51 protein-coding genes (1 of these 51 running past the window's edge) are annotated in these 57,671 nt (G+C 66.1%); 23 read left to right on the plus strand and 28 right to left on the minus strand.

Annotation, left to right across the window (positions count from 1 at the left end; all coding sequences use genetic code 11):
- Positions 1-597: the 3' end of a phosphoenolpyruvate carboxylase gene (locus tag NTCA1_RS08355; protein WP_374705170.1), read on the plus strand. The gene continues 2,190 nt to the left of window position 1, outside the view; only the last 597 of its 2,787 coding nucleotides appear in the window; its start codon lies off the left edge, out of view; it ends in the stop codon at positions 595-597.
- A gap of 940 nt (positions 598-1,537) precedes the next feature.
- Here the strand turns inward: NTCA1_RS08355 and NTCA1_RS08360 are convergent.
- Complete coding sequence (locus tag NTCA1_RS08360; protein ID WP_086490144.1) at positions 1,538-2,845, minus strand: glycoside hydrolase family 130 protein; 1,308 nt, start codon at positions 2,843-2,845, stop codon at positions 1,538-1,540.
- Positions 2,817-5,198, minus strand: coding sequence for a glycosyltransferase family 4 protein (locus NTCA1_RS08365; protein ID WP_236549182.1), 2,382 nt, complete (start codon positions 5,196-5,198; stop codon positions 2,817-2,819). Before NTCA1_RS08365 ends, NTCA1_RS08360 begins: the two co-directional genes overlap by 29 nt.
- 429 nt (positions 5,199-5,627) lie before the next feature.
- Here NTCA1_RS08365 and NTCA1_RS08370 point away from each other — a divergent pair, with 429 nt between their 5' ends.
- The 6 genes from NTCA1_RS08370 (at position 5,628) to NTCA1_RS08395 (ending at position 11,541) form a co-directional block, all read left to right on the plus strand.
- Positions 5,628-6,677, plus strand: a complete 1,050-nt coding sequence (locus tag NTCA1_RS08370) for a 2-oxoadipate dioxygenase/decarboxylase family protein (RefSeq protein WP_159829979.1) — start codon at positions 5,628-5,630, stop codon at positions 6,675-6,677.
- The gene (gene astD / locus NTCA1_RS08375; RefSeq protein WP_159829981.1) at positions 6,674-8,092 is read left to right on the plus strand and encodes a succinylglutamate-semialdehyde dehydrogenase; all 1,419 of its coding nucleotides are present in this window, start codon (positions 6,674-6,676) and stop codon (positions 8,090-8,092) included. Before NTCA1_RS08370 ends, astD begins: the two co-directional genes overlap by 4 nt.
- Positions 8,089-9,309 (plus strand): hydrolase, encoded by a 1,221-nt coding sequence (locus tag NTCA1_RS08380; RefSeq protein ID WP_159829983.1) that lies wholly within the window; start codon positions 8,089-8,091, stop codon positions 9,307-9,309. Before astD ends, NTCA1_RS08380 begins: the two co-directional genes overlap by 4 nt.
- The gene (locus NTCA1_RS08385) at positions 9,306-10,325 is read left to right on the plus strand and encodes an arginine N-succinyltransferase (protein WP_086490148.1); all 1,020 of its coding nucleotides are present in this window, start codon (positions 9,306-9,308) and stop codon (positions 10,323-10,325) included. Before NTCA1_RS08380 ends, NTCA1_RS08385 begins: the two co-directional genes overlap by 4 nt.
- A gap of 229 nt (positions 10,326-10,554) precedes the next feature.
- Positions 10,555-11,256: an HAD family phosphatase gene (locus NTCA1_RS08390; RefSeq protein ID WP_086490268.1), complete on the plus strand. Its 702-nt coding sequence runs from the start codon at positions 10,555-10,557 to the stop codon at positions 11,254-11,256.
- 84 nt (positions 11,257-11,340) lie between these two features.
- The gene (locus tag NTCA1_RS08395) at positions 11,341-11,541 is read left to right on the plus strand and encodes a hypothetical protein (RefSeq protein ID WP_054439302.1); all 201 of its coding nucleotides are present in this window, start codon (positions 11,341-11,343) and stop codon (positions 11,539-11,541) included.
- 3 nt (positions 11,542-11,544) lie between these two features.
- Here the strand turns inward: NTCA1_RS08395 and maiA are convergent, their stop codons facing one another.
- The 4 genes from maiA to phhA form a co-directional block, all read right to left on the minus strand.
- On the minus strand, positions 11,545-12,183 hold the full coding sequence (gene maiA / locus NTCA1_RS08400) for a maleylacetoacetate isomerase (protein WP_159830155.1): 639 nt from the start codon (positions 12,181-12,183) through the stop codon (positions 11,545-11,547).
- Positions 12,180-12,764: a VOC family protein gene (locus NTCA1_RS08405; RefSeq protein WP_159829985.1), complete on the minus strand. Its 585-nt coding sequence runs from the start codon at positions 12,762-12,764 to the stop codon at positions 12,180-12,182. The genes maiA and NTCA1_RS08405 overlap by 4 nt, the downstream gene beginning before the upstream one ends.
- Before the next feature lie 158 nt (positions 12,765-12,922).
- A complete protein-coding gene (gene hppD / locus NTCA1_RS08410; protein WP_159829987.1) occupies positions 12,923-14,059 on the minus strand; it encodes a 4-hydroxyphenylpyruvate dioxygenase in 1,137 nt (378 codons plus the stop codon).
- A complete protein-coding gene (gene phhA / locus NTCA1_RS08415) occupies positions 14,056-14,925 on the minus strand; it encodes a phenylalanine 4-monooxygenase (RefSeq protein WP_159829989.1) in 870 nt (289 codons plus the stop codon). The genes hppD and phhA overlap by 4 nt, the downstream gene beginning before the upstream one ends.
- Before the next feature lie 107 nt (positions 14,926-15,032).
- Here phhA and NTCA1_RS08420 point away from each other — a divergent pair, with 107 nt between their 5' ends.
- Positions 15,033-15,494 carry an Lrp/AsnC family transcriptional regulator gene (locus tag NTCA1_RS08420; RefSeq protein WP_086490153.1) on the plus strand — a complete coding sequence of 154 codons (462 nt, stop codon included), beginning with the start codon at positions 15,033-15,035 and terminating at the stop codon, positions 15,492-15,494.
- 231 nt (positions 15,495-15,725) lie between these two features.
- Here the strand turns inward: NTCA1_RS08420 and NTCA1_RS08425 are convergent, their stop codons facing one another.
- Positions 15,726-20,465, minus strand: a complete 4,740-nt coding sequence (locus tag NTCA1_RS08425; protein WP_159829991.1) for an NAD-glutamate dehydrogenase domain-containing protein — start codon at positions 20,463-20,465, stop codon at positions 15,726-15,728.
- 274 nt (positions 20,466-20,739) lie between these two features.
- Positions 20,740-21,864, minus strand: a complete 1,125-nt coding sequence (locus NTCA1_RS08430) for a glycoside hydrolase family 68 protein (RefSeq protein ID WP_159829993.1) — start codon at positions 21,862-21,864, stop codon at positions 20,740-20,742.
- Positions 21,865-22,103: 239 nt separating this feature from the next.
- Between NTCA1_RS08430 and NTCA1_RS08435 the strand changes: the two genes are divergently transcribed.
- The 4 genes from NTCA1_RS08435 (at position 22,104) to NTCA1_RS08450 (ending at position 28,235) form a co-directional block, all read left to right on the plus strand.
- The gene (locus NTCA1_RS08435; protein ID WP_159829995.1) at positions 22,104-23,501 is read left to right on the plus strand and encodes an MFS transporter; all 1,398 of its coding nucleotides are present in this window, start codon (positions 22,104-22,106) and stop codon (positions 23,499-23,501) included.
- 24 nt (positions 23,502-23,525) lie between these two features.
- Entirely contained in the window at positions 23,526-24,617 is a 1,092-nt protein-coding gene (locus tag NTCA1_RS08440) for a LacI family DNA-binding transcriptional regulator (protein ID WP_236549183.1), read from the plus strand.
- Between the two features lie 169 nt (positions 24,618-24,786).
- Entirely contained in the window at positions 24,787-26,493 is a 1,707-nt protein-coding gene (locus tag NTCA1_RS08445) for an Hsp70 family protein (RefSeq protein ID WP_159829997.1), read from the plus strand.
- Positions 26,490-28,235, plus strand: coding sequence for a hypothetical protein (locus tag NTCA1_RS08450; RefSeq protein WP_159829999.1), 1,746 nt, complete (start codon positions 26,490-26,492; stop codon positions 28,233-28,235). Before NTCA1_RS08445 ends, NTCA1_RS08450 begins: the two co-directional genes overlap by 4 nt.
- A 167-nt stretch (positions 28,236-28,402) precedes the next feature.
- Here the strand turns inward: NTCA1_RS08450 and NTCA1_RS08455 are convergent, their stop codons facing one another.
- The 8 genes from NTCA1_RS08455 to NTCA1_RS08490 all read right to left on the minus strand — a co-directional run bounded on the left by NTCA1_RS08455 (position 28,403) and on the right by NTCA1_RS08490 (position 37,485).
- Positions 28,403-29,578, minus strand: a complete 1,176-nt coding sequence (locus NTCA1_RS08455; RefSeq protein WP_159830001.1) for an NAD(P)/FAD-dependent oxidoreductase — start codon at positions 29,576-29,578, stop codon at positions 28,403-28,405.
- Positions 29,575-31,221: an NAD(P)/FAD-dependent oxidoreductase gene (locus tag NTCA1_RS08460; protein WP_159830003.1), complete on the minus strand. Its 1,647-nt coding sequence runs from the start codon at positions 31,219-31,221 to the stop codon at positions 29,575-29,577. Before NTCA1_RS08460 ends, NTCA1_RS08455 begins: the two co-directional genes overlap by 4 nt.
- A 98-nt stretch (positions 31,222-31,319) precedes the next feature.
- On the minus strand, positions 31,320-32,432 hold the full coding sequence (locus NTCA1_RS08465; protein ID WP_236549184.1) for an alpha/beta hydrolase: 1,113 nt from the start codon (positions 32,430-32,432) through the stop codon (positions 31,320-31,322).
- A gap of 36 nt (positions 32,433-32,468) precedes the next feature.
- Entirely contained in the window at positions 32,469-33,938 is a 1,470-nt protein-coding gene (locus NTCA1_RS08470) for a PLP-dependent aminotransferase family protein (RefSeq protein ID WP_159830005.1), read from the minus strand.
- Positions 33,939-34,044: 106 nt separating this feature from the next.
- Positions 34,045-35,016 (minus strand): tRNA lysidine(34) synthetase TilS, encoded by a 972-nt coding sequence (gene tilS / locus NTCA1_RS08475; protein WP_236549185.1) that lies wholly within the window; start codon positions 35,014-35,016, stop codon positions 34,045-34,047.
- A gap of 7 nt (positions 35,017-35,023) precedes the next feature.
- Positions 35,024-35,980, minus strand: a complete 957-nt coding sequence (locus NTCA1_RS08480) for a tol-pal system YbgF family protein (RefSeq protein ID WP_086490163.1) — start codon at positions 35,978-35,980, stop codon at positions 35,024-35,026.
- 143 nt (positions 35,981-36,123) lie between these two features.
- A complete protein-coding gene (locus NTCA1_RS08485; protein ID WP_159830009.1) occupies positions 36,124-37,041 on the minus strand; it encodes a helix-turn-helix domain-containing protein in 918 nt (305 codons plus the stop codon).
- A gap of 246 nt (positions 37,042-37,287) precedes the next feature.
- Positions 37,288-37,485: a YdcH family protein gene (locus NTCA1_RS08490; protein ID WP_086490164.1), complete on the minus strand. Its 198-nt coding sequence runs from the start codon at positions 37,483-37,485 to the stop codon at positions 37,288-37,290.
- A 224-nt stretch (positions 37,486-37,709) separates the two neighbouring features.
- On the opposite strand from NTCA1_RS08490, the gene NTCA1_RS08495 reads away from it, so the two are divergent.
- From NTCA1_RS08495 to NTCA1_RS08525, 7 genes are all read left to right on the plus strand, one after another.
- Positions 37,710-37,865, plus strand: coding sequence for a YdcH family protein (locus NTCA1_RS08495; RefSeq protein ID WP_086490165.1), 156 nt, complete (start codon positions 37,710-37,712; stop codon positions 37,863-37,865).
- Positions 37,866-38,126: 261 nt separating this feature from the next.
- Positions 38,127-40,403 carry a phosphoenolpyruvate--protein phosphotransferase gene (gene ptsP, locus NTCA1_RS08500; protein WP_159830011.1) on the plus strand — a complete coding sequence of 759 codons (2,277 nt, stop codon included), beginning with the start codon at positions 38,127-38,129 and terminating at the stop codon, positions 40,401-40,403.
- A gap of 153 nt (positions 40,404-40,556) precedes the next feature.
- On the plus strand, positions 40,557-41,045 hold the full coding sequence (locus NTCA1_RS08505; protein WP_086490166.1) for a DUF1465 family protein: 489 nt from the start codon (positions 40,557-40,559) through the stop codon (positions 41,043-41,045).
- Positions 41,046-41,107: 62 nt separating this feature from the next.
- A complete protein-coding gene (locus NTCA1_RS08510) occupies positions 41,108-41,992 on the plus strand; it encodes an MBL fold metallo-hydrolase (protein ID WP_159830160.1) in 885 nt (294 codons plus the stop codon).
- 77 nt (positions 41,993-42,069) lie between these two features.
- Complete coding sequence (locus NTCA1_RS08515; RefSeq protein WP_159830012.1) at positions 42,070-42,801, plus strand: hypothetical protein; 732 nt, start codon at positions 42,070-42,072, stop codon at positions 42,799-42,801.
- Positions 42,802-42,908: 107 nt separating this feature from the next.
- Entirely contained in the window at positions 42,909-43,895 is a 987-nt protein-coding gene (gene nadA / locus NTCA1_RS08520) for a quinolinate synthase NadA (protein WP_159830014.1), read from the plus strand.
- A 282-nt stretch (positions 43,896-44,177) separates the two neighbouring features.
- Positions 44,178-44,384, plus strand: a complete 207-nt coding sequence (locus NTCA1_RS08525) for a cold-shock protein (RefSeq protein WP_086490170.1) — start codon at positions 44,178-44,180, stop codon at positions 44,382-44,384.
- An 82-nt stretch (positions 44,385-44,466) separates the two neighbouring features.
- Here the strand turns inward: NTCA1_RS08525 and NTCA1_RS08530 are convergent, their stop codons facing one another.
- The 5 genes from NTCA1_RS08530 to NTCA1_RS08550 all read right to left on the minus strand — a co-directional run bounded on the left by NTCA1_RS08530 (position 44,467) and on the right by NTCA1_RS08550 (position 46,966).
- On the minus strand, positions 44,467-44,616 hold the full coding sequence (locus NTCA1_RS08530; protein ID WP_159830016.1) for a hypothetical protein: 150 nt from the start codon (positions 44,614-44,616) through the stop codon (positions 44,467-44,469).
- Positions 44,617-44,651: 35 nt separating this feature from the next.
- Complete coding sequence (gene infA / locus NTCA1_RS08535; protein ID WP_086490273.1) at positions 44,652-44,921, minus strand: translation initiation factor IF-1; 270 nt, start codon at positions 44,919-44,921, stop codon at positions 44,652-44,654.
- Positions 44,922-45,099: 178 nt separating this feature from the next.
- The gene (locus NTCA1_RS08540; protein WP_159830018.1) at positions 45,100-45,648 is read right to left on the minus strand and encodes a pseudouridine synthase; all 549 of its coding nucleotides are present in this window, start codon (positions 45,646-45,648) and stop codon (positions 45,100-45,102) included.
- Positions 45,649-45,712: 64 nt separating this feature from the next.
- Positions 45,713-46,696, minus strand: a complete 984-nt coding sequence (locus tag NTCA1_RS08545) for a TerC family protein (RefSeq protein WP_159830020.1) — start codon at positions 46,694-46,696, stop codon at positions 45,713-45,715.
- An 84-nt stretch (positions 46,697-46,780) separates the two neighbouring features.
- A complete protein-coding gene (locus NTCA1_RS08550; protein WP_086490173.1) occupies positions 46,781-46,966 on the minus strand; it encodes a DUF465 domain-containing protein in 186 nt (61 codons plus the stop codon).
- Between the two features lie 278 nt (positions 46,967-47,244).
- On the opposite strand from NTCA1_RS08550, the gene NTCA1_RS08555 reads away from it, so the two are divergent.
- From NTCA1_RS08555 to NTCA1_RS08570, 4 genes are all read left to right on the plus strand, one after another.
- Positions 47,245-48,156, plus strand: coding sequence for an SPFH domain-containing protein (locus NTCA1_RS08555; RefSeq protein WP_086490174.1), 912 nt, complete (start codon positions 47,245-47,247; stop codon positions 48,154-48,156).
- Between the two features lie 12 nt (positions 48,157-48,168).
- Entirely contained in the window at positions 48,169-48,384 is a 216-nt protein-coding gene (locus NTCA1_RS08560; RefSeq protein WP_159830022.1) for a toxin-antitoxin system HicB family antitoxin, read from the plus strand.
- 3 nt (positions 48,385-48,387) lie between these two features.
- Entirely contained in the window at positions 48,388-48,972 is a 585-nt protein-coding gene (locus NTCA1_RS28470) for a hypothetical protein (RefSeq protein WP_201282440.1), read from the plus strand.
- Positions 48,973-49,041: 69 nt separating this feature from the next.
- Positions 49,042-50,010, plus strand: a complete 969-nt coding sequence (locus NTCA1_RS08570) for a right-handed parallel beta-helix repeat-containing protein (protein WP_159830024.1) — start codon at positions 49,042-49,044, stop codon at positions 50,008-50,010.
- A gap of 20 nt (positions 50,011-50,030) precedes the next feature.
- On the opposite strand, the gene ribA is transcribed toward NTCA1_RS08570, so the two are convergent.
- From ribA to NTCA1_RS08605, 7 genes are all read right to left on the minus strand, one after another.
- On the minus strand, positions 50,031-51,083 hold the full coding sequence (ribA, locus tag NTCA1_RS08575; RefSeq protein WP_236549201.1) for a GTP cyclohydrolase II: 1,053 nt from the start codon (positions 51,081-51,083) through the stop codon (positions 50,031-50,033).
- Between the two features lie 26 nt (positions 51,084-51,109).
- Positions 51,110-51,898, minus strand: a complete 789-nt coding sequence (xth, locus tag NTCA1_RS08580; protein ID WP_086490177.1) for an exodeoxyribonuclease III — start codon at positions 51,896-51,898, stop codon at positions 51,110-51,112.
- A gap of 490 nt (positions 51,899-52,388) precedes the next feature.
- Positions 52,389-53,045, minus strand: a complete 657-nt coding sequence (locus NTCA1_RS08585; protein WP_159830026.1) for an outer membrane lipoprotein carrier protein LolA — start codon at positions 53,043-53,045, stop codon at positions 52,389-52,391.
- A gap of 63 nt (positions 53,046-53,108) precedes the next feature.
- The gene (gene rpmG, locus NTCA1_RS08590; protein WP_086490179.1) at positions 53,109-53,276 is read right to left on the minus strand and encodes a 50S ribosomal protein L33; all 168 of its coding nucleotides are present in this window, start codon (positions 53,274-53,276) and stop codon (positions 53,109-53,111) included.
- A gap of 316 nt (positions 53,277-53,592) precedes the next feature.
- Positions 53,593-54,399 (minus strand): polyphosphate kinase 2, encoded by an 807-nt coding sequence (gene ppk2, locus NTCA1_RS08595; RefSeq protein WP_159830028.1) that lies wholly within the window; start codon positions 54,397-54,399, stop codon positions 53,593-53,595.
- 15 nt (positions 54,400-54,414) lie between these two features.
- Entirely contained in the window at positions 54,415-55,227 is an 813-nt protein-coding gene (locus tag NTCA1_RS08600) for an undecaprenyl-diphosphate phosphatase (protein WP_086490181.1), read from the minus strand.
- A 183-nt stretch (positions 55,228-55,410) separates the two neighbouring features.
- Positions 55,411-57,570 carry a M13 family metallopeptidase gene (locus tag NTCA1_RS08605; RefSeq protein WP_086490182.1) on the minus strand — a complete coding sequence of 720 codons (2,160 nt, stop codon included), beginning with the start codon at positions 57,568-57,570 and terminating at the stop codon, positions 55,411-55,413.
- Between the last annotated feature and the right edge of the window lie 101 nt (positions 57,571-57,671).

The raw sequence follows: 57,671 nt of genomic DNA on the forward strand, positions 1-57,671 counted from the left end.
AAGACGGTGGCGGCCTATGGCGAGCTGTTCAATTCCGCCTACTGGGCCAGCCGCCCCTATCGCGGCGATGAACAGTACATCGCCGAGGCCTGCCTGAAGCTGGCGGAATACCTCACCAAGGACGACCGCACCGGCGTGTTCCGCCGCCTCGCCTCGCGCCTCAGGGTCGATGCGATGAAGCTGCACGTCCTGCTCGACCTCGTGCCCGACGAGGCCCCGCTGCCCGACCGCGAGCATACGCGCCGCAGCCTCGGCGTGCTGCAATCGCTGCGCATCGCCTTGTTCAAGCACATGTTCCTGCGGGTCGTCATGGTGCCGCCGTTCAGCCGCGCCAACGACATCAGCCAGGACGACGTGCTGGAGATGTTCTTCACCTTGCGCGTGGAAGACGGCCTCGCCCAGCTTCGCCGCGCCTTCCCCACCAGCTTCCCCTCGATCGACGACTTCAAGGTGGACTACCCCAGCGACTACCCGGATTCCAGCGCTACCGGCTATTCCCGCATCCACCGCGACTACATCGACCCGATCGCCCGCTCCTACGCCCTGTCCCTGCGCATCACCACCGCACTCGCCAACGAGTTCGGCGCGCACGGCTGACGGCCGAGAACGACAGCGGCCGCCCGACGGGCCGCCGCTGTCGTTCAGGAGACGGGTTGGGTAGGTTGGGAGGCCGGCTCTTTGCGGCGCCAAGCGGACTCGCCTTTATAGGCTTCGTCATCCTGAACTTGTTTCAGGATCCATCGGGCAGTTGGTGCCGACACGTCATGTCGCAAACCGCCATCTCGGTTTGCTGATCGAAAACCTGAGCTATCGGCTTGATGGACCCTGAGCCGAAGGCCAGCGCAGCTAAACAAGTTCAGGGTGACGAAGGTGTTGGGGGAGGCAGATTAACGTCTTGCCCGCCCTTCACCCTACGCCGCTCAGGCTGAGCTTGTCGAAGCCCGCCCGCAACGCCAGAGCATCAGCCAACCGACCCATAGCGCCACGCCTCGGGGCCTTCGACAGGCTCAGGCTGAGCGGTTGGGGAGGTCAGCTTTGGGATGGTCAGAGGACGGTTTGGTTTCGGCCATTCCATGTCCATAAGCGGATAATCAGAAAACAGAGCGATAAAACCAGAAAGGTGCATGCTCCTCCAATGGCCCAGTTCGAGCTGTATGGAATTTTGTGGCCTAACCAAGCAAACAGATGGGCCGATATGACAACCGCCAAAGCTGGAAGTGTCATTCCCGAGAACCACCACACTAATTTAGCCTTCTCCAGAGCGTAGATCACGAGCAAGGGGGCGACTGCCGCGAAACCTAATGGATTACTCAAGTCATTAGTAAAAAAACTGACGACGTAGTACGACACACCCGAGATGAGCAAAAGCACAACCAATCGAGGCATATTGCTGTATTGTCGAGCTAGCAATCGGTCAGACATATGCCACATAATGGCAACTTGGGAGCAAGGTTGCAACTAAGCTCGATGTCCTCAATAGCGGCGATACACCCCTCACCCACCACCGCCCGATCTCGCCCTCAGCCCAAAACCACCGCTACGCCATCAGCCGCAGCAACGCCTCGATCTCGCATGTCGCGAAGCCCACGGTGCTGTCGGAGATGCCGTAAGGCAGCAGCAGCCGTTCGCCGACCTTGAGCGCGCCGCAAGTATAGACCACGTTGGGAACGTAGCCGGAGCGGTCGGCGTTTTCGGCGGTCAGGACCGGCTCCACCGTGCGCGCCAGCACTTTCGACGGGTCCTTGAGGTCGAGCAGCGCGCAACCGAGCGCGTACTTGCGCATGGCGCCGACGCCGTGGGTGAACAGAAGCCAGCCGTGCTCGGTGGGGATGGGGCTGCCGCAGTTGCCGATCTGGATGAATTCCCAGGGGTATTTCGGCTCCATCAGCAGGACGCCGTCGTCGTCCCAGGTGTCGAGCGTGTCCGAGCGCAGCAGGAACAGGTTCTTGCCGTCCTGCCGCCCGACCATGGTGAAACGGCCGTCGATCTTCTCGGGAAACAGCGCCATGCCCTTGTTGCGCCCCGCCCGGCCCCGGATCGGTTCGAGTTCGAAGGCCCGGAAATCGCGCGTGCGCAGCAGTTCGGAGCGGATCGAGGTGCCCGAATAGGCGGTGTAGGTGCCGATCCATTCGTAGTCGCCGCCGCCATGGTCGAACCGCACGAGCCGCAAATCCTCCAGGCCGCCGCGCTGCTGTTCGGTGATGGGGAAGATCACGGTGTTCGAGAGATTCGATTCCGCGTGGCGATGGACCCACACGGTCTCCTCGGAATCGACCTGTTCTTCCTCGTCGAGTTCCACCGATGTCGCGAAGGAAGCCTGCGGCCAGAGGCAGAACGTGCCGTCTGCCTCGGCGATGCCCTCGCGAAAGGCGATCGAACTGATGTGCCCTTCTCCCACGGCCCGCAGGCTCATGATGAAGCGCACGGAATCGCCCTGCATGCCCGACTGGTCGGGCGCGGGAACGATCGAGGGATTCATCAGCGCCGCTGCCGCGAACGTGTATTCGTGGCAGAAATAGGCACCGATCAGGCGCTGGCGGGTCTCGGAAAACTGCGCGGGATCGAGTTCCAGGTTCTTCGCCACTTCATCGAAGCGTTCGGCGAAGATCTTCTCGGTCTGCCAGTGACGCTCCTTGAAGTCCTTGAGGACCCGTTCGTACTCGGCCGCGACCTGCCCGTCGCTCAGTCCGGCGACATCCTCGACCAGGCGATAGGCCCGGCCGCCGGCGTTCTTGCCCTGCCAGCCGAGGTGGAACGGACGCAACACGACTCGCGCCGGGTCGGCGTAGAGGCGGGTTTCGAAGATATGAAGCGGTTCAGACCAGACGTTCTCGGGCCGATTCAAGCAATCCTCCTGCCAATGCTCCCCCACGTCCGAGCGGCGCCGAAACGGCAAGCTCGGCCAGAGCATAGTGCGAAAGTTGGAAGGCGAGAATGGATTCCGCGCCGCAATTGGCGTTTACGCCCCTCGGCGTAACCCCATCCCGGCAACGGCCCGTCGCAATATCGGCCAACACCGCCCCGCGATCGTTGCCGCCGAAGAACCAGCGCCACGCCGTTACCGCATGCTCCACCCAGAAAGCGCCGCGCGTCGCCGTCCAGGCGCTGCAGGCTGCCTCTATGGCGGCCTGCGCTTCAAGGGGCTGCTGATCGAAGGGCAGGTAGCCATGCGGCTTGCCGAAACTTTCCGAGCCGATCGGGCGGAACTGCCCGCGCGCCGAGACCTGCTGCATGCAGATCCATTCCAGCGTCTCCAGCCCCGCGCCGATCCAGGCTTCCTCTCCCAGCGCGGTGCCCGCCTCGACCAGGGCCTGCGGCAGGCGCGGATTGTCGTAACCGAGCACGGCCTCGAACCAGGCCCAGTCGGGACGGCGGCCGTCGCCCAGGAGGCGCATCAGGAAATCGCCGCCCTCGCGCACGCAGTCCAGCGCCACCTTGTTGCGCGGATCCCGCCGCAGGACCGCGCAGGCCCCGAGCATGGCGAAAGCCCGTGCCCGCGGCGCCTCGATATGGGTGAGACGCGGCAGCACGTCCTCGAACAGTTGAAGCGCCCATTCCGACAGGCTCTGGTCGGGCGCCCGCTCGTAAGTGCGGCCGAGGGACCAGATCGCGCGGCCGTTGGAATCCTCCGATCCCTCATCCTCGCACCAGCCCCGGTCGAAGCGCATGAAGTTGCGGAAGCGGCCGAGATCCGGGTTCCATGCGGATTGCACGAAGGCGGCATAGGCCAGGCTCCATTTCATCCGCTCCGCCACCGGCAGCCCCCGCGCCACGTTCATCAACATGAGCGCGCGGGCATTGTCGTCCAGGCAATAGCCGTGGCGCCGGTCGGGCACCACGCCGACCGAGTGCTGTAGCATGCCGGTGGCATCGCTCATCGCCAGAACGGCGGCTAGGCCGGGCGTCGCGGTGATCGGCGGGATCGCCGGTTGCGGCGCGCAGGCATCGGCAACCAGCCGCAGGCCCGCATCCGCAAAGCGCGGCCAGATCATCTCGCGTCCCCGCGCCCAGGCCCGACGCTGCATGGCGGCCAGGTCTGCCGGACGGTCGAACAGGGCGTTGACGGCCTCGGCGATGGCCTCGCTGGAACCGGGCTCGATCAGGCGGCCGATTTCCTCGCCCAGCAGCTCGCGGGCGTGGACATAGGGCGTGGAAACCACTGCTTTGCCAAGTGCCACCGCATAGCTGAGCGTGCCGGACGTCGATTGCTGCATGCCCAAGTAGGGCGTGAGATAGATGTCGCAGGCTTCGAGCTGGTCGAGCAGTTCATCCGTTTCCAGGAAGCGGTTTTCCCAGGCGATATGCGCGGATACGCCCAGCGTTTCGGCCAGTTCCTGCAATTCCTCGCGGTAGGCCTCACCCTCGTGCGCGACGAGATTGGGATGGGTGGCGCCAACGATGCGGTAGATCACTTCAGGATGGCGCTCCGCGATCAGCGGCAGCGCCCGGATCGCATGTTCCAGGCCCTTGCCCCGGCTGAGCAGACCGAATGTCGTCAACACCTTGCGGCCTTCCAGCCCGAGCTGCTCCTTGAAGGCGTCGTGTTGCCCGAACGGCCGGTCGGGCGCGCCATGCTCGATCACCTCGATGATACGGCCGGGCGCCTCGTAATCGCGTTCCAGCAACTCGCGCGAGTGCTGCGACATCACCATGATCCGCGAGGCGCGGGTCACCAGGTGGCGAAGGATGCGGCGCTGGTTGTCGGAGGGATCGCAAAGCACGGTGTGCAGCGTCAGCACCAGAGGGGCCGCCAGCCGGTCCACGAAGTCGACGACCATCTCGCCGTCCTCGCCGCCATAGATGCCGTATTCGTGCTGGAGCCATACCGCATCGACGCCCGCTTCGTTGATCTCGCGGGCCGCGCGGGCGTAATCGTCAGGATCGTTGCAAGTGATCGTACCGGCCACGTCGCGGTAGATCACATCCTGGGCCGGGTCCGCCAGGGCATGGACGTCCACCGCGATCTCGGGATGAAATTCGCCCAGCTTCTCGAAAATGTCCGTGGTGAACGTGGCGATGCCGCACTTGCGGGGCGCGAAGTTGCCGATCAATGCGATGTGGAGAGGAATGAGAACCGGAACGGCAGGTTCAGGTCGTTCGTTCGAAGGGACAACTTCGAATATCGAACGGACCGTATCGGAACCCGATTTCCCGCCGGGTTCTTCGCCGCAATAATGGTCACGAGGCATCAGGTTCATGCGCACCCCGCTCAAACTGGTGGAGAATGCTATTGAATGCCCCAGACTGCCATTAATATCCCGCTGCACTGCAATAAATTTCACATAACGCGGCCAACCGCCCGTCGCAAACGCCCTGTCGAGGCCGCGCTGCCGCTAAGTTCACATTTGTGCAGTTGCGAATCGGTTTGAAAATTCGCTGAAGGCGAATTTTGGCGGCACCAGCCCCAGTTGGATTCAGGCGCCCCCACCCGACCTCCCATCAGGATACACTAGTGGGAGGTCGGGTGGGGGCGTGGGCTGGCGCCGCAAGCTCGTCACGGATGAGACGAGCGCACTTAAAAAAGTATAGACAAAAAAGCACGCCTCTGTCCTGCCCACCATGGACTTGCTGCCTGCGCTTTCCTATGTCCGGGTAACGCGCAAACACAGAGAAACGACGGGAACACGATGCCCTCCGACTCCAGCCCTATCGCGATACAGGACCAGACCCTCGGCCGCCTCGTCTCGGCGGTTATCGGCAAGGATGCCGCAGGATCGGCCCTCAGCGTCCTCGCCATCGACCCCATCCTCTCGGAAACCGGCGCCCTCTCGGAAACCGGGGAAACCGTCTCCCGCGCCCAGGTGGCCATGGCGCTCAACGTCGCGCTCTTTGCCGATCTGCTCGACCGCGTGCCCACCGCCGCGCGCTATGTCCAGTCGCTGCGCGAGAGGGGCGAGACGATCGTTTTCGACCACGGCGCCTTGCGCACCATCGACGGAGAGACCGGCGTCCTGCCGCGCGGCTACGAAGGTTTCGGCCGTTTCCTGGCGCCGCTCGGCTATGAAGTCGGCGGGCTCTATCCGCTGCCCAAGCTCAGGATGACGGGCCGCGCCTATGTCCAGCGCGACCTGCCGGAGACGATCCCGCAGTTCTTCGTGTCCGAGCTTCATGTCGACCAACTCTCCGAACCCGCGCAGGTGGCTTGCGACAGCATCTTCGGCACCTCTGTCGACCCGCTGGGCGAAGCCGAATGGGCCGCGCTCGATGTGCTCTCTGCCAAGGGATCCTGCACGTTCGAGGAAGCGGTCACCGCACTCAGGGGCGCGCTCGCCTGCTTCGCGCGCCAGCATCAGCCGCCGGCCCTCGCCGATTACGAAGTGCTGCTGCCCGAAACCAAGGAAGGCGCCTGGATCGCCACCGAGGGCAATGCCTTCAACCATGCGACCACCCGCACCGCCAATGTCGTGGCGCTGGCCGAGGAACTCAAGGAAGACGGCTATCCGATGAAGCCCTCGGTGGAGATCTCGCAGAACGGCCGCGTGCGCCAGACCGCGATCCTTGCCGACAAGGTCGTCCGCCCGTTCCGCGAGGCCGACGGGGCCGAAGTGCCGCTGCCGGTGCCCGGCTCGTTCTACGAATTCATCACCCGCGACATCGACCCGGAGACCGGCAGGCTCGATCTCACTTTCGATTCCGGCAATGCCACCGGCATCTTCGCCGTGACGAGGGGCGCATGAGCGTGCTCAAGTCGTTCGATCCGGCCAGCGGCGCGCTGGTCTGGGAAGGCGAAACCGCCGATGCCGCCACGGTCGATGCCGCGCTGGAGCGTGCCCACGCCGCCTTTCCGGCCTGGGCCGCCCTGCCCGTAGCCGCCCGCGTCGAGGCGGTCGAACGGTACAAGGCCGTGCTGGAAACGCGCAAGGACGCGATCGCCGAAGTCATCTCGCGCGAGACCGGCAAACCGCTCTGGGAGACGCGCACCGAACTGGCCTCGATGATCGGCAAGGTCGGCATCTCGATCGCCGCGCAGGCCGAGCGCGCCGGGGAAAGGCAGCAGGACATGCCTTTCGGCAAGGCCGTACTGCGCCACCGCCCGCACGGGGTGATGGCGGTGCTGGGGCCGTTCAACTTCCCCGGCCACTTGCCCAACGGCCATATCGTTCCGGCCCTGCTGGCGGGCAATACGGTGGTCTTCAAACCCTCCGAAATGACCCCTGCGACCGGGCAGGCCATGGCCGACGCCTGGGTCCAGGCGGGCCTTCCCGAAGGCGTGTTCCAGATCGTCCACGGCGCGCGCGCCACGGGCGAGGCGCTGGTGGCGGGCCATATCGACGGGCTGCTGTTCACCGGCTCGGCGGGCGCGGGCGCGCATTTCCGGCGCATCTTCGCGGACCGGCCCGACGTGATCCTCGCACTCGAACTGGGCGGCAACAACCCGCTGGTCGTGTGGGACGGCGATCTCGAAGAGGCCGCCTCGGTGGTCGTGCAGTCGAGCTTCATCACCACCGGCCAGCGCTGCTCCTGCGCGCGCCGCCTGATCGTGCCGGACAATGACTTCGGCACCGCACTGGTCGATGCCGTCGCCGCCCTGGCCGACCGCGTGACGATCGGCGCATGGGACGAGACGCCGGAGCCCTGGTTCGGCCCGCTGATCTCGGCAGAGGCTGCCGATGCCGCAAAGGCGCGCTTTGCCGACCTTGCCCAGCGCGGCGCCGCGGTGATCCGCGCTTTCGAGGGCGTGGAAGGCCGCAGCGGCGCCTTCGTCACCCCCGGCATTCTCGACGTGACCGGCGTGGACGTGCCCGACGAGGAGATCTTCGCGCCGATCGTGCAAGTGACGCGCGTGCCCGATTTCGATGCCGCCATGGCCGCCGCCAATGCCACGCGCTTCGGCCTTTCGGCAGGCCTCGTCAGCGGTGACGACGCCTTGTGGGACCGCTTCGTGCTGGAAAGCCGCGCGGGCGTGGTCAACCGCAACCGCCCGACCACCGGGGCGGCGGGATCGATGCCGTTCGGCGGCCTTGGCGAAAGCGGCAACCACCGGCCGAGCGCCTATTACGCCGCCGACTATTGCGCCTACCCGGTCGCCAGTTTCGAGGCAGCCAGCGCCGAGGGCAACAGCGGCGCGCTGACGGGCAAGCTGCGCGGATGAGCGGGCTGACCGGCGAGGAGCGCGACCTGCTCGCGCCGGTCGAACGGGAACCGATCCTGGCCCACACGCTCGAATGGGCGGCCATCAACAGCGGCACCGCCAACATGCAAGGGCTGGCCGCCATGGCGGAGCGCCTTGCCGCCGCCTTCTCCGCGCTGCCGGGAGAGGTGCGGCTGGCCGATCCCGCGCCGGTCGAGAAAGTCGATGGCCAGGGCCGCCCCCGCGCGGTTCCCCACGGGCGGCACCTCGTGCTCTCGGTGCGGCCCGAGGCGGCGCGGCGGGTGATCCTGACCGGCCATATGGACACGGTCTACGCCGCCGATCACCCCTTCCAGACTTGCGACTGGCTGGACGCCAACACGCTGCACGGCCCCGGCACGGCGGACATGAAGGGCGGCCTTGCGGTAATGCTGGCAGGCCTTGCCGCTTATGAGCGCGCGAACTCGAAACTTGGCCCGGCGCTCGGCTACGATGTCCTGATCAACAGCGACGAGGAAACCGGATCGCTCTCCTCCGCCCCGCTGATCGCGGATCTGGCGAGAGGCAAGCTCGCGGCGCTGACGTACGAACCGGCCCTGCCCGGCGGCCAGATGGCACGGGCGCGGCCGGGTTCGGGCAACTACGCCGTCGTCGTCCACGGCCGCTCCGCCCATGCCGGGCGCAATCCCGAGGAAGGCCGCAACGCGGTGCTGGCCGCCGGAGACCTCGCCCTGCGGCTCGCCGCGATGCGCCGCCCCGGCCTCTCGGTGAATCCGGCCCGGATAGAGGGCGGCGCGCCGAACAATACGGTGCCGGACCTTGCCATCCTGCACTTCAACATGCGCCCCGGGACCAGCGAACTGGCTGCCGAGGCGCAGGCCTTCATCAAGGCCGCCGTCGCCGAAGTCTCGGCCGCGCACGAGGTTCACATGCACCTCCACGGCCAGGTCTCGCGCCCGCCCAAAGCCATTTCGCCCGCGACCGAGGCGCTCTACGGCGTGGTCAGCAAGGCCGCCGCCGACCTTGGCCAACCGATGAGCTGGAAGGACACCGGCGGCGTCTGCGACGGCAACAACATCGCCGCCTGCGGCGTTCCCGTACTCGACACCATGGGCGCGCTGGGCGGCGCCATCCACTCGCCGGACGAATTCCTGCTGGCCGATTCGCTCGATGCCCGCGCCCGCCTTACCGCCCTCGTCCTTCACAGGCTCGACCGCCACGGAGTTTTGCCCGCATGACGTTTCTCCTGCGCACCGCACAGGAAAAGGACCTCGAAGCGCTCTACCGCATGGCCAAGGGCACCGGCGGCGGCTTCACCAACCTGCCGCCCGACAAGCCGACGCTGGACGCCAAGCTGAAGCGCACGGCCAGGAGCTTCGCGCGCCAGAGCGACGAGATCGCCAACGACCTGTTCGTTTTCATCCTCGAAGACACCGAAACCGGCAAAGTGCGCGGCACCTGCCAGGCCTTCTCGCAAGTCGGCACGGAATTTCCGTTCTATTCCTATCGCCTCGGCCGGATCACCCAGCACTCGCAGGAGCTTGGCCGAACCTTCCGTGCCGAGATGCTGACGCTCTGCACCGATCTCGACGGCGCCAGCGAAGTGGGCGGGCTCTATCTGGACGCCACCGAGCGCTCGGCAGGCGTGGGCAAGTTGCTGGCGCGCAGCCGCTACCTCTTCATCAAGACCCACCGTTCGCGCTTCGGCGACACCACCTTGGCCGAACTGCGCGGCGCCATCGACGATGCCGGGAACTCGCCGTTCTGGGACGGGCTCGCGGGCCGCTTCTTCGACATGAGCTTCCGCGACGCCGACGAGTTCAATGCCAAGCACGGCAACCAGTTCATCGCCGATCTCATGCCCAAGCACCCGATCTACTGCGCGCTGCTCTCCGAAGCGGCACGGCAGGTCATGGGCCAGCCGCACTATTCGGGCCGCCCGGCCATGCGCATGCTGGAAAACGAGAACTTCGCATTCCAGAACTACGTCGACATCTTCGACGGCGGCCCGACGATGATCGCGAAGACCGACCAGATCCGCACCGTGCAGGAATCGCGCAGCGCCGTGATCGCCGCCATCACCAGGGCGGACGACGCGGAAGCCAGCCACCTCGTCGCCACCGGCCATCTCGCCGCTTTCCGTGCCTGCCTCGGCAAAGTCGATGCCGCTGACGGCGGCGTGACCCTGGACGCCGCCGCCGCGGCGCTGCTGGGCGTAGGGCCGGGGGATACGGTGACGTACGTCAATGCGTGAGGGCACCACGTCGTCCCGGACTTGATCCGGGACCGCTGGCCGTGACCGGCCCACGTTTAGGTAACGGGTTCTCACGCCAGTTTACGCCTAAAGAATTGCCAGCGGTCCCGGATCAAGTCCGGGACGACGTCTCCTCCTCATCATTCCCCCTCACCCTCACGACGTTTACTGCAACCGTTCTTCCGCCTTTTGCAATGGTCCCGCCATGACCAGCGCTCATATTGGAACCATGACCACTCTGCCCGATACGCTTCGCTCCGCCGTGCTGCCCGATCCGATCCGCGCGGCGATCTTCGACATGGACGGGACCCTGCTCGATACCGAAGCATTGCATGGGCAGGCTTTCGCCGTGACCGGCAAGGCGATGGGCTATCCGCTTCCCGCGACGCTCCAGCATTCGATGGTGGGCATCCACCGCGACGGTTCGCGCCGTCTGGTGGCCGATCACATGGGGCCGGACTTCCCGCTCGATCGTTTCTTCGACGAAAGCGACCTGGCCTTCACGGCCATGCTCGACGCGGGAATTCCCCTGCGCCCCGGCGCCGAGATCATCCTGGAGCATTTCGCGAAGGCCGGCGTGCCGATGGCGATCGCAACGTCGTCCGAGGCGCCCTATGCCCAGCAGCGGCTGGAGAAGGCCGGGCTGCTGCACTACTTCGATGTCGTGGTCACGCGAAACGACGTGACCCAGGCCAAGCCGCATCCCGAACCCTATCTCCTGGCCGCCAGCCGCCTCGGCATCGATCCCGCGCATTGCGTCGCCATCGAGGACAGCCCGGCAGGCGTGCGCTCGGCAACTTCGGCGGGGATCGCCACGGTCATGGTGCCCGATCTGCTGCCGGCCACCGAGGAACAGACGCTGCTCTGCGCGGAAGTACTGCCCAGTTTGCATGCGCTTCGGGATCTGCTGCTGGCGCCGGCCGAGGGCTGAACACCGTCGTCCCGGACGACGAGTGGTGCATAGTTCCGCTCACCCGCTGGACCCCGGAAAGCCCTCGCGGCTACGGGCGGGCGGATGAGCATCATCGCCACCATCATGAATTCGACCACCGGCCAACCCATCCAGAAGATGACTTTCGGCCGCATGCCCAAGCCCTGGGCCAGCTTCAACCTCGCCAGCGGCGAACTCGTCACCGCCGACCGCGTCCATGTCGGCAAGCCCGCGCCGGGCAAGTTCGCGGCGCCGGTCGAGGTCTGGGTGACCCCCAAGGCCTGATCTTCAACTCTCGGTTCTGTCCGGCTGCCGGTCGGGATGCGCGGCGATGAACGCCGGGTGCTCCCGGCAGGCCGCATCGATCCGCGTCAGGTGCGGATAAGCGGCAAGATCGCAGGAGAACCGCCGCGCATTGTAGAGCTGCGGTACCAGCACGCATTCGAACAGCCCCGGCGCATCGAACAGGAAATCCCGCGCCCCCCGTTCCGCCAGCCGCGCCTCGACGCCCTCGAAAGTGCGGGCGATCCAGTGGCGATACCAGGCATCGACCTCCTCCTGCCCATGGCCCAGATCGTTCTTCAGGTATTTCAGTACCGGCAGGTTGAGCGGGGCATGGAGTTCGGTGGCAATGGCCATGGCCAGTTCGCGCGAGGCGAAGCGGTCCTCGACATCGCGGGGGAGCAGCGGCCGATCGGGAAAGCTCTCGTCGAGCCATTCCAGGATCGCCATCGACTGGGCATGGATACGCCCGCCGATCTCCAGCGCCGGGACACCGCCGAAGGGGTTCAGGCGGCGGTATTCCGCGGAGCGCTGCTCCCCGCCGAGCAGGTTGATCGCAACCTGCTCGTATTCAAGCCCCTTGAGGGCCAAGGCGATGCGCAGGCGGTAACTCGTGGAGCTGCGCCAGTAGCCGTAGAGCTTCACGCGCTTGGTTCTGGGCAGCTCTCCGCCGCGATCTTCTCGTGCAGCCAGGCCGCATGGCGCGGCGCCTTCCTGGTGCGCGACCATTCCTCCAGCATGTCCTCGGCCACGGCCTTGAGCTGCGCCATCTGGCCGGAAGTGCCGAACTGCCAGGCCAGTTCCAGCCGGTGACCGTTGGGATCGAAGAAGTAGATAGACTTGAACACGCCGTGATGGACCGGGCCGACCACCGAAAGCCCGCGCGCTTCGGCACGTTCCTTCGCCGCCAGCAGGCCCTCCTCGCTCTCCACCTTGAAGGCGATGTGCTGGACCCAGGCCGGGGTCGCCTCGTCGCAGCCCATCTCGGGCGCGTTCGGCAGTTCGAAGAAGGCCAGCACGTTGCCGCCGCCGCAGTTGAGAAAGACATGCATGTAGGGGTCGGGCGCGCCGGTGGAGGGCACCTTGTCCTCGGCGATGGCGAGCATGAAATCCATGCCCATCACGTCGCGGTAGAAGTCCACCGTCTCCTTCGCGTCGCGGCAGCGGTAGGCGACGTGGTGGATGCCGCCCAGGATCGGGGCCGCTACGGTTGTCTGTTCAGTCATCTTCTCTCTCCGTAATCCCGAGGTGGTGTGCCGCTCGTGCTTCGACAAGCTCAGCATGAGCGGGGAGAGGTTGTCCCTCTTCTCTCCCGCCCAAAAAACCAGTTCCGCTCATCCTGAGCCTGTCGAAGGATCAATCACGAGCCTGCAACCCAAGCCGATTACTCGGCAGGCTCATCCACCCCTTCGACAGGGCTCAGGACAGGCTTCAACACCCCGCGCCGGATCTGGTCGCGCTCCATGCTTTCGAACAGCGCCTTGAAGTTGCCGTTGCCGAAGCCGTCGTCGCCTTTGCGCTGGATGAATTCGAAGAACACCGGCCCCACCCGCGCTTCGGCAAAGATCTGAAGCAGCAGGCGCGGCTGGCCGCCGTCCGTCGTGCCGTCGAGCAGGATGCCGCGCATCTTCAGTTCCTCGGCCGGTTCGCCGTGGCCGGGAAGGCGCTCGTCGAGCATCTCGTAGTAAGTCTCCGGCGGTGCGGTCATGAACGGCACGCCGAGCGCCTTGAGCTTGTCCCAGGCGCGGACGAGATCGTCGCAGATCAACGCGATATGCTGGATGCCCTCGCCGTTGAAGGCGCGCAGGAACTCGTCGATCTGGCCTTTTCCGCCTTCCGCTTCCTCGTTGAGCGGGATGCGGATCTTGCCGTCGGGCGCGGTGAGCGCCTTGGAGGTGAGGCCGGTATATTCGCCCTTGATGTCGAAGTAGCGGATCTCGCGGAAGTTGAAGAGCTTCTCGTAATAGTCCGCCCAATAGGCCATTCGGCCGCCGTAGACGTTGTGGGTCAGGTGGTCGATCAGGTCGAAGCCTGCACCCACCGGATGGCGATCGACGCCGGGCAGATAGTCGAAGTCGATGTCGTAGATCGACAGGGCGCCGTCTCCGTTACGCTCGTAGCGGTCGATCAGGTAGATGATCGAGTTGCCGATGCCGCGAATGCCGAGAAGGTGCAGCTCCATCGGGCCGGTCGCGACCTGCACCGGCTCGGCCGAGCGGGCGAGCAGTTCGGCATAGGCCGCGCGGGCGTCGCGCACGCGGAAGCCCATGCCGCAGGCGGAGGGGCCATGCTCGCGGCTGAAGTACCAGGCCGGGCTGTGCGGCTCGTAATTGGTGATGAAGTTGATCCCGCCCTGACGCCAGAGTTCCACGTCCTTCGAGCGGTGCCGGGCGATCCGGGTGAAGCCCATGGCTTCGAACACGGGCTCCAGCACACCCTTTTCCGGGGCCGAGAATTCGACGAATTCGAAACCGTCGAGTCCGATGGGATTGTCGAAGATATCGGACGCAGTCTGGGTCATGGGGTCAGTTCTCCGAAGGGGGTCTCGCCGGGAAGCAGGTCTCCGGCGGGAATGGGCGGCGCCTGGCGCCAGGTTTCGTAGACGGGGCCGAAATCCAGCCCGACAAGGTCCTCGATCAGCTGCGGCAGGCTTTCGAGGACGAAATAGGTCTTCTGGAACGCATCGATCATGTAGCCGGTGCGCATCACGCGGACGGCGTCGAACGGCAGGCGCAGGACCTCGGGATCTTCCAGCGAGAAACGAGTCTCGCCCGAGGAGGAGATGATCCCGGCACCGAAGACTTTCAGGCGGCCCAGACCATCGGCACTTTCCCGCACGAGCCCGAACTCGATGGTGTACCAGTAGATCCGCGCCAGCATGTCGAGCGCGTCCATCGCCATGGCCCGTGCCCCGGCCTTGCCGTAAAGCTCCAGGAAATCGGCGATCGTCGGGTCCAGCAGCATCGGCACATGGCCGAAGAAGTCGTGGAATATGTCCGGCTCGACCAGATAGTCGAGTTCGTGTTCCTCGCGCAGCCAGCGCGTCACCGGGAAGCGGCGATGGGCGAGGTGGTCGAAGAACACGGCATCGGGAATGAAACCGGGCACACCCACCAGCCGCCAGCCGGTCGCCGGTTCGAGAATGGCATTGGCATCTTCGAACCGCGGGATGCCATCGGCGCAGTCCAGCCTGGCCAGGCCCTCGCGAAACGCCGCGCAGGCGTGGGTCTCCACCAGCGCCGACTGCCGCGCATGGAGGCGGCGCCAGCGCGCGTGCATCTCCGGGGTATAGGCCTGCCAGTCCTGCCCGACCGTGTAATCGTCGGCGGCGCCTTCGTACTCTCCCCGAAGCTCGCTCGTTGATGTTTCGGTCGAGGGCTTCTTCATTCCGGCGAGATTATCACAAGGGCAGCGCCAGATTCATGCGATTGCGCGCGCCACCAGAGCCGATAAGAGTGGTTTCAACCAGGAACCGTGCTCAAGATAGGTGATTCATGCAGCTGGATCTGTTCGACCGCAAGATCATCGCCGCCCTGCAGGAGGACGCGCGCATGCCGGTAGCGCAAGTGGCGGAACGCACCGCGCTGTCCGCCACCCCGGTCAGCCGCCGTATCAAGCGGCTGGAGGATGACGGCGTGATCCTCGGCTACGCACCGGTGCTCGACCCGCGCAAGCTGGGCTTCGAACTGGAAGCCTATGTGCTGATCAACCTCAACGCCCATATCGACGAGAATATCACCCGCTTCGAACAGGCGATCCGCGACAACCCTTATGTCATCGCCTGTCATGCGGTGACCGGGGACATGGACTACCTCGTCCACATCATCGCGCGGGACGTGGAGCATCTCTCGCAAGTCACACTGAAAACGCTCGTGCGCATTCCCGGCGTGCGCGACGTGAAGTCCAGCATCGTGCTGGAGGCAATCAAGGAACCGCGCACGCTGCCGCTGGAATGAATGGCGGGGTCGGCTTGAACACGGCGAACCTATCCCATGCCTCATCGTCATCCTGAACTTGTTTCAGGATCCATCTCGCGGCCGAAACGGCCGGTCATTGGGAGAAATGGATCCTGAGCCGAAGGCCAGCGAAGCTAAACAAGTTCAGGATGACGAGGTGTTTTGGAGCCAGCGCGAGCGCCCCCAGTAATGGGGAACAGGGGCAACACACCCCTGCTCCCCTTTATACCCTTACCGCCCGAGCAGGTTGCGCGCCTGGCTGGCGATCTGTGCGAGCATGGCCGGGCTCAGCGGCGCGGTGTTTTCCGCGCGCTGGACCATGGCCCGGAAGGTCTGGATCGCGGCGATGTTCGCCCGGCCCCATTCTTCCGCAGCCGCCGCCGGATCGGACTTGCCCGCCTTGGTTCCGGCAAGGCGGCGCAGGAAGTCGAGCCGCATCTGCTGGAAATCGCGGGCGAGACCGGCGACGAGCAGGCGCTCCCACGGGTCCGAGGGGTTCATCACCGTGGCGCTGGCCTGTGCCCAGTCCAGGCCAAGACCGGCGCCGATCCGGGTGAAGGCCCCGACGAGCTGGCGCGGATCGATCCCGGTATCGGCAGCGAGCGCGGCAATGCCCACGGCACCGTCAAGGTCATAGAGATTGGCGACCATGCCCGCCTCCGCCTCGGGCGCGCCGAGTTCGAGAAGGCCGCTGCGCAGCTTGCGCGAGTGCGCGGCGATACGTTCGCCCAGCAGCTCGTGCGTGTCCACCGAAAGCGCCGCCACCGGCTTGCCGATCCGGGCGAGCACTTCCGAAGGCGGCATCTGCCCGGCCCCGGCGCGCAGCAGGTCGGCCATATGGCCGCGCACGACGCCCGCCGTGCGGTCGAACAGGGCAATGCGCGCATCTTCGGTCATCGGCGCCACTTCGAGCCGTTCCCAGAGCGCATCGAGATCGAAGAGCTGCACCGCCAACGCGAAAGCCGCGGCGACGTGGGCAAGGTCCGCGCCCTCTTCCTCGGCCAGTTCGAAGGGATGGACGATGCCCAGGCGGTTGACCACGCGGTTCGCCAGCTTGGTGGCGATGATCTCGCCCGCCAGGCGGTGCCCTTCGATAAAGCGCGCGTACTTCGCCTGCATCGGCTGCGGGAAAGCCGCCAAGAGCATCGGCTGGAGCGTGGCGTCGGCGGCCAGGTCGGACGCCTCGATCGCGGCCTGGAGCACCAGCTTGCCGCTGGAGAGCAGCACCGCCAGTTCGGGCCGGGTCAGCCCGCGCCCGTCCTGCGCCCGGCGGCCAAGCGATTCGTTGTCGGCCAGGCCCTCGGTCTTGCGATCGAGGTTGCCGCCTTCTTCCAGCGTTTCGATCAGGCGGACATGCGAAGGCATGGCGCTGGCCCCGCCGCGCTCGGCGATGGAAAGAGCCAGGGCCTGGAGGCGGTTGTCCTCCAGCACCAGTTCCGCCACTTCGTCGGTCATCTCGCGCAGCAGTTCGACGCGCTCTTCCTCGCTGAGCTTGTCGGCCCGCTTGGCGGCGGCCAGCGCGATCTTGATGTTGACCTCGTTATCCGAGCAGTCGACGCCCGCCGAATTGTCGATGAAGTCGGTGTTGATGCGCCCGCCCCTGGAGGCGAACTCGATCCGCGCGGCCTGGGTGACGCCGAGGTTGGCGCCTTCGCCGATCACCCGCACGCGCAGCTCGTTGGCGCTGACGCGCAGCGCGTCGTTGGCGGGATCGCCCACGGTCGCGTTGTTTTCGGCAGAGGCCTTCACGTAAGTGCCGATGCCGCCGAACCACAGCAGGTCCACAGGCGCCCAGAGAATCGCGGAGATCAGCGATTCGGGGTCGAGTTCGCTCGCCTCGATGCCGAGCGCGGCGCGCACTTCGTCGGTCAGCGGGATCGACTTGGACTTGCGCGAGAAGACACCGCCGCCCTTGGAGATCAGCGCCTTGTCGTAATCGTCCCAGCTGGAATGCGGCAGGTCGAACATGCGCCTGCGCTCGGCCCAGCTCTTGGCTGCGTCGGGATCGGGATCGAGGAAGATGTGGCGGTGGTCGAAGGCAGCGACCAGCTTGAGCGACTTCGACAGCAGCATGCCGTTGCCGAAGACGTCGCCCGACATGTCGCCGCAGCCGATCACGCGGACCGGGTCGCTCTGCACGTCCACGCCCATTTCCAGGAAGTGGCGCTGCACCGAAAGCCAGGCGCCGCGTGCGGTGATGCCCATGGCCTTGTGGTCGTAGCCGTTGGAGCCGCCGCTGGCGAAAGCGTCGTCCAGCCAGAAGTCGCGCGATTCGGCGATGCCGTTGGCGACGTCGGAGAACTTGGCCGTGCCCTTGTCCGCCGCGACCACGAAATAGGGGTCCTCACCGTCGAGGATCACCACGCTTTCGGGGTGGACCACCTTGTCCGCCACGATGTTGTCGGTGATCGACAGCAGGGTGCCGATGAAGACCTCGTAGCTGGCCTGCCCTTCGGCGGCCCATCCGGCGCGGTCGAGCGCGGGATCGGGCAGCTGCTTGGGATAGAAGCCGCCCTTGGCCCCGGTCGGCACGATCACCGCGTTCTTCACGCGCTGCGCTTTCATCAGGCCGAGGATCTCGGTGCGATAGTCGTCGCGGCGGTCGGACCAGCGCAGGCCCCCGCGCGCAACCGGCCCCGCGCGTAGGTGAATGCCCTCTACGCGGCGCGAATAGACGAAGATCTCGCGCCAGGGCAGCGGCTTCGGCAGGCCCGGAACGAGCGCCGAATCGAGCTTGAAGGCCAGTGCCACTTGCGCGGCCGGAGCGAAGGCATTGGTGCGCAGCATGGCCGCCACGACATCGCGGAAAGCGCGCAGCACGCGGTCATCGTTGATGGCGCTGACATTGGCCAGACCGGCGCGGATCGCCTCCTGCGCCTGTGCCTTGGCCTGGGCGCGGTCGCCCTTGAAGGCCGGGTCGTGGATCGCACGGAACAGATCGACGATGGCCAGCGTCACCGCAGGCGCGCCCAGCAGCGCGTCCACCACCGTGCCGATGCCGAAGTGCATGCCCGCCTGGCGCAAGTAGCGATACCAGGCACGCAGCCAGTTCGCCTCGCCCTTGGACAGGCCGAGGCCGGGGACGAGGCGGTTGAAGGGATCGTTCTCGCCCAGGTTGTTGAGCACGCCCGCCAGCGCGTCCTCGATCATCGGCGCCAGTTTGAGCACTTCGCGCACGTCGCTGCCCAGCGGCAGTGCCAGGGTGAAATCGTGGATCGTGCCGATCCGTCCCTTGTCGAGCGGGGTCGGCATTTCCGCAAGGACGCGGAAGCCGAAGTTCTCCAGCGCGGGCACGGCATCGGACAGCGGCAGGCTGCCTTCCGCCTGGTAGATCTTCAGATGAAGCTGCGACGTTTCGGCACTTTCATGCTGGTAGAGCCGCACGCCGCGGCTGCCGCGCGCTTCCGTTCCGGCATCGCCGACCACGAGGCTGCGCATGTGGCCGATGTCGATGGCCGCTTCGGCGGGGCCGTAATCGCTGCGGTAGGAAAGCGGGAAAGCCTCGGCATAGCGCACGGCGATGGCGGCGGCGCGGCCCGGTTCCAGCGACTGGGCCAGAGCGGCCTCCACCGCCTCGCCCCAGCCGCGCAGCATGACCTGCAGCCGGTGATCGAGCGCTTCCTCGTCCAGCGCCTGCGCGCCTTCGCGAATATCGAGCGTGTAGCGCAGCATCGCGAGATTGCCGGCCTCGACGCTCAGCGACCAGTCGAGCGTCGGGGCCTGGGCGGCCTCCTCGATCATGGCCTGGATGCGCTTGCGCATCTGGGTGGAAAGCGTGTCGCGGGCGATCCAGACGAAGGCGAACAAGTGGCGCGAAAGCGGCGAGGTGGTGACAACCAGGCGTGGGCGCGGACGATCGACCAGCGCGGTCATCGTCGTGGCCAGACGCTCCACGTCGGCCTCGCCGAAGCCGAGCACCAGATCGTGCGGCAGGCTGGTCATGGCATGGGCCAGCGCCTTGCCGGTGTGGCCGTTCGGATCGAACCCGAGCTTGCTGCCAAGCCCCGCCAGCAGGCGGCGCAGGCGCGGAACGCGGCCCGGCGCGGCGGCCAGCGCGGCGCTGGTCCACATGCCGGCATGAACCGAAAGCGCGGCCACCTTGCCGCCCTCGATCACCGGGACGAGGAAGAGATCCAGCGGCACGCGGCGATGGACGGTGGACACGACATTGGCCTTGATGACCATCGGCGCGCGCACTTCGCCTGCGGCAAGCTGGGCATCGAAGGCTTCGAAGGCGCGTTCGTAGCTGGCGTCCGACAGCAGGCCGCGCGCCTCGCGCTTGCAGATGCCGAGCTGGTCGGCCTGGCTGCCGTCGCGGCGGCGGGTGACGTGGCCGAGCTGGGTCAGCATGCCGCCCGCGAACCAGCGCAGCAGTTCGGCGCCTTCGGCATCCTCGATACGGTCGGCATCGCCGTCCATCGCGGCGACCATCTTCGGCCAGTCCGCAACGGCGGCGCGCACATCGGCCAGCGCGGTTTCGAGCGCGGCCTGAAGATCGCGGCGCTGGCGGGCATCGGCGCGGTCGGTCTCGATATAGATCATCGATTCGCGGGGCGCGGCTTCGCTCGCCTCTTCGGGCAGGCCGACGAGATTGCCCTCGCCGTCACGCTCGACCCGCACGACCGGGTGGGCGAGCCGGTCGATGACGAGACCCGCCTCGGCCACCACGGCGGCAACCGAGTCGACCAGGAAAGGCATGTCGTCGTTGACGATGGCGATGCGCAGGTAGCGGCGATCCTCGTTCTCCGAGGCGATCTCGATCACCGGCACACCCGCTTCGCGCCGGTCGGCAAGATCGAGCAGGACTTGCGCGGCTTCCTCTACCCAGGTCGCCCCGTCGGTCCCACCTACCGCGTCTCCGGGCAGCAGCGAATCCCGGATACGCCGGGCGATCGCAGGCTGCAGCGCGGAGGCCTTCCGGCCCGGCCTGGAACGAGTCTTGGGGGCGGCGGTCAGATCCTCTGCGCTCATTGCATTCTCCCGCAAATCAAAGGCAGGCGAGGCGTCGCAGTGCGCCTGCTGCCAGACGCCGAATATAGGACCGGTCGAGCGATCCGGTACCCGCCGCTTTCCCGTAATGCGAAAAAGTCGGCGAAAGAACCGTTTCCGCCACACTCAAGACGGTGCAGCGACCCGAGGCGACCGGCCGGTCTTTTCGGTGTGTTGCGGGAGTTGTAACGGCATTTCCCTGTCACGCAACATTCGTTTAACTGTGCGAAATTGAATAATTTGCACTTGGCCGGCTTCAAGCGAGACGGGCGCTGGATCCGTCCAGATGAAGGTGCAGGAAAGGCGCAAAAGTGCCGCCGAAACGGCTGCGGCCACGCGGCTTGGCGCGGGAGGCGCCTTCCGCTCCGCCCCGGTAGTCGATGAAACTGGTAACCCGAAGATCGGGCAGCACCCACCAGCTATAAGCCTGCCACGGCGCTTCGACGGGATTGGCAAGGACCAGCCCATGGCCGTTGAGCAGGCGCCAGGGTGATCCCAGCCCTTCGGAAACGGCACCGTAAAGCCCGGTCGGCGCGTCCACGCCGGGAGCAAAGACGCTCGCTTGGGTGGACCAGAAGAGATAGCTCAGGCCCCGATGGCGCACGATATGTGGCCGTTCGAGCTCGTTGTTCACGCCGTCCGCCTCCACCAGCGGCGGCAATTCCGCGAGGGCACCGTTCGCGCCCCGGTGCGCCAGCCCCACCACGCCGTTATGCGCCTTGCCGCTACGCGCGGAAGAGGCGGTGAAGAGCAGGTAGTCCTCGCCCTCCGCCATGCGATGGAGGCTGGGATCGCGAAAGGCCTTGATGGTTCCGGCCCGGCCGGCCCCTTCGTGCCGGGTCATGTAGTATCGCCCCGAGGGGACGAGGATCTCTTCCGGCTCGGACCAAGCGCCGAACGCCGCGCCGCTTTCGCGCAGCAGAGCGCGGCTGGCGAACAGGCGCTGCCGGAACGAGGGCGCGCTTTCACCCCGCATGCCCGCTGCGGTGAAGTGCAGCGTCACCACCGAGCCTTCCACCGTGGCCGAACCCGACCATTCGCGGCTGCCCGGCGTGAAGCCCTCGGGGAAGACCGGCCCGAGCGGCAGGAAACGCCCGTCCTTGCGGTGGAAGTGATGGATTCGCGCATGTCCATGGCGGGCCTCCGGGTCGGCGAAGGCGGGCGCGGCCAGCGCGAACCACAGCTCGCCGCTGCGCCAACGCAAGGGCGTGCCCTCGATATCGGCGAGCGGCCAGGCATCCCAGACATCGAGGTCCGGCGCGATCCGCCGGACATCCTGCGCCTCGATGCGCGGCGCACGATCGAAAGTGCCGCCCTTCAGCAGCAAGAGGTCCGCCGCCGTCCACGACAAGGGCGCAAATGTGAGGTCGGTGTAGGGCACGCGCGGAACACCTCTGCGGCAAATGGGAAGCCCGGATCGAGCAATGGATTGCAGGTATCCACCGGCCTCCGTCAATTCCGCAATTAAACTTAAGAAATCTGAATTTGAGAAATCATCGCATGCATGCGCTCCCAAAAAACCCGCAAATAGACGTAATTGCGCCAACCGTTTTTCATCCTAGAACAGGATACCGCATGCGGGATCGCAAGCGTGCTGGAGCACGACTTGGGAGGAGACCGATGAACCCAGGCGCGCCAAATCCAGCCGCAAGGCCGAAACTGTCGCTACTGCGCATCTGCGAGATGAATCTCGGCTTTTTCGGGCTGCAGTTCAGCTTCGGCCTGCAACAGGCGAACATGAGCCCGATCTATCGGACTTTGGGCGCCTCCGAAGCCCTCCTGCCGCTGCTCTGGCTGGCCGGGCCGATGACCGGGCTGATCGTCCAGCCCCTTGTCGGCGCCATGAGCGACCGCACCCGCTCCCGGCTCGGGCGCCGCACGCCCTACTTCCTCGTCGGCGCGGTGATCTGTTCGCTGTGCCTTTTCGCCATGCCCTATTCCCCCACCCTCTGGGCGGCGGCATCGCTGCTCTGGCTGCTCGATGCGGGCAATAACGTGACCATGGAGCCATATCGCGCCTATGTCGCCGACCGCCTCGCCCCCGCCCAGCGCGCCACCGGTTTCCTGACCCAGAGCGCCTTCACCGGCCTCGCCCAGACGCTGTCCTATCTGGCGCCCTCACTGCTCGCAGCCACGATCGACCGCGAGCTACTGGATGCGAACGGCATACCCGCCGTGGTGCGCCTGGCTTTCGCGATCGGGGCGGTGCTTTCGCTTTCGACGGTGGCCTGGTCGCTCCTGCGCGTGCCGGAATTGCCGCTTTCGGCAGGGGAACGCGCGGCGATTGCGGCAAAACCACATGGTCCGCGCGCCGTGGTCGGGGAAATAGGCGCGGCGCTGAAAGCCATGCCCGGCCCGATGCGGCGCCTGATCCCCTCGATGTTCTGCCAGTGGTTCGCGATGTTCGTGTACTGGCAGTTCATTGCCGATACCGTCGCGCGGTCGATGTTCGGCACCTCCGACCCCCTCGCCCCGACCTATCGCGCCGCCGTGCTCGCCGCGCAGCAGCTTGGCGCGCTCTACAACGCCGTGGCCTTCGTGGCGGCTTTCGCGCTGATGCCGCTTGTCCGGGGCCTGATTGTCCGCGGCCTGGGCGCGGCATGGGTCCATACCGGCTGCCTCGCCGCCTCCGGCCTTGCCATGCTGATGATTCCTTGGACGAATTCCATGACCGTCGCGGCGCCGCTGATGATCGGGCTGGGCCTCGGATGGGCTGGAATGATGGCCATTCCCTACCTCATTCTGACGGGCGCGGCCCCTCCCGAGCGCACCGGGGTCTACGTTGGCCTTTTCAATATTTTAATCGTGGCGCCCATGTTGATCGAGACGCTGACGATGCCATTGATCTATAAATCGCTGCTCGCTTCGGATCCGCGCCATGCGCTGGTTCTGGCGGGGTTCCTGATGCTGGCCGGTGCGGCAGCGACGCTTCTCGTCGCCGATCCGCGTACCGCGCCTGCGGGAACCCGCGCCGGGGAAGCGGACGCCCCGTCTCCGCCGCGGGATACGAACTGTTAGTTGGCCGGACAAAAGGGAGGTTGGATGGCGGGGAACGAAGATCAGACGATGGACAAGTCCCTGGAAGGTCAGGGATTAGGTGAGGAAACTCAGCTTTCCGAAAGCGCCAAGCAGCACGTCCGCACGCTGGCCGATCTGGCCCGTCTGGCCGGCGTGTCGGCGGGAACGGTATCCCGCGCGCTGGCCGGGAAAGCGCTGGTCAATGCCGAAACGCGCGACCGTATCCAGGCGCTGGCCCGCCACCACGGTTTCAAGCCGAACCAGATGGCCAGCAAGCTGCGCACCGGCCGCACCGGGGTGATCGGCGTGGTCATCCCGCTCGGGCATGAAAAACGCCAGACCATCTCCGATCCCTTCTTCCTCACGCTGCTGGGCCATCTTGCCGACGAACTGACCGAGAGCGGCTACGACCTCATGCTCAGCCGCGCCATTCCCGACGGAACGGCAGACTGGCTCGAACGCATCACCAGTTCGGGCATGGTGGACGGCATCATTGTCATCGGCCAGTCCGACCAGTTCCATGTGATAGAGCGGGTTGCGCAGAGCTACCGCCCGATGGTGGCCTGGGGCCATTACCGCAGCGGGCAGGCGCACTGCGCGGTCGGCACCGACAACGAACTGGGCGGCCGCATCGCCGTCGAGCATCTCGTCGCCTCGGGAGCCAGGAACATCGCCTTCCTCGGCCAGACCGGCGGGATCGAGATCGCCACCCGCTATCGCGGCGCCGCCATGGCGGCAGAAGCCGCCAATGCCACTTTCGTCCACTTGCCCGTGGAACTCGCGGATGCCGCGATGGGGCCGCAGATCGCGCAGGCGCTTGCGGGCACCGACCTGCCGATCGACGGTATCGTCGCCGCCTCCGACCTCATCGCCATGTCGGCCCTGCGCGTGCTGCACGAGATGGGCCGCGCAGTGCCGGGCGAGGTACGAATCGTCGGCTTCGACGACCTGCCGCTCGCCGCGCAGACCACACCGCCGCTCACCACCATCCGTCAGGAAATCGCCGAAGGCGCCCGCGCCCTGGTCGAACGGCTCAGGACGCGGATCGAAGGCCGCCCCACCCAAAGCCTGGTCATGCCGCCCCGCCTCGTCGTGCGACAGACCACGCGAAGCTGAAAAGTCTCCTCTTTTAAAGCCTGCTGCAATTTCCGGCCTTGGGGTGTTTCCACCGGGCCGGAAAATGCTCTAGGCAGGATCGCCCCCGCCCGAGGAATCACCGGCTGCGGGCAAGGTGCGAGGAAGAGGGGATTTTTTCGGTGGTCCGGGATGGTAGCGGCGCGGCGGCATGCTGATCGGGATCGATCTGGGAACGACGAACAGTGCCGTGGCGATCTGGCGCGACGGAGAAGCCGTGCTCGTCCCCAATGCCCTGGGCGATCCGCTGACCCCGTCCGCCGTTTCCATCGCCAAGGACGGCCGCGCCTGGATCGGCCGCTCCGCGCTCGACCGGCTTGCCGCCCACCCGCAGGATAGCGCCGCCAGCTTCAAGCGCCTGATGGGCACGGCCGGAAAGTCCCGCCTCGGCGGCCGGGAGTATGGCGCCGAGGACTTGTCCGCACTGGTGCTTGGCGCGCTTGTCGCCGATGTGGAGGCTTTCACCGGCGAGCGCCCCAGCGAAGCGGTGATCACCGTGCCTGCCTATTTCAACGACCGCCAGCGCAAGGCCACGCGCCGTGCGGGCGAACTGGCCGGGCTGACGGTGCGCCGCCTCATCAACGAGCCCACCGCCGCCGCGCTGGCGTTCGGCCTGCGCGACAAGGGCGACCGCGAGCCTTTCCTGGTCTTCGACCTCGGCGGCGGCACGTTCGACGTTTCGGTCGTCGAGATGTTCGACGGCGTGGTGGAAGTCCGCGCTTCGGCAGGCGACAACCGGCTGGGCGGAGACGATTTCGACCAGGCCCTGGCCGCCATGGTCCGCCCCCGCATCGATCCCGCCAACCGGCTGGACGCCTTGTCGGCGCCCCACCGCGAGGCCCTGCTGAAACGCGCCGCCGAGAGCTGCCGCCGCGCCCTGAGCACGGCGAGCGAGGCGGAATTCGCGCTGGTGCTCGGCGACGAGAAACTCTCTCTCACGGTCACCGAGGCCGAATTCGAAAGCGCCTGCGAGCCGCTGCTGCGCCGCCTGCGCGAACCGGTGGTGCGCGCCTTGCGGGACAGCGCCATTGATGCCGCCGAGCTTTCCGAAATCGTGCTGGTGGGCGGCGCCACCCGCATGCCCGTGGTGCGCCGGGCGATCACCCGCCTGTTCGGACGCTTTCCCAATGCATCGGTACACCCGGATCACGCCGTGGCGCTGGGCGCCGCCATGCAGGCCGCGCTGGTCGGCCGCGATGCCGCGCTCGACGAGATCCGCATCACCGATGTCTGCCCCTACACGCTCGGCGTGGAAGTGGCGGAGCAGGACGGTCACGGCGGGTTGCAGCGCGGGCTGTTCTCGCCGGTGATCGAGCGCAATACCCCCGTCCCGGTCTCGCGGATGAACACCTATTCTACGCTGGGCAACAACCAGAAGACGCTGGAATTCGGCATCTACCAGGGCGAGGCCCGCGAAGTGCGCGGCAACGTCAAGCTCGGCCATATCGCCATCCCCGTCCCGCCCCGCCCCGCCGGAGAGGTATCGGCGGAAGTGCGGTTTTCCTACGACAGTTCGGGCCTGCTGGAGATCGACGTCCACATTCCGGCGAACGGCACCGAGCGCAATCTCGTCATCGTTGACGAGGAAGACCGGCCCGGCCGCAAGGAACTGGAAAGCCGCCGCGCCGCGCTCGCCCGGCTCAAGTTCCACCCCCGCGAGGAAGCCGGAAACGTCGCGCTGATGACGCGGGCGGAACGTTGCTACGAAGACCATATCGGTGACGTGCGGCAGGCGATCGGCCACTGGATCACGCTCTTTGCCGGCGCCCTCGACACGCAGGACCCCAGGCATATCGCCGATGCCCGCGCCATGCTGGCGGCGCGGCTGGACGAAGTGGAAAGCATCAGCCCGCTATGAACGCGCCCTGGTCGATCCTCGGCATCGGCATGACCGCCGATGTCTCCGCCATCCGCAAGGCCTATGCCGAGCGGCTCAAGGCGATGGACGTGGACGGCGACGTCGAAGGCTTCGCGCAGCTGCGGCAGGCGCGCGACCACGCCTTGCGTATCGCTCGCAACATGGCCGCCGTCCCGGATGCCGGGGATGAAGGCGATGTCGCGGAAGATGGAGCGGAAGCAGAGGCGGATGGCGAAGACGCCGCATTCGGCCCCGCCGCCGAGGCGCCGCTGCGCTGGACTTATGCCGCGCCGGAGCTGCGCGGGGAATGGAGCGGCGGCGACCTTGCTGCCCGTCCCGGAGAACCGGACCAGAGCGCCATGCTCGGCCGCATGGCCTGGGCCGCCGCCGCCGCGCGTGAAGGCGTGAGCGGGGCAGGCATTCCGCTGACCACCATCGACCCCTTCACCGCACCGTTCCTTCCCGGCAATCATGCCGCCGACGAGGCCCTGGGCCTGCGCCCCGGCGAGAGCCCTGCCGAGCGTCTGTCCATCCTGCTCGATCCGGAAGGTCCGGCGGCGGGCGAACCGCTGACCGAGGCGGAAGTGCGGCAGGCGATGCGCGCTTTGCGCAAGATCCTGGACGATGCCGCGCAGGCCCAGATCACTCGGGCGCAGCAGATCGAGGACTGGCTGGCGGAAGTGCTGGCGCGCGGCTGGCCGCGCTCGGCGCCGCTGCTGGAGGATGCCAATACTGCGTTCGGCTGGGAGCGCGAATGGGCCGCCCACGATGCCCGCCCCGGCGTCGCCTTCCTCGGGGCGCGCCTTCGCGGTTATCGCTTCCAGCAGAACGTGCTGCAACCGGGCCATCGCTATCACAGCGCGTGGAAGGAGCTTGTCCGCCCCGGTGTGGCGAGAACGCTGCGCATCATGCGCGGCCCGTCGCAAAGCGATGTCGAAGGCCTGCTGCGCGGCATACGCAATAACTTTCCCGAGTTGGAAACCCATTTCGCGCCCGAACGCGTGGCCTCATGGGAGAGCGGCAATCCGCTAGTACCAGGCTTGCTCGTCCTCCTTGGCCTGATCGTGCTCGGCGTGTTGCTGATGCTGGCCTCCAGCCCTGCAAGCCACGGCCCCTCGCTGGAACGCAAGACGCGGGACGCCATGGAGGCCGCCGTGTCGGAAGTTTTCGGTGAAGAACACGATCCGGCCTGGCTCTGGGACAAACAACCGGAACTGGCCGGCCTGTTAAACACCCTGGCCCACGATGTACTGGAAAACGGCGGCCATCGCTCGACCGTCGTGCGCAATGCCGTGGAGATCGTGCGCGGCCGCAGCTACCTTAACAGTCGCGCGTTATCGGACGGCGATCTCGACACCGCAATGCGCCTGCGCCTGTCGCAACTGAACGCGGCCAGGTTGGAGAGCAACGCCACCTGCATTCAGGTCCGCAACACCGGCGTGCTGGGAGGCGCCATTCCGATCGGGATCGATATGCGCACGCGGGAACGGGCTTTCGCCGCGCACCTTGCGGAAGCCGGAAAGCTGGGAAAACCCCAAGATCACGGCGAGCGCTCGGCCCTGGTCCCGGCGCCGCTCATCGATCAGGTGGTGGCTGCGACCGGGCTGAGCCGGGAGGCCGTCAAGCTGGCCATGTCCGGCAAGAGCGGTGATGCCGTAGGCTGCGCCGTCACCATCGCCCTGCTCGAACGGACACTGGCCTGGGACGGCGAGAACCGACGCGAGATCCTGATGACGCTGTGAGGCGGTTTGAACCGGGAACCTCACGTTTCACGCCAACGTCATCCTGAACTTGTTTCAGGATCCATTCTTCCCAACAGGCCGCCGTATCGGTGGCGAGATGGATCCTGAAACAAGTTCAGGATGACGCAGTATTGTGGGGCAATCTGCGCGCTAGGCGCAGCAACACATCAGATCGCCAGCCCTGCCGCCCTTGCGCTCGCCCAGGCCCACTGGAAGTTGTAGCCGCCAAGCCAGCCGGTGACGTCGGCGGCCTCGCCCACGACGAAAAGCCCCGGCACCTTGCGGGCTTCCATCGTCTTGGACGAGAGCGCGCCGGTATCGATCCCGCCCGCCGTCACTTCGGCCTTGGCATAGCCTTCCGAACCGTCCGGCACGAAAGGCCAGCGTGCCAGCTTTGCCTCGGCGGCGGCCAGCGCCTTGTCGGACATCGCGCCGAGTTCGCCGGAAAGGCCGAGCCGCTCACACAGTACGTCCACCAGTCGCTCCGGCAGGCCCTCGCCCAGAACCTTGCGCAGGCTGGCGCGGGGGCGTTCGCGCTTGGCGTCCTTCAGCCAGCCTTCGGCGCGGTCGGGCAGGAACTGCGTGGTCACCGTCTGGCCGCGCTGCCAGTAGCTGGAAATCTGGAGGATCGCCGGGCCCGACAGACCGCGATGGGTGAACAGCGCCGCCTCGCGGAAGGCGGCCTTGCCGCATCTGGCAACCACTTCGGTGGAGACGCCGGAGAGGTCGCGGAACAGCGCCTCGGCGCCGGGCAGGGTCAGCGGCACCAGCGCGGGACGCGGCTGGACCACCTTGAGGCCGAACTTGCGCGCCAGGTCATAGGCCAGCCCGGTCGCGCCCATCTTGGGAATGGACGGGCCGCCCGTGGCGATCACCAGCGCCGGCGCCGTGGCCGCGCGCGCGCCGAATGCAACGCGGTAGTGTCCGTCCGCATGGTCGATCTCGCCCAGGGCATCGCCGCAGTGTACCGTGACCCCGCCCCTGGCGCATTCCTCCAGCAGCATCGCCACGATCTGCTTTGCGGAGCCGTCGCAGAACAGCTGGCCCAGCGTCTTCTCGTGCCAGGCGATGCCGTAGGCTTCCACCATGTCGAGGAAATCGGCGGGGGTGTAGCGGCTCAGCGCCGATTTGGCGAAATGGGCATTGCCGGAAAGATAGCGATCGGGCGCGGTATGGATATTGGTGAAGTTGCAGCGCCCGCCGCCCGAAATCAGAATCTTCTTGCCCACCTGATCGGCGTGGTCGAGCAGCAGCACGCGCTTGCCGCGCTGCCCGGCGGTCGCCGCGCAGAACAGCCCGGCCGCGCCCGCGCCGAGCACGATGGCATCGTAAGTCTCGCTCACGGGTTGGGCGATGCCGAAGATTGTGCGGGCGCAAGTTCCAGCGCCAGCGCCTCGGCCACGCGGATGCCGTCCACGGCGGCGGAGAGAATGCCGCCCGCATAGCCCGCGCCCTCGCCCGCCGGGTAAAGGCCGCGCGTGTTGAGGCTTTGCAGGTCCTTGCCGCGCGTGATCCGCACCGGCGACGAGGTACGCGTTTCCACCCCGGTCATCACCACGTCGGGATGATCGTAGCCCGGCACCTGGCGGCCGAAGACGGGCAGTGCCTCGCGGATCGCCTCGACCACGAAATCGGGCAGGCACTGCTTGAGATCGGTCAGGTGGACGCCCGGCTGATAGCTGGGCACGACCACGCCGAATTCGCTGGAAGGCCGGTCCGCCAGGAAATCGCCCAGCTTCTGGCCTGGCGCCTTGTAGTTCTCGCCGCCCGCCTTGAAGGCCAGTTCCTCGAACTTGCGCTGGAAGGCGATGCCCGCCAGCGGATCGCCGGGATAGTCCTCATCGGGATTGATATCGACGACGAGGCCCGAATTGGCATTGAACTCGGCACGCGAATACTGGCTCATGCCGTTGGTGACGACACGGCCCGGCTCGCTGGCCGCCGCCACCACGCGCCCGCCCGGGCACATGCAGAAGCTGTAGACGGTGCGTCCATTGGAAGCCTTGTGCGCGATCGAATAGGCCGCCGCGCCGAGGATCCTGTTGCCCGCATTGTCGCCGTAGCGCGCGGTATCGATCCAGCTCTGCGGATGCTCGATCCGCACGCCGATCGCGAAAGGCTTGGCCTCGATGTAGACGCCGCGCGCGTGCAGGACTTCGAAAGTATCGCGCGCCGAGTGGCCGACCGCCATGATGACGTGGCTGGCGGGCAGGAACTCGCCATTGGAGAGATGCAGGCCGGTGATCCGGCGTTCTCCGTCCTCCTCCTCGGCGATCTCGAAATCGTCGACGCGGGTGCCGAAACGGTATTCGCCGCCAAGCTGCTCGATCGTCTCGCGCATGGACATTACCATCGTCACCAGACGAAAAGTGCCGATATGCGGATGCGCTTCGGTGAGGATGTCCTCCGGCGCGCCGGCCTTGACGAATTCGGTCAGCACCTTGCGGCCAAGGTGGCGACTGTCCTTGATGCGGCTGTAGAGCTTGCCGTCGGAAAACGTGCCCGCGCCGCCCTCTCCGAACTGCACGTTGCTTTCGGTGTCGAGCACCGAACGGCGCCACAGGCCCCAGGTGTCCTTGGTCCGCTCGCGCACGGCCTTGCCGCGCTCGACGATGATCGGGCGGAAGCCCATCTGCGCCAGGATCAGGGCCGCCAGCAGCCCGCAGGGGCCGGCGCCGATCACCACCGGACGCGGGCCGTCGTAACCGGCGGGCGCGTGGGTAACGAACTTGTACGAAGTATCGGGCGTGGGGCGGACGTGCTGGTCGCCGTGATGCGCCGCCAGCACTTTCGCCTCGTCCTTCACGGCGACGTCGAGCGTGTAGACCAGCTTGATCGCATTCTTGCGCCGCGCGTCGTTGCCCCGGCGGACCACGGTGACGCGCTCCAGATCGCCGGGCTCGATCCCCAGCCGCGCGCAGACGGCGGCGTCGAGATCCTCGGGAGCATGGTCGAGCGGCAGGGCAAGATCGGACAAGCGTAACATCCGCGCGCCCTTATACCCGTTCGGCCCGCGACGCCACGGCTTTGCGAGAGCGCGGCGTTTGCCGTTTACACCCTGAGGTCTGCGAAAACGCCCGCGGATCAGTCCGCAAGGATCGCCGCAAGCCACTGCGACGCCTCTGCTATCGCCCGGTCCGCCAGTTTCGAGACGGCAACGGCTTCGAGGAAGCTGTGGGTGGCCCCGGCGTAGACGCGCAGTTCCGCCGGAACCCCGGCATCCGCGAGTCGCGCCGCCATCGCGCGGTTCTCGTCCAGCAGCACGTCGCATTCGGCCACGCAGAGCCACGCGGGCGGCAGCCCCGCAAGCTGCGCATGGAGCGGCCGGGCAAGCGGGTCCTGCACGGGGGCCTCGCCAAGATAGCTTGCCCAGAAATCGTCCATCTCCGGGCCGGTCAGCATGTAGCGCTCGCCGTCGCCGTAGCGGGCATAGCTGCGGGTCCAGGCACCGTCCCAGGCGCCGTAGTTGAGCAGCAGGGCGCGCGGCCCGATGCTGCCACCCATGGTCCCGCTCCGGTCCCGCAGCCGGAGCGCCGCGGCCACGGCCAGGTTCGCGCCCGCGCTGTCGCCGCCCAGGGCATAGCGCGCGGGGTCGAGGCCATGGTCCGCGCCGGCTTCGGCCAGCCAGTCCAGCACCTCGCCGATCGCCTCGATGGCGCGGGGGAAGCGTTGCTCCGGCGCAAGCGGATAGTCGATGCCCAGCACCGCACAGCCAGTGCGCGCGGCATATTCGCGCATCAACCGGTCATGGGTATCGATACTGAACAGGGTCCAGCCGCCGCCGTGGAGATAGACCAGCACCGGCAGGCCGGGCGCGGCGACCGGGCGGTGGATACGGATGCGGATGCCCGACCGGCCGACGCGCAGGTCCTCGCTGCCCGCCATGTCCGGGCCGCCCTGCCGCCACGGCGCGCGCTGCCGTTCGGCGATGGCGCGCCGCTCCTCCACCGAGAGCCCCGGCCGCGAACCGAGCGCCGCCGAGGCGGCGAACATCGCAGTCAGCCAGCCCCGGATCTCGGGATCGACGTCGTCCGGGCCATGGAACGGCTGCACCGAGGCGATCACATCCTGCTCGGCGAAACGCCGCCGACGCGGGTCGGGAAGGCTTGGCGGTGGAATAGGGTCATGATGCGTGCCCGTCAGGTTCTTGAATCCCGAACCAGCATGCGGGGCGCAGGTGGCACCCGAAACGGCCAATTCGAAAAATCCTGAGGGGGCCAAGGGTCACGCCCATCAACTGCCCAGCCGTGCCGCCTCCGCCAGCGCGGTGATGGCCCTTGTCGCCTCGGCTTCGTTGAGACTGGCGAAGCCGAGGCGCAGGCCTTTCGGCGCGGTCTCGCGGGTCATGAAGGAATGGTGGCTGGCAAAGCGCAGGCCCTGCGCCCGCGCCCGCGCCTCGATGCGGTCGAGGTCGCCGCGGAATTTCACCCAGAAGGCAAGGCCGCCGTCAGGCACCGCGAAATCGACTTCCGATCCGAGATGCGCATCCAGAAGCGCCGCAAAGGCCTGGCGGCGTTCCGAGTAGACCCGCCAGGCCTTGCGGGCGTGGCGGCGCAGTTCCCCGTTGCGGATCAGCTCTGCGGCAGTCTCCTCGGTGACCGTGTTGCCCATGCCGTCGGTCAGCGAGACCCGGTGGGCGACCGCATCGATCACTGCCTCGGGTGCGGCGAGGAAACCGATGCGCAGGGCCGGCAGCAGCAGCTTCGACATCGATCCGAGATAGAGCACCTGCCCCGGCGCATAGCCCGCCATCGGCAGAAGCGGCTGGGACTGGAAATGGAATTCGTGGTCGTAATCGTCCTCGATGATGGCGACGCCGAACTGGCGGGCGATCTCCAGCAATTGCAGCCGCCGTTCAGGCCGCAGCGCGATCGTGGTGGGGAACTGGTGATGCGGCGTCAGGAACACCGCGCGCACGGCATGGCGGCGGCACATTGCCTCCACTTCGCCGACGTCGATGCCCTCCTCGTCCAGCCCCACCGGGATCACCTTGCCGCCGAGCGCGCGGATCGCGGCGACGGCGGGTTCGTAAGTCAGCTCCTCCACGAGCACCGCATCGCCCGGCTCGATCAGCACCTGGAGGGCGAGGAACAGGCCGTTCTGGCTCCCCCGGGTAATGCAGATATTGGCGGGCGTGACCGGCAGGCCGCGCTGGCTGCGCAGCATCTCGGCAATCTGTTCGCGCAAGAGCTGCGAACCGCGCGGATCGCGGTATTGCAGGCGATTGGCGCGCGAGGCGCGGCTGATGGCGGAACGATAGGCGCGGGCGAGCTGGTCTGCGGGGAAAATGCGCCCGTCCGGCGCGCCCTCGTCCAGCTTGATGCCCTTGCCGTCCGGCAGCGCGAGCGACCGGGCGGGCGGTTCGGAAAAGCGGTAGTGGATATGCTCGGAGGGCGCCTCCACTTCGGGCGGCGCGCCATCGGCGGAAGCCCCGCTCGGCAGCGAGCGCGAGACCATGGTGCCGCGCGTGCCTTCGGTGGAAAGCCAGCCTTGCGCGATCAGATCCTCGTAGGCCAGCACCACGGTCTTGCGGTTGACCCCCAGCGCGGCGGCGAGTTCGCGGCTGCTGGGCAGATAGGTGCCGGAAAGCAGGCGTCCCGTCTCGATATCGCGGATCAGGGCATGGATGATCTGCATGTAGATCGGCGTCCCGCGTTCGGGATCGATACGTTCGCCGAGAGTGACCTGCCAGGGGCGCAGCATGAACGGTGTGCTCGTTTCGTGGATCTTGAAGTGTCAGGCGACTATCAGTCGGCGTCCGCTTGGACCATCGATTATTCGTCGAATCCTCTTCGGCACGGTCCAGCCGTCAGCTTTTACGGCGAACCGCGCGCACCGGTGCCCTGGCGAAACTCCAGCCGCCCGCATTCGGCCGCACCACGAGGTCCCCGATCGAGGCGGGACGGCCTTCGCGCAGGCTTTCCAGCAGGCGCGCCACGGCCCCGCCGCGCGGTTCCTCGCCGCCGAGTTCGGTGATGCAGCGCGCCAGTACCCGCAGCACCACGGCGCGCGGCGCCTGCGGGCGATAGCGCAGGCCCATCGGCTCTTTGCTGACGCAGGAGCGCCACTCCAGCGCCGCCATCCAGTCCAGCGCGGCGTCGGCCTCGGCAAGATGCTCCGCGCTGCGGGCGATCGCGGCAACGTCCAGCCAATCGGCGGAGGCCAGCGCCTTGCGCATGCGGACGCGGTCATAGCGGTCGTTGGAATTGCTGGGATCCTGCACCGTCTCGACGCCCGCGACCACTTCGCCGAGTTCGGCACGGCGCCAGCCCAGCAACGGGCGCAGCAACGGAATCGCAGTGTCGGGTACGGGCACCACCCCGCGCCCGCGCGCTCCGGCAAGTCCGGCCACGCCGCTGGCCCGGTTGAGGCGCATGAGCAGGGTTTCGGCCTGATCGTCGGCATGGTGCGCCGTGGCCAGCGCGGAAAGGCCGCGCCGCAGGATCCATGCGGCCATGGCGCCGTAACGCGCGCTGCGCGCCTCGGCCTGGACATTGCCCGGCGCGACTTCCACGGTCAGGGTCTCGTGGGGGACGCCCAGCCGGGCGCAGAGCGCGGCGACACCGGCCGCTTCCTGTGCGCTTTCCGGCCGCAGGGCGTGATCGACGGTCGCCGCCTCGACCCGGCCCGGCAGCGCGGCATGGGCGAGCAGCAGCAGGGCCGTACTGTCGGGCCCGCCGGAAACCGCAACGGCAAGGCGCGCCTCCGGGCGCTCTCCTTCAGGCCAGACGGCCGACAGCCCGGCCCGAAACCGTTCGACGGCCTCGGGCGCAGGCGTCAACCGGGGATCAGGCGCAGGAAAGCCCACTGCGCGTGGAATCGTAAGTGCCCTTGAGACGACCGGCCGCCTCGCTGGCGTAAGTCTCGCTGAATTCGGCCAGCGCGATGCAGGCGCGCTTGCTGTCCTTGAGCTGCTTCATCGAGACGGCAAGATAGAGCAGGCTGTCCGGCGCGCGATCGCCGCGCTTGTCGGTCTGGTAGTTCTGGACGAACCACTTGGCCGCTTCCAGCGGATTGCCGTCATCGAGGTAGGCGCGGCCGAGCAAGTTGCGGCCCCAGCTGGAACGCGCGTGCTTGGGATACTTTTCGAGGTAGAGCTTCAGCTGCTGCTGCGCCTCGGGATAGAACTTGGCTTCCCAGAGACGGAAACCGTAGCTGTATTCGTCGTCGGCCGGGTCGGCGCTCTGCGGCTTGACGATGGCGCGCACCGCGTCGATCCGCGAATTCGACGGCGCGGCCGGGCGCGATGCCGCAGGGGTCGGTGCAGGTGCGGGCGACGATGCAGGCGCAGGCGACAATGCCTGTCCGCCTGCTGCCGGAGCGGGCTGCTGGACCGGACCCAAGGCACCGGGCGCGGGCTCTGCCGGAGCGCCTGCGGCCAGACGCGCCTCAAGCTGGTTGATGCGGTTGGTGTTCTGTTCGACTTGCGAGGTTAGCTGGCGGATCTGGGCTTCCACCGAATCGAGCCGCACCAGGACATCGGTGATCGGCGTGGAAGCGGGCTGACCCGGCATCGGTGTAGGCGTAGGCGTGGCGGGCGTGATCTGCGGTTCGAAGAACTTGCCGTCGCCGCCCGGGAAGACCTTGCGCTGCAGGGCGCGAACTTCGGATTCCACCTTGTTGAGGCGCGTATTGGTATTGTCCTGCGCCTGGACAGGAACGGCCAGCGTTCCTGCCAGCACGAGAGCCACGGCGCTCGTCGCGGCCAGGCGCATCGAGCGGATCGCCACAAGAGAACGGTTCATCGCCAAGTGTACTCCGTTTCAGGGCGCCCCGCGCGCCCTATCGGGTTCCGCGACGCCATGAACAGGAGAAACGGAACCGCGCGTTAACCAGAAATGGCCTGCGACCGAATTGCCGCAAGCAAGGCCCGCTTGTCGAGGCGGGCCTAGTTGGAAGTGGTGGAAAGCGGTGCCGGAACCGAAGCGCCCGCCGTGGGAACGGCAGGCGCGCCGCCTGAAACGCCGGGAGCAGCCGGAGCCGGAACGGTCGGAGCCGCAGCGCCGGATTGGCCGCGCGCCAGCAGATCCGCAGGGGTCAGCGAGACTCCCGACATGACCGTGGGCTTGGTCGCCAGCGGGGCGATGGCCTTGCCGCCGACCGTGATCGCAAGACCGTCCGGCCGGCCAAGACGAAGCTGCGGCGCCTGCGCGCCCTGCGGCACGGTCCAGCTTTCACCCTGCTTGAGCGTCTTTTCGAGCAGCTTGCCGCTATTGTCCGTCACCCGCAGCCACACGCCGTCGACGGTGGCGGTCAACACGACCGGGCCGTTGGTCGGCTGCGGCGCGGGGGCCTGAGGCGCCACGGCGGCCTTGGGGGTGGGCTTCGGCGCATCGGAAACGAGATCGGGCAGCTTGCCCTCGGGCGAGAGGTAGCTGCTCCAGAACACCAGCAGCAGCGCGATCACCACCACGGCACCGGCGGCGGCCACCCAGGCGAGGCGCACGGAAGGGACGCGTGCCGGATCGCCCGGCTCGAAATGCGGCACGACCACCGGCTCGCGCGCGCCTTCGGCATCGAGCTGGCGGCGGACCAGTTCGGCAATCGCCTTGTCGTCGAGACCCAGCGCGCGGGCATAAGTACGCGAGAAGCCGACCGCATAAGTGCGCGCGGCCAGATCGCCCAACCGGTCTTCCTCGATCGCGGAAAGGTGTCGCTCGGCAATCCTGGTCTGGACGGCAATCTGCGCCAGAGTCAGCCCCGCCCCTTCGCGCGCCTTGCGCAAGGTGGCACCGACCGTGGACGTGCTGCCGGCGGCAAAATTGGCCAAACCTTCGGACGGCCCCTGATTTTCAACGTTTTCCATTCCGCTCCCGAAGGGATGGTAGATCTGAACCTGACGGGAATCCACCAAACCGCGCGAGAATCCAAAGTCAATCACGACACGTCGGATAACTCGATAGTCTTGCGGCGGATGCGACCCCGTGCACGGCGGGTAACATCCCCGCAAGTCTGCTTTATGTCAATTCTGGTGCAAGACGTGAACTGGGGGAAATCCCGAGAGTCGCCTGCCCTACCCGCTGGCCTGACCTATGTCGGTCGGGCGGCACGGTCATGCGATGATGTCCGGGATCAGGAAATCCTCGATCACCGCGATCTGGTCCTTCAGCCGCAGCTTGCGCTTTTTCAGGCGCGCGATCTGCAGCTGGTCGCCGGCGCCTGGCATGTTGAGCGCATCGATCGCCGCATCGAGATCGCGATGCTCGATCTTGAGGATTTCGAGGCGCTTACGCATTTCCTCTTCGGTCACGCCGGCATTTTCCTACTCTCGAATGGCCAGTGTGAATGGCCTGTGTCGCGCCCCTGCTCAACGCAGCAGTCACGCGATTCACCGATATGAAGCATTAGCCGTCTTCGCAAGATGGGCAGGATGTGGTTCCATCCGTTTTGCGCCGGATCGTCGATGCCGAGTCGCCAATAGAGGTCGTCGGCAAGGGTTCGGCCCATCCCCCCGGAAAAAGAGGAGAACCGTCCATGGATAGTTCGCACGTCAGCGCTCTGCAGCTCAAGCATGCCGGAATCGAAAGGCAGATTCATGACGAAATGAGCCGCCCGATACCTGACGCAGCCATGATTCAGGCCCTCAAGAAGCGGAAGCTCAGGATCAAGGAAGAGATCTCCCGCCATTAAGCCCAACTGCGACACGCCCCCCTGAGGTGGCCGCGTGAGGCGCCCCCGATGCAATCCCCTCCCGGGAACAGCGCATCGGGGGCAGCCGCAGGGCCAATATGCGCTGACGGAACGGAACCCGGCCAGACCAAACGCCGCCAGACCAAACGCCGCCGGATCTGGGCACCCCAAAACTGCGCTTCTGCCTCTAACACATCTTTTAACGCCGACTTTTGACGTGACCGCGTTTGCAAAGCGTCCGCTTTGGGTTACGCCGGTTTCATGACCAGCGGCGCCGTAGAAGCAGCAAGAAACATCCTCACCCGCCTCCACGAGGTCATGGCGTCGCGCAATCACGCCCAGGCCAAGCTCAATACCGTGGTCGAAGTGATCGGCGAATGCCTCAACAGCGAGGTCTGTTCGATCTACCTTCTGCGAGAGGGCATGCTGGAGCTTTTCGCCACGCGCGGGCTGGCGCAGGAAGCCGTCCACGTCACCCGCATGGCCGTGGGCGAAGGCCTTGTCGGCAGCATTGCCGACCGGATCGAGACGCTGAACCTGGCCGAAGCCGCCGCGCATCCCGACTTTTCCTATCGCCCCGAAACCGGCGAGGACCGCTTCCATTCCTTCGCGGGCGTGCCGATCGTGCGGCGTGAGCGCGCCGCAGGGGTGCTTTGCGTCCAGCACGTCGAACCCCGCCGCTACGAGGAAGTGGAGATCGAGGCGCTCCAGACGGTCGCCATGGTCCTGTCCGAACTCATCACCAATGCCGACCTGGTCGACGAAGTGGACGTCCATGCGCTGGGCGCGGCGCAGACCGGGCCGGAACAGCTGCGCGGCCTGACACTGGTAAAGGGGCTGGCCTCGGGTCAGGCCGTCTACCACCAGCCGCGCGTCAATATCGAACATGTCGTTGCCGAGGATACCGAGGCCGAGCGCCAGCGGGTGATCCACGCTTTCGACAAGATGCGCGAGCAGATCGACCGCATGGCCAGCCAGGCCGAATTCGGCATGGGCGGCGAGCATGACGAAGTGCTCGAAACCTACCGCATGTTCGCCTACGACGAAGGCTGGACCCGGCGCATCAACGAGGCGATCGATTCCGGTCTCACCGCCGAAGCGGCGATCGAGCGCGTGCAGCAGCGCACCCGCATGCGCATGCGGCAGATCGACGATCCCCTGCTGGCAGACCGCATGCACGACCTGGAGGATCTGGCGAACCGTCTACTGCGGATCGTCTCCGGCCAGATCGGCACTGCCGCCTCGCTCGGCCTGCGCAACGACGCGATCCTGATCGCCCGCAACCTCGGCCCGGCCGAACTGCTGGAATACGACAAGCGCCGCCTCAAGGGCGTGATCCTGGAAGAAGGCTCGCTCACTAGTCATGTCGTCATCGTGGCGCGGGCCATGGGCATCCCCGTGCTGGGGCGCGTGCGCGGCCTGCGCGGCGTGGTGCGCGAAGGCGATCAGCTCCTGCTCGACGCCGATCAGGCGACAGCGATGGTGCGCCCGCCCGCAGGCGTGATCGAGGCTTTCGAAGCCCGCTTCGCCAAGAGCCGCCAGCGTCAGGCCGCCTATGCCGCCTTGCGCGAAGTCCAGCCGACCACGCGGGACGGCACGCGCATCCAGGTCATGATCAACGCGGGCCTGCGCGACGATATCGCCAATCTCACCCAGACCGGCGCCGACGGCATCGGCCTGTTCCGCACGGAGTTCCAGTTCCTGGTCTCCGCCACGCTCCCCTCGCGCGAGCGGCAGACGCGCCTCTACCGCGACGTGATGGAAGCCGCCGGAGACAAGCCGGTAAAGTTCCGCACGGTCGACATCGGCGGCGACAAGACCCTGCCCTACTTGCGCCACGACGACGGCGAGGGCGAGGAAAACCCGGCGATGGGCTGGCGCGCCCTGCGCGTCGCACTGGAGCGGGAGGGCCTGCTGAAGGTCCAGGCCCGCGCGCTGCTGGAAGCCGCAGGCGGACGCACACTCCACGTCATGTTCCCGCTGGTCGCCGAACCCTGGGAATTCGATCAGGCCAAGGCCGTGTTCGAAAAGCAGCTGACGTTCCTGCGCAGCCAGAAGAAGCTGCTTCCCGAGGCGATCCACTACGGCATCATGCTCGAAGTGCCGGCACTGGCCGAGCAGCTCGACCTGCTGGCGCCGAAGATCTCGTTCCTGTCGATCGGCACCAACGACCTCACCCAGTTCCTCTTCGCGGCCGACCGCGCCAATCCGAAGCTGGCCGAGCGCTACGACTGGCTGAGCCCGGCCATCCTGCGCTTCCTGCGCCGGGTCGTCCGCAGCGTCGAAGGCCACAATGTCGAGATCGCCGTCTGCGGCGAGATGGGCGGTCGCTGCCTGGAAGCGCTTGCCCTGCTGGGCCTCGGCATCCGGCGCCTGTCGATCACGCCCGCCTCCGTCGGCCCGATCAAGGACCTGGTCGGCAAAGTCGATCTCGCGGAAATCGGCGCGGCGATGGAGCAGTGGCTGGCCCACCCCCCGCAGGACATGCGCGCCGCGCTGACGGAATGGGCCTCGCAGCGCGACATCTCAGTGGATTGAGGCCAGTCGTTTGAGAGCGGCGGATGGACGCCCTCCCACCTTTCGGGAGGGCCCTCAAAAAGCGTGCCGATAGGGGACAAGGGCCGGATTCGTCTCGGAAAATGCCGTTCGGGCAGTTGCCCCGGAGACTGCGTTGGGAAATATCAATGCGGCATGCCGAACTCCGTGACCATAAACCCGCGTATCGTCGAGGCGCTCTACTGCGAAGCGATGCTGCTTGCGGACGAAGTGCGCCACGCCTTCGCGCCGGAGACCGAAACGGACGGTCGTTCGGGCGCTCGGTCGGCTGGCAGGTCCGTCAACTCTGGCCCGGTACGCCTTGCCCTGTCCAGCGAGGGCCTGCGCACCACGACCCGGATGATGCATGCCATCGCCTGGCTGCTCAATCACCGGGCCTATTTCATGGGCGAGATCGACCAGTACCAGCTGCGCCGCAACGGCCGCCTCTCGCCGGACCTGCGCCATTCCGAAGCCTCGGGGCTGGCGGCGCTGAAGCCGGAAATCGTCGAGCTGGTGGAAGCTACCCAGCGCTTCTACGACCGCCTGCTGCGGCTGGACGGCAAATGGCGCCTCTACGGCGACGACCGGCCGAGCGCGATCGAACGCCTGCGGGAACGGCTGGAGCGCCGCCTGGCCAGTTGAGATCGGCGCCATGGATGCCCGCACCGCTCGACAGAGCCCGCGGGAATGACCATATCGGCGGCATGGACGCGCTGAAAGACATCGACAAGCCCTATGCCGAAGCCGAGCGGATCGCACCGCTCGTACGGCGCGTGCTGGCGCGCAACCCTTCGCCTTTCACTTATACCGGCACGCAGACCTATATCGTGGGCGACGGCGCCGAAGTGGCAGTGATCGATCCCGGCCCGGCCGAAGGCGAACATATCGACGCCATATTGGAAGCCGTGGGCACGGCGCGGGTGATCGCGATCTGCTGCACCCATACCCACCGCGACCACTCCCCCGCCGCCGCGCCGCTGAAAGCCCTGACCGGCGCGCCGATCGTCGGCTGCGCGCCGCTCACCCTCGATGACGACGGACCCCGCGCCGACGCCGCCTTCGACCCCGACTATCGCCCCGACCGCGTGCTGGCGGACGGCGAGGCCATCGAAGGCCAAGGCTGGACGCTGGAAGCCGTCTCCACGCCCGGTCATACCTCCAACCATGTCTGCTTCGCGCTACGGGAAACCGGCGCGGTGTTTACCGGCGATCACGTCATGGGCTGGTCCACCAGCGTCGTCTCACCGCCGGACGGGGACATGACCGACTACCTCGCCAGCCTCCAGAAACTCTACGAGCGCGAGCAGGACACCGTCTATTTTCCCGCCCACGGCCCGGCCGTGGAGAAGCCCCGCCAGCTCGTGCGCGGCATGATCGGCCACCGCCGCCAGCGCGAACGCCAGATCCTGCGCCAGATCGAGGTCGGCCACCGGACCGTCGCGGAGATGGTGCCGCAGATGTACAAGGCCGTGGACCAGCGGCTCTGGCCCGCCGCAGGGCGTTCCGTATTGGCCCATCTGCTTGATCTGGAAAGACGAAACCTGGTTTCCCGAATAAACGAGCACTGGACGCTGGTCGCACAGACTTAGTAATTCGTCGAATTACTGTATTTATACTTAAGCCGAAAGACTAAACCTCACCCCACTTGGGGTTGAGGGGAATTTTCATGGCGACATTGCCGCGCGCCCGCCTTGGCGCGTTTTCGTTCTGGCAGACGATGACGATCGCCCTTTCGGCGTTCATCGTCTTCGCCTTCGCGCAGTTCGCGCTGCGCGGTTTCGTGGACTATCGCGCCGCGCCGCCGATCATGCACCTGCACGGCATGATCATGGTGGCATGGCTTGGCCTGCTGGTGACCCAGGCCATGCTGGCGGGCAATGCCGGGCGCACGGGAAGAAGCACGCTGGCGATCCATCGCCGGCTCGGCTGGGCCAGCGTGGTCATGGTGCCGCTCATGGTCGGTTCGATGAGCGCGCTCTGCCTTACCGCCCTGCGCCTCCACATCCAGCCGCCGTTCTTCACGCCGGGCTATTTTCTCGCCACCGTCCATGTCGGCGGCCTGCTGTTCGCCTTCATGGTGGCGCTGGCCGTTTCATATCGGCGCCGGAGCGATTGGCATCGGCGCCTGATACTGGGATCGACGATCCTGCTCACCGACCCTGCCCTCGGCCGCGTGCTGCCGATGCCGCTGATCGTGCCTTGGGGCGAGTGGGTCTCGCTGGCCATCCAGCTCGGCTTCGTGGCGCTGATCCTGCGCCGCGATCGCAGGACCCTGGGCCGTGCCCATCCCGCAACCGTCGCGGTGGCCATGGCGGTGCTGCTTTCCCACGTCCTTACCGAACTCCTGGCGATCACCCCCTGGTGGATCGACCTGGCCCGGCGGATCGCCTCTGCATGACGAGTCATATTTTCCTTGGGCATCCCGGCAAGCATCCCTAGATAGGCGCCAAATCCCGGCAGCCGAAACAACGGTAAAACGCCGGAGCGACCAGACAGAGGGATACCATGACCGTAATGCCCGCCGACCTTTCCGGTATCGACGTGCGCGCCGAAATCGAACGGCTGCGCAAGGAACGCAATGCGGTCATCCTGGCGCACTACTACCAGCGCCCCGAGCTTCAGGATCTGGCCGATTTCGTGGGCGACAGCCTGGAACTGAGCCGCAAGGCCGCCGAGACCGATGCCGACGTCATCGCCTTCTGCGGCGTGAAGTTCATGGCCGAAACCGCCAAGATCCTCTCGCCGAACAAGATCGTGGTCCTGCCCGACCTCGAAGCCGGATGCAGCCTCGAGGATTCGTGCCCGCCCGAAAAGTTCGCCGCCTTCCGCGCCGCGCACCCCGATCATATCGCGCTGACCTACATCAACTGCTCGACCGAGGTGAAGGCGCTGTCCGACATCATCGTCACCAGCTCCAGTGCCGAGACGATCCTCCAGCAGATCCCCGCCGACCAGAAGATCATCTTCGGCCCCGACCGTCACCTCGGCGGCTATCTCAGCCGCAAGTTCGGGCGCGAGATGCTGCTCTGGCCGGGCGTCTGCATCGTCCACGAGGCGTTTTCGGAAACCGAGCTGCTCAAGCTCAAGGCGCAGCACCCCACGGCGCCAATCGCCGCGCACCCGGAATGCCCGCCGCACATCGTCGATCACGCGGACTACGTCGGCTCGACCAGCGGCATCCTCCAGTACGCCAAGACGACGGAGGCCGACACGCTGATCGTCGCCACCGAGCCGCATATCATCCACCAGATGCAGCTGGCCATCCCGGAAAAGACCTTCATCGGGGCGCCCGGTGCGGACGGCAACTGCAACTGCAACATCTGCCCCTACATGGCGCTCAACACGCTGGAAAAGCTCTACGTCGCCCTGCGCGACCTGGAGCCGCGCATCGAGATCGACGAACAGCTTCGCCTCGATGCCAAGAAGAGCCTCGACCGCATGCTCGATATGGCCAGCGGCACCGTGGGCAAGGGCGACCTCGGCACGCGTTGAGAGTTGGTTTTCCCAAATCAACGATTGCATACCGAATCGGAAGAGTGCGTACGCACCATTTTGCGCACTCTTACCGTTGCCGTTAGGTATTGGCGGCCTGGCGTGTTACATCTCGCTCCGCTAATGTCGAATTTGCGACGGGTGTCGCCAACTGAAGCGGGAAGGAGATATATTTTCCACCCGCGCCTGTTGGGACGATTTCCTTTCAATTGACGATGTGACGCACGACCGGCTTCCCTATTTTCAGGGCGGCCAAAATTCGTTTCTTGAAAGGAAACAGACATGCCGATCGGCACCGTGAAGTTCTTCAATACCGACAAGGGCTATGGCTTCATCGCACCGGAAGACGGCGGCCAGGACAGCTTCGTCCACATCACCGCCGTGCAGAACGCCGGCATGCACACGCTGGAGAAGGAACAGCGCCTCTCCTACGACATCGAAGTCGGCCGCAACGGCAAGGCCTCGGCCGTCAACCTGAAGTCGGCCTGATCTTTTCTAATTTCGGCTAATACGAAAAAACCCCCGCAGGCAGAGCCGGCGGGGGTTTTTTCATGGTCTTTCGGCAGATCGGTCAGTCGACCATGGCGGCGACGATGCGCCGCAGATCCTGCTTCGAAAGCGCGCCGCCCTGCCCTTCACGCCGGAAGTCGGCGGCAACGAGCGGAGCGGCATGGGGTACTGCGTGGACGCGCTTGAAGGCGTCCGGTCGATGGTAATGCATTTTATCCTTATAGACGGCCCTCTGGCCGCATCCTGTTATCTTCTGAAATTGCTGCGCCGCTTTGGCGGACCACCCGTCTGTCCGGGCGTACGTTCGCGGAACACGATCCGGCCCTTGGTCAGGTCGTAAGGCGTCATTTCGACGTGGACACGGTCGCCCACCACCGAGCGGATGCGAAACTTGCGCATCTTGCCCGCAGTATAGGCGATGATCTTGTGCTCGTTGTCGAGCACGACGGCAAAACGTCCGTCGGGAAGGATTTCTTCGATGAAACCCTCCATGGTCAGCAGTTCTTCCTTGGCCAAAGCATCCAGTCCGAAAAAGGGTTGCCCCAAAGCTGCCGCGCGAAAGGCGCGTTTTCGGCCTTGAGGGCCAGACAGCTGAAATGGGGAGAACAGGCTGCCGTGTGCAGCCGTCAGTTCCCGTCGCAGGCGACGTAGCCCGGCTTATATAGCCTGTATCGCAAAAAATGCAAGATGGACTTCAGATCGCGATTTCGCGCCACTCTCCGGGCGCCAGGCCGTCGAGCGCCCAGTTGCCGATGCGCTGCCGCACCAGACGCAGGGTGGGATGGCCGATGGCGGCGGTCATGCGGCGCACCTGGCGGTTGCGGCCTTCGGATATGGTCAGCTCGACCCAGCAATCCGGCACCGTCTTGCGGAAGCGCACCGGCGGATTGCGCGGCCAGAGCTGCGGGTCCTCGATACGCCGCGCCGAAGCCGGGCGGGTGGGGCCGTCGTTCAGCATGACGCCCCCCCGCAGCGCTTCCAGCGCCGCCTCGTCCACTTCGCCTTCCACTTGCGCCAGATAGGTCTTGGCGGTCTTGAAGCGCGGATCGGAAATCCGCGACTGGAGGCGGCCGTCGTCGGTCAGCAGCAGCAGACCCTCGCTGTCGCGGTCGAGCCGCCCGGCGGGATAGACGCCGGGCACCTCGATGAAGTCCGATAGCGTAGCGCGCGGCGTGGGCGAACGCGCGTCGGTGAACTGCGAGAGGACGTCGTAGGGCTTGTTGAACAGGATGAGGCGCGCCATCCACTCGCCCTAGCAGCGCGCCCCGCCTGTTCATAGCCGAAGGGTCGAGTCACGACGGACGAACTCAGTGGCCGATCTGCGGCTCCTCCCCTCGCGTCTTCCAAAGCGACCAGCCCACCCCGCCCGCGATCAGCGCCAGGGTCACGCCCAAGCTGATGAGCGGCGGGAACTTCGCGCCGCCCAGCACGAAGTCGGCCACGAGGATCTTTGCGCCGATGAACACCAGGACCAGCGCCAGCGCATACTTCAGGTAGTGGAAGCGATGCACCATCGCCGCCAGCGCGAAGTAGAGCGCGCGCAGGCCGAGGATCGCCATGATGTTCGAGGTATAGACGATGAAGGTATCGGTCGTGATCGAGAAGATCGCCGGCACCGAGTCCACCGCGAAGACGAGATCGGCGAGGTTGATCACCACCAGCGCCAGGAACAGTGGCGTCGCCGCCCAGACCAGCCTGCCCGCGTCATTGCGCTCGCGCACGAAGAAGTGCTCGGCATGGTGCTGCTTCGTTACGCGCATGTGGCGCGAGATCCAGCGGATCACCGGGTTGTTGCCGATATCGGGGTCCTGCTCCTTGGCGAAGAGCATCTTCACGCCGGTGAACACCAGGAAGGCGGCGAAGATGTACATGACCCAGTGCGCCTGCGACACCAGCGCCACGCCGCCCGCGATCATCAGTCCGCGCAGCACGATCACCGCCATGATGCCCCAGAGCAGGGCGCGATACTGGTACTTGGGCGCGATCGCGAAGAAGCCGAAGATCATCGAGATCACGAAGACGTTGTCGATCGAGAGCGCCTTCTCGATGAAGTAGCCGGTGAAATAGGCGATGCCGTCCTCCGAACCCTTGGCCCACCAGACCCAACCGCCGAAAGCCATGGCGATGGCGATGTAGAACGCCGAGAGCTTCAGTGATTCGGCAATGCCCATCTCCCGGTCTTCCTTGTGCAGGAAGCCGAGGTCGAAGGCTGTCAGAACGAAAACGAGGCCGGCGAAAGCCAGCCAGAACCATGCGGGCGTGCCCAGCAGGTCGTAAAAAAGGAAATCCACGGGGTGCTCCCGAAACTAGGCCCAAGGCCCGATGAAAACAGGAAGCGCCGGCGCGAAAATGGGGGGGACGCGCCGGCGCGAGGGTTACAGACTGTTAGCCACGGTCGCTGGGGGGAGTAGCAACCGCGCGAGTCTGCCCCTGAACTCCTGTTTCAGTCTCTTCAGCCTTGCGATCTCAAGGGGATCGGCAAAGCGTCTGCCCTGCGCGAGGCGCAGCAGGACGTCGAGCTTCTGGTTTCGCTCGAGCAGGCGGAACATCTGTTCGGTCATTTCAAATCCCTATCGAACATATGGTGGTTCGATCGGATGACCCGCAGCAAGGTTCCTGTTGCCTGAGCTTTTTGGGGCCTGGATGGATCCCCGGAACCTGCATCGGTTTCACCCGATGCGGTCCGACATCACGAGGCATTCCATCAGGGGAACGCCGCGCCAGAGGGGCCCGGCCCGCAGAGCGCACATAGCCATCGTGCCCGCGTTTTTCAACCCACCTTGACCAAACGTGTACTTTTGATATTAAGGTGATATCACTTTAGCAGAGGGCAGAGCCGATGGCAGAATCGCATCTTCCGATCAATTCCAGCCGGGAAACAAAGGCCTCCAGCATGAACGGCTATCTCATGCTGCTGGTCTTTCTGGGCGTGCTCGCCGTCATCGCGATGGCCGTGGTCACGCTGGCAAGCGGAGATCCCGGCCCGGGCGCCGTGCTCGGCTTCCTGATGTTCCTCGTGCCTGCCCTCACGGCCGAAGTGCTGATCGCTGCGGGCTTCTACATGATCCAGCCCAACCAGGCGGCGGCGATCACCCTGTTCGGCTCCTATCGCGGCACCGACCGTGTGGCGGGGCTGCGCTGGGTCTGGCCGTGGATGGCCAAGCGCAAGATCTCCGTGCGGGCCAACAACGTCGTCTCCGAGAAGCTCAAGGTGAACGACCTTCGCGGCAATCCCATAGAGATCGCCACCAATGTCGTCTGGCGCGTGGCCGATACCGCGCAGGCACTCTACGACGTGGACGACTACAAGGCCTTCGTGAACGTGCAGATCGAGGCCGCCGTCCGCTCGATCGGCTCGCGCTATGCCTATGACGACGTCGAGGATGCCGAGATCACCTTGCGCGGCAGCCATGAGCAGGTGAACGCCGAACTGCGCACCGAGCTGATCGAGCGCCTGCGCGTGGCCGGCATCACCGTGGACGAATGCGGCCTCACCCACCTTGCCTATGCGCCCGAGATCGCCGGGGCCATGCTGCGCCGCCAGCAGGCCGAAGCCGTGATCGCCGCCCGCCGCAAGCTGGTGGAAGGCGCGGTCTCGATGGTGGAGATGGCGCTGGCGCAGCTCTCGGAAAAGAACGTGGTGGAACTCGACGACGAGCGCCGGGCGGCAATGGTCTCGAACCTGATGGTCGTGCTCTGCGGCGAGCGCGACACCCAGCCGGTCGTCAATACCGGCACGCTCTACCAGTAGGATCGCACGCGGATGGCGAGCCCCGGCAAGAAGGCCTTCGCGCTGCGACTGGACCCGGCGCTGCACGAAGCGCTGGAACGCTGCGCCGCGGCCGACTTCCGCTCGGTCAACGCCCAGGTCGAAGTGCTGCTGCGCGAAGCGCTTGCCCGGCGCGGCCTGAAAGTGGATGTCAGCGCCCCGGCCCGCCGAGGTCGTCCCCCGGCCGCGCCCGATGCGGAGGAAGGTTAGGCCATGATGCACGAATCGATCGAGGACGGCGCCTGGTTCGCGGCCCGCCGTTTCGGCATCGGCATCGGCCTGCCGATCGCATGGCAGGGCTGGGTCCTGCTGGCGAGCTACCTCGCCGCTATTGCCGGGATCAAGGCGCTCGATCATTCTGCCCTGGCAGGCGGCAAGCCGCTTGCCTTCGCGCTGTTCCTTCCGATCACGGCGGTGTTCCTCATCGTTGCGGGAAAACGCACGCGCCGAAACACGAAGACCGCGCCCAGCCGCGAGAAGGAAGCACAAGCCATGTCAGGGGAAGAAACCCTGTTCGTCTGTTACCGGAAGGGCTGGCAGTTCAATTGCCAGCCGCGCGGGCGCGCCGGATGGCTGGCGCTGGCCGCCTGGACCCTGCCCTTGCTGCCGCTCGGCCTCGGCCTCGCCTGGTTGCTCCTGCGCTTTCCCGACAGCGCATTGCCCATCGGCATCGCCTTCACGCTGATCGTGCTGCTCTGGTCGGCGGTCATGGCGGTCTGGATCGTGAGCCGCAGTGAGATGGTGGATCTTCGCGCGCAACCAAAACCGGAAACGCGCCGGCGAAAGAACCGCCGCTAGGCCTGTCCCGAGCTGGGACGCAGCGAAAGGCGGTGCAGCGTTCCCTATTGCAGCCGCTAGACCGGGTTCATGAACCGCCCGATCCGACTCGCCCTCACTTGCGGCCTGCCGCTCCTCGCCGCCGTTCCGGCCGCAAGCTCCTTCGGCCAGTCCGAAGGTTCAGCATCCCATACGGCGCCCTATACCGTGATCGAGACCGGGCGCAGCTTCACCCGCCTCCAGGACGCCGTGGACGCCATCGGCGATGGTAGCGGCACCATCCGCTTCGCTTCGCTGCGGTTTTCGGACTGCGCGGTGCAGAGCAAGGGCGAGGTGACATACCGGGCGGAAGTTCCCGGCCAGTCGGTGCTCGACGGCAAAGCCTGCGAGGACAAGGCGGCACTGGTGCTGCGCGGACGCGGCGCCAGGATCGAGGGACTGGTCTTCGCCAATATCCGCGTGCCCGACAAGAACGGTGCGGGCGTGCGGCTGGAGCACGGCAATCTCTCGGTATCGCAGGCCTGGTTCCGCGACAGCGAACAGGGCCTGCTCAGCGGCGAGGACCCGCAAGGCGCGATCGCAATCGACAAGTCTACCTTTACCCGGCTCGGTACCTGCGAAGGCTCGGGCTGCGCGCACTCGGTCTATATCGGCAACTACGGCTCGCTCACGATCACGCGCAGCCGGTTCGAGGCGGGGACCGGTGGTCACTATGTGAAGAGCCGCGCGGCGCAAGTGGAGATCACCGGCTCCAGCTTCGACGATTCGGCCGGGCGCGGCACCAACTACATGATCGACCTTCCCGAAGGCGCCACCGGGCGCATCGCCGGGAACTGGTTCGTGCAGGGCCGCGACAAGGAGAACTATTCCGCCTTCGTCGCCGTCGCCGCCGAACACCGCAGCCATCCTTCGGCGGGCCTCTCGGTACAGGGCAACAATGCCCGATTCGTCCCCGGCCTCGACCGCCACAGCGCCTTCGTGGCCGACTGGTCCGGCGAGCCGCTCAAGCTGGGCGACAATGCGCTGGGCGCGGGTATCTCGGGCTTCGAGAAGCGCTGAGTTTCAGCGCCCCTGCTCAGTCACAGGATATGCCCGGTACGGTCGCGCTTGGTTTCCAGATAGCGCGCATTGTGCGGGTTCGGCGGCAACTGGTGCGGCACCCGCTCCGTCACAGTAACCCCCACGCCCTCAAGCGCAGCGACTTTGGCCGGGTTGTTGGTCATGAGCCGGATCGATGAAACGCCAAGCAGGTCCAGCATCCGCGCCGCCACCGGGAAGTCGCGCGCTTCGGTGGGCAGGCCGAGGCGGTTGTTGGCGTCCACCGTATCGTACCCCAGGTCCTGGAGACTGTAGGCGCGCAGCTTGTTGACGAGGCCGATGCCGCGCCCTTCCTGGCGGAGGTAGAGCAGCACGCCCCAGCCGCCCTGCCCGGCTTCCTCGGCCATGGCGCGCAGGGCCGCATCCAGCTGCGGGCCGCAATCGCATTTCAGGCTGCCGAGGATGTCGCCGGTCAGGCACTCGGAATGGAGGCGCACCAGCGGTGCGCGATCGCCATCCTGCGTGCCGATCACCAGCGCGACATGTTCGCGCAAGTCGTCGAGCGAACGGAAGGCAACGATTTCCGCATCCTCGCAGGCGGCCACGGGCAGGCGTGCGCGCGAGGCGATGGCGAGGCGGCCGGTGTCCTTCCATTCCGCCAGATCGGCAGGCGTGACGGCCTGTATGTCGCCATCTGTCTCGGGCGCGACGAGATAGGCGGGCAGGATCCCCGCCAGCCGCGCCAGTTCCATGGCGGTGCGGGCCTGGTCCATGTCCGCGATGGGCTCGGCGGCGAAAGGCCCTTTCATCGGGTGGGCCAGATCGAGCGCGGGATCGGCCACGGCGCGGGCCGTCTCCAGATCGAAGGCCTCGGCGGCGCGAATCAGGACCGGCGCTTCCGGCACGGCCGCCTCGCGCTGGTTGGCGAGCTTGAGCGTTACCGCCCGTGCTGCCGAGATCAGCATGCGCGGCGCCTTGGCCCCCGGCGCGAAGCCGGTCTCGGCCGGAAGCAGCACCGGCCCGTCACCGACCCGGATCGCCCAGCCGTGGCGCAGCGCATCGAGCGCCAGCGCGACGCGGCGGGCGCCGCTCAGAGGCAAACCGACTGGTTCTCCGCTGCTCAGAGTTCGAACTCCGTGATCAGTGGAACGTGGTCGCTCGGCTGCTCCCAGCGGCGGGTTTCCTCGACGAAGCTATGCGCACGCGCCTGCTTCGCAAGGTCGGGAGAGGCCCACATATGGTCGAGGCGGCGCCCCTGGTCCTTCTGACGCCAGTAGCTGCGGTAGGACCACCAGGAATAATTGCGCTCAGGCGCGGGAATGAATTCCCGGCCCAGATCGACCCAGCCGTGCGCGTCCTTGAAGCGCGTCAGCGTCTCCACCTCGATCGGCGTGTGGCTGACCACCTTGAGCAGGGCCTTGTGGTTGTAGACGTCCGATTCGAGCGGGGCGATGTTGAAGTCGCCGACGATCAGCGTGGGCCGGTCGACCTTGTCCGCCCAGCGGGTCATGCGTTCGAGGAAGTCGAGCTTCTGGCCGAACTTCAGGTTCACCTCACGGTCGGCAATGTCGCCGCCGGCGGGAATGTAGACGTTCTCCAGGATCATGCCCTGGCCCGTACCTTGCAGTTCCACGCCGACATGGCGCGCCTCGCCGTTGTCCTGCCAGTCGTAGCGGCTGAACTCGGTAAAGGGCACGCGGCTGACCGTGGCGACGCCGTGATAGCCCTTCTGCCCATGGATCGCCCGGTGGGTGTAACCGAGTCGCTCGAACATCTCATGCGGAAAGAGATGCTCCGCGACCTTGATCTCCTGAAGGCAGAGAACGTCGGGCGACTGCTCGGTCAGGAAACGCTCGACCTGATCGATGCGAAGGCGGACCGAATTGATGTTCCAGGTGGCAATCTTCATGCCGCAGGCAATAGGGATGCCCTCCACGAATTGCCAGAGCCACACCGCAAGAAAGCGCGGCCCAGCCTGCGCGAGGGCAACGTGTAACTGAAAACCATCAGCACATTTTTCTGGCTGATTTTTTCGTCCAGCCGGAGCGAGGAGGGTGCCGAACGAGAACCGGAGCGGAGCGGCCTTCTGGCCGTGAGCACCGGAAGCGCAGTGAGGTGCCGTCCGCAGCCCGGCTGGGCGGAAAAAGCAGCCAGAAAAAACAAAAACCCTCGGTCCGGGGGCAGAGGACCGAGGGTTCATGTAAGCGTTCGTCACGCTAAATCAGAGGGCCGTTGTGGAGGCGTGGGCAACAGGGGGGAAACCCGCCTCGAGCCGCTCTGACCATTTCAATCTAGGCGCTGTTGGCTTGCTGGCAAGTGAACGGAATTCAGAAAAGTGTCGCATTCCGTCGCAACCAGCGGGCAACTCGCGACAGGGCGTTGCGCCCCATCGACGAGCGTTATCGGCGCGTGCGCGGGCGCGGATCGTTCCAGCGGAAGTCGTTGTCTGTCACCGGCACGCCGTAACGCTGATTCGAAAGCGAGATCGTGGTGCGCTTGTTCTGCGAATCGAGCGCGACCCAGTAACTCAGTTCGAGACCGCCCGGCGCCGAGGCCTTGCGGGTGAAGATCAGGGTGATCACGCCGTATTCCGGGTGCGTGCGGTCGCGCACTTCGATGCTGACGACATTCGGGTTGCCGGTCTGACGAACGGAGCCATACTTCGCCACGTCGCGCTTGGGATCGAGCAGCGCGCCGAGCGGGCTGTTGCTGATCGGCCAGCGCTGTACCTGCTTCACCGAGTAGTCGATCATGGTCAGCGCCTTGCCGTCGCTGACGATCAGCAGCTGGGCGCTCTTCTCGTACTGGAAGCGGATCTTGCCGGGACGCATGAGCGTCAACTGACCGCTCAGGCTCTGGCCGTTGCGATCCGTCTGGACGAAGTCGGCCTTCATCGTCGAGATCGCGCGCAGGGCCTCGACGGCTTGATTCAGCTGTGCCGAATCACCCGCCTCGGCGGCAAGCGCCGTCGTCGACGGAACAAGTGCAGGAACGCAAAGCGCGGCCAAACCGGCCGCGCCTACGCAAGAGCGAAAGATCTTGAAGGTGCGGTTCATGGTGCTCCCATTGGGTTTGCAGGCTTGAACCGCCCCTGAATCGCAAAGTTCCCGAAGGAAACCTTACTTGATCTTGGCTTCCTTGAACTCGACGTGCTTGCGCACGACGGGATCGTACTTGCGGAAGGTCATCTTCTCGGTCGTGTTGCGCGGGTTCTTCTTCGTGACGTAGAAGAAGCCGGTGTCGGCGGTCGAGACAAGACGGATCTTGACGGTTGCGGGCTTCGCCATGGCGGTTTCCTGTATCTCTCGTTTCAGCCGCCCTGGCCGGCCGGCGTTCCGTTGAAAAATTTCAGGGCGGCAATCGAACGCCGCCCCTCAAGGTTGCGGCCCTTGCGATAATGACAGCCCAAAGTCAAGCGTAAGAGTCTTTTCGGCCGGGCTCTCGCCCGGGCAAAACGGCCCTCCGGCCGTTTTGTGCGGCACCGGCCCACGCCCCCACCCGACCTCCCATCTAGGATACACTGAATGGGAGGTCGGGTGGGGGCGCCTGAACTAACTTGGGCCGGTGCCGCAAGCCATTCGCGGATGCGAATGGCGCACTCAACTAAGACGCGTCGTAGGGCTCGATCGGCTCAAGAACGCCGAATTTCTCGTTGTACGGTGCGTGATTGAGCTTGGGCATGCTGATCGTCTGCGGCTCCACCTTGGTATCGGGCAGACGATCCAGCAGATCGCGAACGAGAGTGAGTCGGCCGATTCGCTGATCGTTGAAGTCCACCACCGTCCAGGGCGCATGCTTCTTGTGCGTGGCCTTCAGCATGGCCTCCCGCGCCTTGGTGTATTCTTCGTACTTCTCGCGCGCGGCGACGTCGATGGGCGAGAGTTTCCAGCGCTTCAGCGGGTCTTCCAGGCGTTCGTGAAGCCGTTCCTCCTGCCTGTCCTGGTCACAGGAGAGCCAGTACTTGAACAGCAGGATGCCGTCATCGACGAGCATGCGTTCGAACACGGGAACTTGTTCAAGGAAACGCTTCACTTCCGAACCGGTGGCGAAGCCCATGACCTTTTCGACGCCTGCCCGGTTGTACCAGCTGCGATCGAACAGCACGATCTCTCCGCGCGTCGGCAGATGTTCGACATAGCGCTGGAAGTACCACTGCCCCTGCTCGCGCTCGCTGGGCGCGGTCAGCGCGACGGTGCGGCACTGGCGGGGATTGAGCTGGCCGCCCACGGCCTTGATCGCCCCGCCCTTGCCGGCCGTGTCCCGGCCTTCGAACAGGACGACGATTCGCGCGCCGGTGGTGGAGGCCCAGCGGGCCATGCCCACCAGTTCCTCCAGCATCGGCTCCAGCAGCTTTTCGTAATCCTTGCGCCCGAGTTTGTGGCCGAGTTTCTTGTTGTCATCCCCGGCCATGGCTCAAACCCCTGATCAGACCCGCGAAAGCAGGAAAAGTGCAAGTGCGCCGGCAACGATACGATACCAGGCGAAAGGTGCAAAGCCCGAGCGGCTGACGAAGGCCATGAAGGCCTTGATGACGACCAGCGCCACCACGAAGGACACGACGAAGCCGATGCCGATCTCGCCCCAGCCCACCGGGCCGGCGCCTGCCATCAGTTCCTCGTGATGCTTGAGCAGTTCCAGGGTTGTCGCGCCGATCATCGTGGGTACGGCCAGGAAGAAGCTGAATTCGGCCGCCGTCCGGCGTTCGATGCCCATCGACAGCGCGCCCATGATCGTCGCGCCCGAACGGCTGACGCCTGGGACCATCGCCAGGCACTGTGCAAGACCGACGCCGATGCACTTGCCGGCGGGCAGCTCGGAAACGCCGGTCAGCGGGCCGGGCTTGGCCACTTTCTCGATCCCGAGGATGGCGATGCCGCCGATGATCAGCGCCCAGGCGACCACGGCAGGTTCGCCCAGCAGGCCCTCGATATAGTTGTTGAGCAGCAGGCCCAGCACGGCCGAGGGGATGAACGCCAGCAGCACGTTGCGCACGAAACGGATCGAGGCGGGATGGAGCTTCAGCAGCCCCATGCCCACAACCCAGAACGTGCGCCAGAACTGGACGATGACCGCCAGGATCGCGCCCAGCTGGATGACGATGTTGAACGTCGCCCATTGCGAGGCGTCGTAGCCGAAGAGGCGGGTGGCAAGAATGAGGTGGCCGGTCGAGGAGACGGGCAGGAACTCGGTGAGGCCCTCGACAATGCCGAGGAGGATCGCGGTAAGGGTCAAGCTCATGGGCCGCAGGTCATGCCGGACGCACCGGCCAAGTCAACCCGCCGAGAGGGTCGCTAGTACCTATAGTCGTTCAGAAAATACGGTTGGGCGCGTTTTGCTGCAAATGACGCGCGCTGCGAAGTTCTCCGAAAGAAATCAGGGCCCGGTCGCTGTCCGACCGAGCCCTGTTTTCTTACCGTTTCCTTACCAGATGCGCACGCGCTCGGCGGGCGGGAGGTAAAGGGCGTCGCCGGGCTTCACGTCGAAGGCCTTGTACCATTCGTCGAAGTTACGGACGATGCCGTTGATGCGGTAGTGCGCGGGCGAGTGCGGATCGGTGATGAGCTGCTGGCGCACCGATTCCTCGCGGTACTTGCTGCGCCATACTTGCGCCCAGGCCATGAAGAAGCGCTGGTCGCCGGTCAGGCCGTCGATCACCGGAGCTTCCTTGCCGTTCAGCGAGAGCTTGTAGGCGCGGTAGGCGAGGCTGAGGCCGCCGAGATCGCCGATGTTCTCGCCCATGGTCAGCTTGCCGTTCACGCAGGTCTTGCCGTCGTCGAACGGGCAGAAGCTGTTGTACTGGGCTTCCAGCCGGTCCTGGAGCTTCTGGAAGTTGGCCTTGTCGGCCGCGCTCCACCAGTCGCGGAGGTTGCCGGTGCCGTCGGACTTGGCGCCCTGGTCGTCGAAGCCGTGGCCCATTTCGTGGCCGATCACGGCGCCGATGCCGCCATAGTTGACCGCCGGGTCGGCCGAGACGTTGAAGAACGGTGGCTGGAGAATCGCAGCCGGGAACACGATCTCGTTGAAGGGCGGGTTGTAGTAGGCGTTGACCGTCTCGGGCAGCATGAACCATTCGGTCTTGTCGACCGGCTGGCCGATACGCTTCATCTGGTCGTCGTTCTCCCACGAACCGGCAGCAATGGCGTTGCCGAGCGGATCGGTGGCCGAGAAGGTCAGGCCTTCATAGGCCTTGTACTTCGCCGGAGCGCCGATCTTGGGATTGAAAGCATCGAGCTTGGCCTGTGCTTCCTTGCGGGTTTCCGGGCCCATCCAGGCCAGGTCCTTGAGGTTGACCGCCATGGCCTTGCGCAAGTTAGAGACCAGGTCGGTCATCGCCGCCTTGGCTTCGGGCGGATAGTACTTCTCGGCGTAGATCTTGCCGACCAGCTCGCCGGCCATGCCCTCGACCGCTGCCACGCCGCGCTTCCAGCGGGCGCGCTGCTGGGGCTGGCCGCTCATGACCTTGCCGTAGAAGGCGAAAGTGGCATCGTCGATCTCGGTGGGCAGGACCGCGGCGTTGCTGCGCATGAAGTGCGCGGCCAGCCAGGCCTGCCAGGTGGCGACAGGCACATCCGAAACCAGCTTGGCCACAGCGGGAACGCCGCCGCCGAACAGGGTCTGGGCCTTGGCGGGATCGATGCGGGCGGCCTTGAGCTCTTCGGCCGTCGGCGGCATTTCACCGACGAGGACGTAGCCCGCCTTGCCGGCGCCGATCGAATCCATGAACGTGCGCATCAGGCCGGGGGCGCCGAGCGCTTCGAATTCGGCCAGGGTCAGCTTGTTGTAGGTGAGATCGGGGTCGCGGCTGGCGGCGCGGTCCCAGTCGGCCTGCGCGATCATCGTTTCCAGCGCGACCACCGACTTGGCCGCCGTGGCCGCGTCCGCGTAGCCGGCCTTGCCGAGCACGAAGGTCAGATAGTCGGTGTACTTGGCGCGGATGTCCTGCGAGCGCTGGTCGTTCTTCAGGTAGTAGTCGCGGTCGGGCAGGCCGAGGCCGCCGATGCCCACCTGGAAGGCGTTGATGTCGCTCTGCTTCTCGTCCGGGCCGACATAGGCGCCAAGCGGCGAGGCGAAACCGGGCGCCGCGAAGATCTTCATGAGATCGGCCGGGGTCTTGGCCGCGAAGATCCGCGCGAGATAGGGCTGTGCCGGGGCGAGGCCCGCCTTGTTGATGGCGTCGACGTCCATGAAGGCCGCATAGGCCGCCTCGACGCGGGCGGCATCGGTGCCGGCGGCGGGCTTGGAGGCGATCAGATCGTCCATGATGGCATGGACGCGCTGTTCGGAAAGATCGCGCAGCGCGGTGAAGGAACCCCAGTTGGTGCGGTCGGCCGGGAGCACGACGGCGGCTTCCCACTTGCCGTTCACGAACTTGTCGAAGTCCGCGCCCGCCTTGGCGGTGGGATCCTGCCACTGTGTCTGGATACCGGACTTGCCCCAGTCCATCTTCGCCGGATCGATCTGCATCGGGTCCGAGGCCGCAGGCGTGGCAGCAGGCGTATCGGCCAGTGCCGGAACGGCGGAGAAGCTGAGTGCGGTAGCGAGCGCTGTCGAAGCGAGCACCCGGCCGAGAATGCGGGTCATGGTCCCACCCTTTCTAATTGCATGACACGAACGGTCTGGCGACGGACCGGAACGGCCCGTCGATGGCAGCGCAACATAATTGCCATATTCGGCAACACCAG

The sequence above is a fragment of the Novosphingobium sp. TCA1 genome (assembly GCF_009811895.1).
Taxonomy (GTDB): Bacteria; Pseudomonadota; Alphaproteobacteria; order Sphingomonadales; family Sphingomonadaceae; genus Novosphingobium; species Novosphingobium panipatense_A.

Bases quoted from the DNA above. Each gene is read 5' to 3' on its own strand.
- NTCA1_RS08365 (WP_236549182.1), bottom strand. From the start codon at position 5,198: ATGAACCTGATGCCTCGTGACCATTATTGCGGCGAAGAACCCGGCGGG.
- NTCA1_RS08370 (WP_159829979.1), top strand. From the start codon at position 5,628: ATGCCCTCCGACTCCAGCCCTATCGCGATACAGGACCAGACCCTCGGC.
- astD (WP_159829981.1), top strand. From the start codon at position 6,674: ATGAGCGTGCTCAAGTCGTTCGATCCGGCCAGCGGCGCGCTGGTCTGG.
- NTCA1_RS08380 (WP_159829983.1), top strand. From the start codon at position 8,089: ATGAGCGGGCTGACCGGCGAGGAGCGCGACCTGCTCGCGCCGGTCGAA.
- NTCA1_RS08385 (WP_086490148.1), top strand. From the start codon at position 9,306: ATGACGTTTCTCCTGCGCACCGCACAGGAAAAGGACCTCGAAGCGCTC.
- NTCA1_RS08390 (WP_086490268.1), top strand. From the start codon at position 10,555: ATGACCACTCTGCCCGATACGCTTCGCTCCGCCGTGCTGCCCGATCCG.
- NTCA1_RS08395 (WP_054439302.1), top strand. From the start codon at position 11,341: ATGAGCATCATCGCCACCATCATGAATTCGACCACCGGCCAACCCATC.
- NTCA1_RS08405 (WP_159829985.1), bottom strand. From the start codon at position 12,764: ATGACTGAACAGACAACCGTAGCGGCCCCGATCCTGGGCGGCATCCAC.
- hppD (WP_159829987.1), bottom strand. From the start codon at position 14,059: ATGACCCAGACTGCGTCCGATATCTTCGACAATCCCATCGGACTCGAC.
- phhA (WP_159829989.1), bottom strand. From the start codon at position 14,925: ATGAAGAAGCCCTCGACCGAAACATCAACGAGCGAGCTTCGGGGAGAG.
- NTCA1_RS08420 (WP_086490153.1), top strand. From the start codon at position 15,033: ATGCAGCTGGATCTGTTCGACCGCAAGATCATCGCCGCCCTGCAGGAG.
- NTCA1_RS08425 (WP_159829991.1), bottom strand. From the start codon at position 20,465: ATGAGCGCAGAGGATCTGACCGCCGCCCCCAAGACTCGTTCCAGGCCG.
- NTCA1_RS08435 (WP_159829995.1), top strand. From the start codon at position 22,104: ATGAACCCAGGCGCGCCAAATCCAGCCGCAAGGCCGAAACTGTCGCTA.
- NTCA1_RS08440 (WP_236549183.1), top strand. From the start codon at position 23,526: ATGGCGGGGAACGAAGATCAGACGATGGACAAGTCCCTGGAAGGTCAG.
- NTCA1_RS08445 (WP_159829997.1), top strand. From the start codon at position 24,787: ATGCTGATCGGGATCGATCTGGGAACGACGAACAGTGCCGTGGCGATC.
- NTCA1_RS08450 (WP_159829999.1), top strand. From the start codon at position 26,490: ATGAACGCGCCCTGGTCGATCCTCGGCATCGGCATGACCGCCGATGTC.
- NTCA1_RS08460 (WP_159830003.1), bottom strand. From the start codon at position 31,221: ATGTTACGCTTGTCCGATCTTGCCCTGCCGCTCGACCATGCTCCCGAG.
- NTCA1_RS08470 (WP_159830005.1), bottom strand. From the start codon at position 33,938: ATGCTGCGCCCCTGGCAGGTCACTCTCGGCGAACGTATCGATCCCGAA.
- NTCA1_RS08480 (WP_086490163.1), bottom strand. From the start codon at position 35,980: ATGAACCGTTCTCTTGTGGCGATCCGCTCGATGCGCCTGGCCGCGACG.
- NTCA1_RS08485 (WP_159830009.1), bottom strand. From the start codon at position 37,041: ATGGAAAACGTTGAAAATCAGGGGCCGTCCGAAGGTTTGGCCAATTTT.
- NTCA1_RS08495 (WP_086490165.1), top strand. From the start codon at position 37,710: ATGGATAGTTCGCACGTCAGCGCTCTGCAGCTCAAGCATGCCGGAATC.
- ptsP (WP_159830011.1), top strand. From the start codon at position 38,127: ATGACCAGCGGCGCCGTAGAAGCAGCAAGAAACATCCTCACCCGCCTC.
- NTCA1_RS08505 (WP_086490166.1), top strand. From the start codon at position 40,557: ATGCCGAACTCCGTGACCATAAACCCGCGTATCGTCGAGGCGCTCTAC.
- NTCA1_RS08510 (WP_159830160.1), top strand. From the start codon at position 41,108: ATGGACGCGCTGAAAGACATCGACAAGCCCTATGCCGAAGCCGAGCGG.
- NTCA1_RS08515 (WP_159830012.1), top strand. From the start codon at position 42,070: ATGGCGACATTGCCGCGCGCCCGCCTTGGCGCGTTTTCGTTCTGGCAG.
- nadA (WP_159830014.1), top strand. From the start codon at position 42,909: ATGACCGTAATGCCCGCCGACCTTTCCGGTATCGACGTGCGCGCCGAA.
- NTCA1_RS08525 (WP_086490170.1), top strand. From the start codon at position 44,178: ATGCCGATCGGCACCGTGAAGTTCTTCAATACCGACAAGGGCTATGGC.
- NTCA1_RS08530 (WP_159830016.1), bottom strand. From the start codon at position 44,616: ATGCATTACCATCGACCGGACGCCTTCAAGCGCGTCCACGCAGTACCC.
- NTCA1_RS08540 (WP_159830018.1), bottom strand. From the start codon at position 45,648: ATGGCGCGCCTCATCCTGTTCAACAAGCCCTACGACGTCCTCTCGCAG.
- NTCA1_RS08550 (WP_086490173.1), bottom strand. From the start codon at position 46,966: ATGACCGAACAGATGTTCCGCCTGCTCGAGCGAAACCAGAAGCTCGAC.
- NTCA1_RS08555 (WP_086490174.1), top strand. From the start codon at position 47,245: ATGGCAGAATCGCATCTTCCGATCAATTCCAGCCGGGAAACAAAGGCC.
- NTCA1_RS08560 (WP_159830022.1), top strand. From the start codon at position 48,169: ATGGCGAGCCCCGGCAAGAAGGCCTTCGCGCTGCGACTGGACCCGGCG.
- NTCA1_RS28470 (WP_201282440.1), top strand. From the start codon at position 48,388: ATGATGCACGAATCGATCGAGGACGGCGCCTGGTTCGCGGCCCGCCGT.
- NTCA1_RS08570 (WP_159830024.1), top strand. From the start codon at position 49,042: ATGAACCGCCCGATCCGACTCGCCCTCACTTGCGGCCTGCCGCTCCTC.
- xth (WP_086490177.1), bottom strand. From the start codon at position 51,898: ATGAAGATTGCCACCTGGAACATCAATTCGGTCCGCCTTCGCATCGAT.
- NTCA1_RS08585 (WP_159830026.1), bottom strand. From the start codon at position 53,045: ATGAACCGCACCTTCAAGATCTTTCGCTCTTGCGTAGGCGCGGCCGGT.
- rpmG (WP_086490179.1), bottom strand. From the start codon at position 53,276: ATGGCGAAGCCCGCAACCGTCAAGATCCGTCTTGTCTCGACCGCCGAC.
- ppk2 (WP_159830028.1), bottom strand. From the start codon at position 54,399: ATGGCCGGGGATGACAACAAGAAACTCGGCCACAAACTCGGGCGCAAG.
- NTCA1_RS08600 (WP_086490181.1), bottom strand. From the start codon at position 55,227: ATGAGCTTGACCCTTACCGCGATCCTCCTCGGCATTGTCGAGGGCCTC.
- NTCA1_RS08605 (WP_086490182.1), bottom strand. From the start codon at position 57,570: ATGACCCGCATTCTCGGCCGGGTGCTCGCTTCGACAGCGCTCGCTACC.